The organism is Morganella morganii H1r, from assembly GCF_000633515.1.
GTDB classification, from domain to species: domain Bacteria; phylum Pseudomonadota; class Gammaproteobacteria; order Enterobacterales; family Enterobacteriaceae; genus Morganella; species Morganella morganii_B.
In genome coordinates this window covers 115,344-170,849 of the sequence record NZ_AYMP01000018.1, presented here as the reverse complement: position 1 = coordinate 170,849, position 55,506 = coordinate 115,344, and the positions used below count along the sequence as shown (strand labels likewise).

The window sequence follows — 55,506 nt, the reverse complement described above, 5'->3', positions numbered from 1 at the left end:
GGAAGATAACGGTGGCACCCCAGACCGGCCAGGTGCCCATACGGTAATACGGCGTGAAGCCTGACGCTGAGGTCACCGTGGCACTCAGGGTGGCCTGTGTGAACTGCGGCAGCTGAGCAGTGACAGAGCCGTCCGGCGCAACAATGGCGGTAATACCGTTATTGGTGGCGCGCAGCAGCGGACGTCCCAGCTCCAGCGCACGCATCCGTGCCATCTGGAAATGCTGCCACGGGCCGATGGAGCGGCCGAACCAGGCATCATTGGAGGCGGTCAGCAGCACACCGGTTTTATCGGTCATATTGCGGCGCACCTGTTCCCCGAGGATCACTTCATAGCAAATTTCGGCGGTCAGTGTCATTTTTCCGGCGGTCAGCGGCGGCTGGATATAACCCCCGCGGCTGAAAGCGGACATCGGCAGGTTAAAGAACGGCGCCAGCGGACGCAGTAAATCTTCCAGCGGCACAAACTCCCCGAACGGTACTAAGTGATGTTTGTAATAGCGGTTTGTATCCCGGCTGTCGTATTCACTTTTATTACCCAGCACAATCAGGGTGTTGTAAACATCGTACTCTTTGCCGTCCGCTTTCGGGACCGCATCCACCACACCGGTGATCAGCTGAGCGCCGCTGAGTGTCAGCAGGCCGTTGAGCTGATCCAGGAACGCAGACTGACTGGCGGCAAAATCCGGAATAGCGGATTCCGGCCAGATAATCAGGGTATCAGGGCGGAAGTACGGGCGGCTTTCTTTGAGATAGATACCCAGCGTTTTATCCAGCATACCCTGTTCCCATTTCAGGGACTGGGCGATATTTCCCTGTACCAGCGCGACCTGGGTCGGGTCGTTGTTCATCTGATACCACTGGTAGTTGCGGGCGAGCCACGGCGCAAACAGCAGCACCAGTGCCGGGAGCAGCGGGCGGATACGGCGCTGAGAGAGTGAAAGGGCGATCAGCCCGCTTATCACCATCAGCAGGAAGGTGATAGCATTGACACCCAGGATTGGCGCCAGTGCGCGCATCGGGCCGTCAATCTGGGTATAGCCGAATTCCAGCCACGGGAAGCCGGTCAGCACCCAGCCGCGTAAAAATTCAGTGAGCTGCCAGAGTGCCGGGGCGGCAATCACCAGACGCCAGACAGTGGCGTGCGGGAAGCATTTCGCCAGCAGACCGGCAAACAGCATCGGATAGAGCGCCAGATAGGCGGCCAGCAGGACAACAAGGAACAGGTTGGCGATTTCCGGCATACCGCCGAAATCCGCGATACTGACATACACCCAGTTTACGCCGCTGCCGAATAAGCCCAGCCCCCAGGCGAAACCGATAGCACAAGCCTGTTTGCCTGTCCGGTTGAGGGTCAGCAGCAGCAGAGCGGCCAGTGCGGGCAGCGAGAAATACCAGAGATCAAAAGGCGAAAAGGCCAGCGTTCCGCCGGCCCCGAAAATCAGTGCCAGCAGCAGACGCGGCCACTGGCGTAAACCATGAGGTGATTTTATCATGTCAGATTATCTTCATCTAAAGACGGGATTGGAGCATCGTCCGGAATCTTAACATGTAACTGGATAATTTTACGACTGTCCGCCATCGCAACTTTGAACTGATAGTTGTCAATCTCAATGGTTTCCCCCCGGGTCGGCAGATGCCCGAAAGCCTGCATCACCAGCCCGCCGACGGTATCCACTTCTTCATCACTGAAACGGGTGCCGAATGCATCGTTAAAATCTTCTATCTGAGTGAGGGCGCGGACAGAATAGGAGTGCAGACTGAGCTGACGGATATCCACGTCATCCTCATCATCGTATTCATCCTCAATTTCGCCGACAATTAACTCCAGAATGTCTTCGATAGTGACAAGTCCGGAGACGCCGCCGAATTCATCGATCACAATCGCCATATGATAGCGCTGGGAGCGGAACTCCTTAAGCAGACGGTCAACACGCTTACTTTCCGGCACAACAACCGCCTGGCGCAGGACTTTATCAATACTGAACTCTTCGGAATCACTGCGCATAAACGGCAGCAGATCTTTTGCCATCAGCAGGCCTTCAATGTGATCTTTGTCTTCGCTGATCACCGGAAAGCGGGAGTGGGCAGAGTCAATAATGACATCCAGGCACTCGTCGAGTGTCTGATTGCGCTTGAGAGTCACAATTTGTGAACGCGGGATCATGATATCGCGGACACGCTGATCAGAAATATCCATCACCCCTTCGAGCATGTCGCGGGTGTCAGGATCGATCAGTGCATTTTGTTCGGAATCACGGATGACCTCAACGAGGTCTTCACGGCTTTTTGGCTCGCCGTGGAACAGTTGCTGGCGCAGCAGAGAAAAGAAACCCTTTTTCTGGTTCGGTGTATCACTACCCGATGGATGGTCGTCGCTCATGGCGGTTTTTTTATATTCCCCGATTTAATGAAAGATGCCGTATTATGTAGCATAAAAACGGCATCGCTGACTACGCTTTTTCTGTGATATACGGATCAGAATAGCCTAATTTTTTTAAGATTTCCGTTTCCAGGCCTTCCATCTCTTCTGCTTCGTCGTCTTCGATGTGGTCATAACCCAGCAGATGCAGGCAGCCGTGAACGACCATATGTGCCCAGTGTTCTTCTTCGGTTTTTTCCTGTTCAGCGGCTTCGCGCTCCACCACCTGGCGGCAGATAATCAGATCACCCAGCAGCGGCAGTTCAATTTCCGGCGGCGCTTCAAACGGGAAGGAGAGGACGTTGGTTGGTTTATCCATGCCGCGGTAAGTCAGGTTCAGCTCATGGCTTTCTGCTTCATCCACCAGGCGGATGGTCACTTCACTCTCTTCCTGAAACATCGGCAGCACGCCGTCAATCCAGCGCTGAAACTGTGCCTCAGAAGGCAGATTGTCTGTATTTTCACAGACGATTTGTAAATCAAGAACCGGATTACTCATGGGATTGTTCCTGCTGCGCCTGCGCACGTTCGGCATCGCGCTGCTGTTTCAGTATCTGTTTGCGTTTCTGTTCTGCGGCTTCCCACGCTTCATAGGCAATAACCACTTTTGCCACGATAGGATGCCGTACCACGTCTTCACTGCGGAAGAAGTTAAAGCTCAGTTCCGGCACATCCGCCAGCACTTCAATGGCGTGGCGCAGGCCTGACTTATTGCCGTTCGGCAGGTCAATCTGGGTGATATCCCCGGTGATAACCGCTTTGGAGTTAAAGCCGATACGGGTCAGGAACATTTTCATCTGTTCGATGGTGGTGTTCTGGCTCTCATCGAGAATAATAAAGGCATCGTTCAGCGTCCGCCCGCGCATATAGGCCAGCGGCGCGACTTCAATTACGTTGCGCTCAATCAGCTTTTCCACTTTCTCAAAGCCGAGCATTTCAAACAGCGCGTCATACAGCGGGCGCAGATACGGATCCACTTTCTGACTGAGATCGCCGGGCAGGAAGCCGAGTTTCTCACCGGCCTCAACGGCAGGGCGGGTCAGCAGGATGCGGCGGATTTCCTGACGCTCCAGGGCATCCACGGCGGCAGCGACCGCCAGATAGGTTTTCCCGGTCCCGGCAGGGCCGATACCGAAGGTGATATCGTGGTCGAGAATGTGGGCGATATACTGTGCCTGGTTCGGCGTGCGCGGTTTCACCACACCGCGTTTGGTTTTGATATTGACCGATTTGCCGTAGTCCGGCACATGCTCGTCACTCTGTTCCAGTACACGGCTTTCGGCTACAGCGAGGTGAACCTGCTCGGGGTCAATATCGCGGATAACCCCGCGTACCGGGGCGGTTTCCACATAGAGCTGACGCAGGATCGCCGCAGCGGCTTTGACACAGTGCGGTTTGCCGGTCAGCCGGAAGCGGTTGTCGCGGCGGCTGATTTCGGTGCCGAGGCGGCGCTCAAGCAGTTTGATGTTATCATCGAAGGGACCGCAGAGGCTTTGCAGACGCTGATTTTCGGCGGGTTCGAGGAAAATTTCCTGTGTTGCTACCTGTGAAGGTGATGTATAGGTCTCTGTCACTGAATCTCTCTGTGTATTCTCACGCGCAGGTTATTCTGCGCGTGATCGTTAGTTAGTGTACGGTTGGCTGGTAGATGCCGACACCCAGTTCGTCTTCTTTACGGGTGCGGGCAATCACGGATGCCGGAGTTTCATGAACACGCAGGTTCATCTGATCTTCTGTCCGGATCACGCGACCGCGCAGTGAGTTGGTGTAGACATCGGTAATTTCGGCATCCACAAATTTGCCGATCATGTCCGGGGTGCCCTCAAAGTTCACCACGCGGTTATTTTCGGTGCGTCCGGATAACTCCATAACGTCTTTGCGGGACGGGCCCTCTACCAGGATGCGCTGAGTGGTGCCGAGCATCTGACGGCTGTAGCTCATTGCCTGCTGGTTAATCCGCTGCTGTAACAGGTACAGACGCTGTTTTTTCTCTTCTTCGGTCACGTCATCCGGCAGATCAGCCGCCGGGGTGCCCGGACGCGGAGAATAGATGAAACTGAAGCTCATATCGAAATTCACGTCGGCAATCAGCTGCATGGTTTTTTCAAAGTCGTCATTGGTTTCACCCGGGAAGCCGACGATAAAGTCAGAGCTTATCAGGATATCCGGACGTGCTTTGCGCAGTTTGCGGATGATGGATTTGTATTCCAGCGCGGTATGGGCGCGTTTCATCTGGGTCAGAATACGGTCTGATCCGCTCTGTACCGGCAGGTGCAGGAAGCTGACCAGTTCCGGGGTATCTTCATAAACGGCGATAATATCATCCGTGAATTCAATCGGATGGCTGGTGGTAAAGCGGATGCGGTCGATACCGTCAATCGCGGCTACCAGGCGGATCAGTTCGGCAAAACTGCAGATACTGCCGTCAAATGCCGGGCCGCGGTAAGCATTGACATTCTGACCCAGCAGATTTACCTCACGCACGCCCTGAGCGGCTAACTGTGCGATTTCAAACAGCACATCATCACACGGACGGCTGACTTCCTCACCACGGGTGTAAGGCACCACGCAGAAGGTACAGTATTTATTACAGCCTTCCATGATAGAAACAAAAGCGGACGGGCCTTCGGCACGCGGTTCCGGCAGGCGGTCAAATTTTTCGATTTCCGGGAAGCTGATGTCCACAATCGGGCTGCGGTCGCCCCGGAGTTTGTTGATCATCTCCGGCAGGCGGTGCAGTGTCTGCGGGCCAAAGACAATGTCCACGGCCGGGGCGCGGCGGCGGATAAAATCCCCTTCCTGGGAGGCCACACAGCCCCCGACACCAATAATAATGTCCGGATTCACATCCTTGAGGTTTTTCCAGCGGCCGAGCTGGTGAAACACTTTTTCCTGCGCTTTTTCACGGATAGAACAGGTATTAAGCAGGAGAATATCGGCTTCATCGGCATTGTCTGTTAAAGTGTAGCCGTGGGTGCTTTCCAGCAGGTCAGCCATTTTGGATGAATCGTACTCATTCATCTGACAGCCCCAGGTTTTTATGTACAGTTTTTTACTCGTCGACATTTTCTCAATCCGCTGTTTTCAGTGAAACAATACCCGCAACACTGAAAAGCATTGTGTGTATTCAATCAGGTTTGATGTAATCAATGGTCGATATTGTAGTCATTTGACACTCCGGTGACCAGACCCGGCAGCACGGATCTTCACCTTCCCCGGTGAATTTACGGCAATTGAACAAAAAATCAACGTATTAGAATAGGTATGTCATGGATAACCCGTTAGCACATTCTGAAGTCACCGTTATCGGCGGGGGAATGATTGGTGCCGCCACAGCACTGGGACTGGCTCAGGCCGGTTTTCGCGTCACAGTGGCTGAATTACAGGCACCGGCACCGTTCGATGCTCAGAGCCGCCCTGACGTGCGGATTTCAGCCATCAGCCGCGCGTCTGCTGAGTTACTGGAGAGTCTCGGCGTATGGGAGCGTGTGCGTGCCATGCGTTGTGTACCGTACCGCATCCTGGAAACCTATGAGGAACCGGGGTCGGAAGTGACCTTTACCGCAGAGAGCCTCGGATTACCTGAGCTGGGGTATATGGTGGAGAACCCGGTCCTGCAGCGGGCATTGTGGGAGATGATCACCGCTCATGAGCTGATCACCTGTCTGTGCCCGGTACGGTTACAGAGTATGACAAAGCAATCCGGTGAATGGTTACTGACGTTTGATAACGGTGGTGTTATGACCACCCGGCTGGTGATCGGTGCGGACGGCGCGAAATCACAGGTCAGAACGCTTGCCGGTATCGGCAGCCGCGGCTGGCAGTATCGTCAGTCCTGCATGCTGATCAGCGTGGATACCGGACGTGAGCAGCAGGATATCACCTGGCAGCAGTTTTTCCCGTCCGGCCCGCGTGCGTTTCTGCCGTTGTTTGATTCTTACGCCTCGCTGGTCTGGTATGACTCACCGGCGCGGATACGACAGCTCAGTAAACTGCCGCTGCAGCAACTGCAGGCAGAAATCCGCGCATCATTCCCTGAACGCCTCGGGGACGTGACTCCGCTGGCCTGCGGCTCTTTTCCGCTGGTGCGTCACCATGCCGCCCGTTATGTACAGGACGGGCTGGTGCTGATCGGTGATGCGGCGCATACCATCAATCCGCTGGCCGGGCAGGGAGTAAATCTCGGTTACCGTGATGCGGATACCCTGCTGAATACCCTGATCGCTGCGCGTGAGTGTTGTGAGGACTGGGGCAGTGAATCCGTACTCAGACGCTATGAGCGCCGCCGTCGTCCGGATAATCTGCTGATGCAGGCCGGGATGGATGCCTTTTATCTGACGTTCAGCAATACCCTGCCGGGATTACAGCCGTTGCGTAATCTGGCACTGACGGTGGCACAACGTGCAACTCCGCTGAAAAAACTGGCGCTGAAATATGCACTGGGGGTATAACCCGTTGGTTTTCCGTCCGGTCAGGTAACAGCGGACAGCGGGTAAAAGAAACGAAAAGCGTAAAGCGCCATGGATGGCGCGAATCGAGCGGACAGGGATGTGTTTACAGCGTCTTTTCGTTTTTACCCGCTGGCAGCAGAAGCACGAAATAACAGAATAAGGGTTTTATCCGGATTCACAAAAGCAAAAAGCCCGTCAGAGACGGGCTTTCAGAATTTGGCTGGGGTACCAGGATTCGAACCTGGGAATGCTGGAATCAGAATCCAGTGCCTTACCGCTTGGCGATACCCCAAAATAGACTTGCTGCAAAAGATGGTGGCTACGACGGGATTCGAACCTGTGACCCCAACATTATGAGTGTTGTGCTCTAACCAACTGAGCTACGTAGCCATCTTTTACTGCTTTAACAAAGCCGTTTTTCAGAATATGGCTGGGGTACCTGGATTCGAACCAGGGCATGCCAGGATCAAAACCTGGTGCCTTACCGCTTGGCGATACCCCACCTGAAAAACGACGCCTATCATACTTCATTTTTCCACTGAGTGGAAGATGGCTGGGGTACCAGGATTCGAACCTGGGAATGCCAGGATCAAAACCTGGTGCCTTACCGCTTGGCGATACCCCATCCGGAAATACAATAAGCAACAACGAATGTCACGAGAAATGGTGCGGGAGGCGAGACTTGAACTCGCACACCTTGCGGCGCCAGAACCTAAATCTGGTGCGTCTACCAATTTCGCCACTCCCGCAAAAAAGATGGTGGCTACGACGGGATTCGAACCTGTGACCCCAACATTATGAGTGTTGTGCTCTAACCAACTGAGCTACGTAGCCATCTTTTTTTGCGTGACCTTCATCGGCGTTGCGGGGCGCATTATGCGGATTACAGCCAAAAGCGTCAACTGCTTTTTGCAGATATTTTGATGAAATCCGTTTGTTTGCCTGCATAATAATCACTTTGAAGATAAACAATACAAAAAACAGGATAAAATCACGGAGTTGACGCATTTATCCGCTGACGGATTATTCCTCCGGAGCCGGTCTGTTTTCCAGTACATGCAGCAGCAGTTCACCGTACAGCATGGCCCGTTTTATCAGGGCAAATGCCCCGATAGCGGAGTTTGGCGGCAGCTGTGAAATCACGACCGGCAGATCATCGCGGAAATTTTTCAGCGCTTGTGTATTAATGCAGCTTTGCAGGGCAGGGAGCAGCACATTTTCAGCAGCGGTTATTTCCCCGGCAATCACCACTTTTTGCGGGTTAAACAGGTTTATCGTGATAGCAATGGCTTTTCCGAGGGAATTACCGACCTGCTTTATCACTTCTGCCGCGAGGGCATCCCCCCGGTTAGCGGCACGGCAGATGGCGCGGACAGAGCAGTTATCCGGCGTCAGTTCACTCTTAAACCCCTGAGCCAGCTGATGTTTTACCCGGGTTTCAATAGCGCCATCCGATGCGACCGTTTCCAGACAGCCGAAGTTTCCGCAGTGGCAGCGTTCACCGAGCGGATCGATCTGAATATGACCGATTTCGCCGAGATTACCACGCCGGTTAAGCAGAATCTGGCTGTTGATAATAATCCCCGCCCCGGCGCCCCGGTGAATACGTACCAGCAGTGAATCCGCGCAATCACGGGTGGCACCGAAATAGTGCTCAGCCAGTGCGAGACTGCGGATATCATGCCCGGCATAGCAGGGCAGTTTAAAATGCTGATGGAGGTTTTCGGTCAGCGGCCAGTCATTGACCGTAATATGCGGCATATAGCGGACAATACCACGATCAGGATCGACCAGGCCGGGCAGAATCACCGCAATAGCGATAAGCTCACGGATACGGCGCTGGTGCGTTTGTATGAAGTTGTCGATCAGCGCAATAAGTTTGGCTTCCGCATCGGCCTGAGACGTGGCTTCCAGGGGACAGGTCTCTTCTTCGAGAGCCCGTCCGCTGAGATCAAACAGTGCGATAGTGGCATCATGGCGGCCGAGACGCACGCCGATAGTCTGAAAGGCGCGGTGTTCGGAAATAATGGAGATAGCGCGGCGTCCGCCGGTGGATGCCTGCTGATCCACCTCTTTTATCAGGCCGCGCTCAAGAAGCTGACGGGTAATTTTGGTCACACTGGCAGGTGCCAGCTGACTCTGCTCCGCAATCTGAATGCGTGAAATCGGGCCGGAACGGTCTATCAGGCGGTAAACCACCGCCCCGTTCAGCTGTTTGACTAAATCAATATTACCTATCTGCGGAATTCCGTTACCCATCGGCGTCTTTTACTCATGATGTATGGACCACATTCCCGTTAACGATTGTCATACAGACAGAAAAATCAGCGGTGAAAGCGGTCAGGTTGGCAATGTTGCCGGATTTAATACTTCCCAGTCTGTCCTGAACACCAATTGCCCGTGCCGGATAGAGTGTGGCCATACGCAGGGTTTCATCCAGCGGAATACCGACATGCTGAACACAGTTTGCCACTGCGCGGATCATGGTGAGTGAGGAGCCACTCAGTGTGCCGTTTTCGTCCACACATAAACCATCACGATAATATATCGTTTTGCCGGCAAAGATAAAATGATCCAGCCCGCTGGTTTTCGGATCCAGCCCCGCCGGTGCGGTGGCATCGGTGACCAGGATCAGCTTGTCGCGCTTGAGGGCTTTACTGTTGCGGATGTTAGGCCAGGAAACATGCAGGCCGTCAGCAATAATTCCGGCATAGATTTCAGAGGTATCATAAATCGCGCCAATCAGTCCCGGCTGGCGGCCGGAAATGTACGGCATGGCATTAAACAGGTGTGTGGAGAGGGTGATACCGTTTTCAAACCCGGCGCGGGACTCTTCATAACTTGCGTTGGAGTGCCCGGAGGAGACCACAATCCCCGCATCCGTCAGTTTGCGGATAACAGCGGGATCCACCATTTCCGGTGCCAGGGTGAGTTTGGTTATCACGTCTGCATTGTCACACAGGAAATCAATCATTGCGGCATCCGGTTTACGGATATAGGCCGGATTGTGTGTGCCTTTTTTCACCGGGTTGATATAAGGCCCTTCAAGATGCAGCCCCAGCGCCTGGTTTTTATGGTTTTTCAGATAATCACGCATAGTGCTGACACTCAGTTTCATCAGCGAATCAGGGCTGGTGATCAGTGTCGGCAGGAAGCTGGTGCAGCCGGTGCGCTCATTGGCTTTCTGCATAATGTCCAGGGTGCGGACAGTGATATCGTCCTCATTGTCATTAAACTGTACGCCGCCGCAGCCGTTGACCTGTAAATCAATAAATCCCGGGGAGAGGATGGCCCCGCCCAGATCACGGGTGTCAATTCCGTCCGGTAACTCACTGACCGGACACACGCTGCGGATCAGTTCACCGTCAATAATGACCGCGTGGTTTTCCAGACGATCGTGACCGGTATAAATAATGGCATTGGTTAATGCGTACATAACGCCTCCTGGGGGAGAGAATACTTATTTAAAGATAAGACAACACAACAAAAACCGCCCGGATAAAGGGCGGTCAGCATCGGTTATTCAGCAGCAAATTGTCCGGTAATGTCAGATTCAAGATGACAGAAATACTTCAGGGTTTTCACTTTCAGCTCAAGTGTGGCCGGTTCATCACACACCACAATGGCTTTCGGGTGGATCTGCACACAGGTAATTGTCCACATATGATTTACCGAGCCTTCAACCGCCTGCTGTACCGCCATTGCCTTGTTATGACCGGTGGCGAGGATCAGCAGCTCTCTGGCATCCATCAGTGTGCCGACACCCACGGTGAGTGCATACTTCGGTACTTTATTGATGTCATTGTCAAAGAAACGGGAGTTGGCGATACGGGTTTCCGGTGTCAGGGTTTTGACACGGGTGCGTGAGGTCAGTGATGAGCCCGGTTCGTTGAACGCGATATGACCGTCATTGCCGACACCGCCCATAAACAGCTGCACACCGCCGTAAGCTTTTATCTTCGCCTCATAACGTTCACATTCCGCATCGGTATCCGGGGCATTACCATTGAGCAGGTTGATATTTTCTGCCGGGATATCAATGTGATTAAAGAAATTCTCATGCATAAATGAGTGATAGCTCTGCGGATGGGACGCCGGCAGGCCGATGTACTCATCCATATTAAACGTCACCACATGACGGAAACTGACTTTTCCGGCCTGATGCAGGGCGATCAGCGCCTTGTAGGTCGCCAGCGGGGTGCCGCCGGTCGGCAGTCCCAGAACAAAAGGGCGTTCTGCTGAAGGGCGGAACGCATTGATTTTGTCAGCGATGTACTGTGCGGACCACTGACCGACATCCTGCGCTTTCGCAAGAGGGATTAAACGCATATCGATTCTACCTCATTAAGTTATACCGGGTTATCCGCCCGGTATCTGCTGTGCTGTCTCAGGAAGATCCTTCCTGTCTCATCTATAGCATGAATACCCGGAATTTATTAGTCACGGGTGAGAATACAGCCGCCGGAAAAGATATTTTTTATCTTAAAATAAGTTTTGTGTGACTGCCAGCATTTTAACCATCCGGTGATGAATATTGGTGATAATAATCACAAATCACAGCTATTTAATTTGCGAAGCGAAATAAACTTTTTAGACTGTTACGTATCGCCGGAGTAAAATACGTGTTACGCAATCCGGTGAATACTCAGGCCGGTTGTTACAAATTCAGATGTACACAAATCAGATGTACACAAAAAGGCAGCCGCTCATGGCTGTGATAATAATGCAGTAAAACAAAAAGGCCGTTCGTCAGGGCGGCAAGGGGGAGTGAGTGGGTATACTGAACTATCTGCAGCGGATTGGCCGGGCACTGATGGTGCCTGTCGCCACATTGCCGGCTGCGGCAATTCTGATGGGGGTCGGCTACTGGATCGACCCGACAGGCTGGGGTGCGGATAACGTGGTTGCCGCGTTCCTGATTAAATCCGGTGCGGCTATCATTGATAACATGTCAATGCTGTTTGCTATCGGTATTGCTTACGGGATGTCAAAAGACAAAGACGGTGCGGCAGCACTGACCGGTTTTGTCAGCTTTATGGTGGTGACCACCCTGTGTTCCACCGCGACAGTCGGTATGATTCAGGGTATTCCGCCTGAATCCGTTCCGGCGGCGTTCGGTAAGATCAACAACCAGTTTATCGGTATCCTGGTCGGTGTTATTTCTGCTGAACTGTATAACCGTTACAGCAGTGTTGAGCTGCCGCTGGCACTGTCATTCTTCAGCGGCCGCCGTCTGGTGCCGATCCTGGCATCTTTCGTGATGATCCTGGTGGCAGCGGTGCTGATGTATGTCTGGCCGGTGATTTATGATGCACTGGTTTCCTTCGGTAAGAGCATTAAAGACCTGGGCGCGTGGGGCGCGGGGATTTACGGCTTCTTTAACCGTCTGCTGATCCCTGTCGGTCTGCACCACGCACTGAACTCCGTATTCTGGTTTAACGTGGCGGATATCAACGATATTCCTAATTTCCTGGCCGGTCAGCAATCCATTGATGCCGGTACGGCAATTCCGGGGATCACAGGCCGTTATCAGGCCGGTTTCTTCCCGATCATGATGTTTGGTATTCCGGGTGCCGCGCTGGCGATTTATCACTGCGCCAAACCGGAAAACAAAGCAAAAGTGGCCGGTATTATGATCGCCGGTGCATTTGCCGCGTTCTTCACCGGTATCACCGAGCCGATTGAATTCTCCTTTATGTTCGTGGCACCGGTACTGTATGTCATCCACGCCTTCCTGACCGGTATCTCTCTGTTTATTGCTGCAACCATGCAGTGGATTTCCGGTTTCGGCTTCAGTGCGGGGCTGGTGGATATGGCGTTGTCCTCACGCAACCCGCTGGCAACCAACTGGTATATGCTGATCCTGCAGGGCCTGGTTTTCTTCGCGCTGTACTATGTGGTGTTCCGTTTTGTTATCACCAAATTCAACCTGTTAACCCCGGGCCGTGAAGCGGCGATGGCAACCAACGATACCGTTGATGGTTACAGTGAGAATGTCAGCACTGATAATAAAAAAGAAGAGAAAAAATCCATCAGCAGCGAAGCGCGTCAGTATATCGCGGCTATCGGTGGTTCAGATAACCTGACCGGTATTGATGCCTGTATCACCCGTCTGCGTCTGACCGTGAAGGACTCGGCGCAGGTCAATGATGCTTATGCGAAACAAATCGGTGCTTCCGGGGTTATCCGTCTGAATAAGGAAAGTGTGCAGGTGATTGTCGGCACCCGTGCCGAACTGATTGCCAATGCCATGCGTGATGTACTGAAAGAAGGCCCGGTTGCAGCCGCTCAGGCAGCCGCGGCAGCTCCTGAAACCGTGAAAACCAAAGCGCAGGGTGACGGTAACGTGGTACTGACGCTGGTGGCACCATTCGACGGTGAAGTGGTTGATTTATCCGCCGTGCCGGATGAAGCATTCGCAAGTCGTGTTGTCGGTGACGGTATTGCCATTAAACCGGAAAGTGACATCGTATATGCCCCGGCAGCAGGTACTGTGGTGAAAATTTTCGACACCAACCATGCATTCTGTCTGGAAACCGACAATGGTGCGGAAATTATTGTTCACATGGGTATTGATACCGTGAATCTGAACGGTAACGGCTTTACCCGCCTGATTGAGGAAGGCGCGCAGGTCGCGGCCGGTGATGCGGTGCTGAAACTGGATCTGGCTTATCTGAACGAACATGCCAAATCAATGGTAAGTCCGGTAATTATCAGTAATATCGATGATTATGATCGTGTGGAGATCGTTGCCAGAGGTCTGGTGAAGGCAAACGAATCTGAGCTGTATCACATCATTAAATAAGTGATTGCGGTTGTGATAATAACGGGAGGCGTCTGCTTCCCGTTTTTTTTTATCTGTTTTTTGCGCGAAGGTCTCTGTCAGGCTGATATTTCTGTGATCAGGTGGTTGTATATGAGCGCATCATATCGGATGATAGGGGGTTATTAACGCGCATATTGCATTGAGGAATTATGACAATGAACGAGGCTGATGCCCGCCCGACAAACTTTATTCGTCAGATCATTGACGAAGACCTGGCTTCCGGAAAACATACCACGGTTCACACCCGTTTCCCGCCTGAACCGAACGGATACCTGCATATTGGTCATGCAAAATCAATCTGCCTGAATTTCGGCATAGCACAAGACTATCAGGGACAATGCAATCTGCGTTTTGATGACACCAACCCGGTGAAAGAAGATGTGGAATACGTTAATTCCATTGAAAACGATGTCAAATGGCTCGGTTTTCAGTGGAGCGGCAAAGTGTGCTATTCCTCGGACTATTTCGACACGCTGTACAACTATGCCGTTGAGCTGATCAATAAAGGCCTGGCGTATGTCTGCGAATTAAGTCCGGAAGAAATCCGTGAATATCGCGGTACCCTGAAAGAGCCGGGCCGGAACAGCCCGTACCGCGACCGCACCCCGGAAGAGAACCTCGCGCTGTTTGAAAAAATGCGTGACGGCGGTTTTGAGGAAGGTAAAGCGTGCCTGCGTGCCAAAATCGATATGGCATCCTCCTTTATGGTGATGCGTGATCCGGTTATTTACCGTATCAAGTTTGCGACTCACCATCAGTCCGGCGACAAATGGTGCATCTATCCGATGTACGATTTCACCCACTGTATTTCTGATGCGCTGGAAGGGATCACTCATTCACTCTGTACCCTGGAATTCCAGGACAACCGCCGCCTGTATGACTGGGTACTGGATAACATCACGATTGACTGCCACCCGCGTCAGTATGAGTTCTCCCGCCTGAATCTTGAATACACCGTGATGTCCAAGCGGAAGCTGAATCAGCTGGTAACAGAGAAATTTGTTGAAGGCTGGGATGACCCGCGCATGCTGACCATTTCCGGTCTGCGCCGCCGTGGTTATACTGCTGCCTCTGTCCGCGAGTTCTGCCGTCGTATCGGGGTCACCAAACAGGATAACAACGTCGAAATGGCGGCACTGGAATCCTGTATCCGTGATGACCTGAACGAAAGCGCACCACGCGCCATGGCGGTTATCGACCCGGTGAAAGTCGTGATTGAAAACATGCCGGAAGGCGATGTGATGGTCACCATGCCGAATCATCCGAACAAACCGGAGATGGGCAGCCGTGAAGTGCCGTTCAGCCGTGAAATCTGGATTGATCGCGCGGACTTCCGTGAAGAAGCGAACAAGCAGTACAAGCGTCTGGTGCTGAATAAAGAAGTACGCCTGCGTAATGCGTTTGTGATTAAAGCAGAACGCGCGGAAAAAGACAGCGAAGGCAATATCACCACTATCTACTGTACTTATGATCCGGAAACCCTGAATAAAGATCCGGCTGACGGACGTAAAGTGAAGGGCGTTATTCACTGGGTCAGCGTGAAACATGCAGTACCGGCGGAAATCCGTCTGTATGACCGTCTGTTCAGTGTACCGAACCCGGGCGCAGAGGATGATTTCCTGTCGACGCTTAACCCGGATTCTCTGGTGATCCGTCAGGGCTTTGTGGAGCCGTCACTGGTTGCCGCTGACAGCAGCAAACCGTATCAGTTTGAGCGAGAAGGGTATTTCTGTGCTGATGCCAAATTATCCTCAGCGGATAAATTAGTCTTTAACCGGACTGTCGGCCTGCGTGATACCTGGGCAAAAATGGAAAGTAAATAACAGATAACAGGCTGCCACTGTGACAGCCCTTATATAAATTAACTGTTTTCTGCCGGTAAAACGCCTGATGAATATCATCAGGCGTTTTTTATTTCAGGGCCTGAAATTTTGCGGAAGCTGAATAAAGGTCAGTCTTTTGCCTTATGTATATGTGTATATTCGCACGTTAAAATAGGTTTTCTTTTATCCCGGGATGAAATATATAAAACGGAAAATACAGATATTGAATTATCTTAATATATTATTTCCGGTTCACTTCTCTGTGTGGTTCTATCCTGAATTACTATTAATAATGATTAAGGTATTATATGTTTATGAATTTAGCGGGTTTAATTAGCTCAGCCATTCGTTATATTGGCCGGGGTGATGCTTTACCCGTAAATACACAGCTTGATAATCATTCAGCAATTACGCTCTACCTGGAAAATGCGAAATGTATTCATGTAATGACAATTGATGATATGCCTGTGATATGGAGTGTTATTTGTGAATATAAGAGAGTCGATACCCGGAGTATAAGTGAATCGTTATTAGCAGTAATGAATAACTACTCGCCATTTTTTCACTTCGGTCAGCCGGCGTTAGTGAATATTGATGGTAATATTGAACTTAGGGCAACATTCTCATTACTGGCTTTAAAAAACGAGGAGACAATGGCAGCAGCAATAAATGATTATGCACTGGTTATGGAAAATATCTTTAAAATATATAATATCAATTAACTCTCTTACCAGATGATTTTTCAACAAGCCCGTCCGGGTGCTGTTAATGCACAGTATTTTCAGTAACTCGTCATTTCTGAAGGTTATTCTTCTGACCCCTGTTAATGAAAGATTAAAGAATGAAATTATTGACAAACAGTAAAAATATACCCACTGCAGCACAAAGTCACCGAATAGCCATGGGGAATCGTGTTAATCATATTTATGATAAATATATTAAAGAAATTGGTGGTAATAACAAATTAGCCGGAGTTGGCCCCCGGCTAGGTAAGACTCCGGGATTAAATTAAGATAATATAAATCAGCAACAAACAGCATATGCAATATTAATGCTGGTTAATATGTCAGCGTTGGTTAATACATCAGTCACCCCTTCAGTTAGCACGATATCTGAAAGTAACAAAACGACTTTCGGTGATAGTTATACTATGCCTGCATCAGATATTGCCATTAATAATAGTCAGTATGATTCATCCATACTCAATACTTTGTTTAAAGTAGATCAGGATACGGAAAATAATACCGATTCATATTATCACAGGTCTAAACGTTATTTGTTTAATAATAAGAAAAATGTAAAATTAAAAAATCATCATTATGATGATATTATTACTTTTCCAAATCAAAAGGATAATAATTAATCAAACTTTTCAGGAACTGAAAAGCATAAAGGTGCCTGTTCTGACTTTATTACATATTCCAATCAAAATAGTAAAAATAATAAAGATTACTTATTATGCAGATTGGAACTTTTTATAAAAAATCATCAAAAATTTAAATTGCTGGATGATTATGACTTAGCAGTCTGTTTTTTATCAAAAAACAAATTTGAATATTTAAATATGTTTGAGTATTTAAAAACAGAAGAAGCAGAAAAGTATCCAAGACTTGATAATTTCTCATTGAAAAAAATAACAGTACTTACCAATAAGAATATTACAAGCGATATTAATCTGAGAGTTTATAATCTTGTTACAGGAAAGAGAAATCCAGATAAATTTATGCCCTTTATTGAACATAGAGGAAGTGCACCGGATGAAATGAAATTTTATGATACGTATCATCTTTATAAAAATGCAACTTCCGGATATTCTGCCGGTATGAAGAAAGATAAAGTTATGCTTGTACCTCATATTCGTGTGGTTTCTGATGAACTCTATGCAACAGATAAATCAAACATCATGCGAATAGAATATCTTAAGCTAGAGTTGTATCATCTAACAAAATTACTCCATAACAGAATTGATATTGAATTCAGACCACTATTTGTAACCTCTGTTTTAAAAGACGGATTTTATTATCCACCTTTTGAAGAAATATCTGCCGGGATAATACTTGAAAGTGTAGTTTATGATATACAATCTATTCCGGATGGCTATAAAATCATTTATGGCCCTGCATACCAGGCAAGAAAGTCTCTTTTAGCTTATACTTTATATATCTGCGGGATAAGTTCAAAGGAATCTTTTGATAACTCAATATTTAATGAAAGAGATAATGATGGAAAACGGGTAATGAGTGAGCAGGATACTTATGAATATCTGATTGATAAAATGACACATTTTTTATCAACGCCCGGAAATAATATACTGCAGGAGGTTGCGCAACATTACTTCTATTCTGTTGGTGTGACGTTAGGATATTCGCCTAATTCGGATATATTTCTGAATGTACGCGATGGTGAGGAAAAAAGGCTGAGAAATTTCACTTTGCGGGATAAGACTGACTCTCTGAAATATTACTTAAGTCAGGATATAGATGTTGAGAAAATAAGGGTGCGTCAGCAACTGGATTATTTTTTATCTATTGCATCTCTTATTACTATGTTTTCAAATATAATAAATGAAGTTGAGTCAATGTATACCAGCCGAAGAAACCTGATTCTTCCCGGCATAGATTCAAATAATTATAAAGGTAATGATGGAACTGAGAGACCAAATCAGGCTGATTATAACCGGCGGTATCAATATGATGTGAAGAGTGAACACGATATCCGTAAAGGGAAAGCCGTAAACAAAATAGACGCCTTTGACAAATTTAACAAAATAGATGTGGTTGAGGAATCGTATGGTCCATTAAAAGTATGGACTCAAGAAGGTAAAAGGGCTGAAACACTGGTATTGAGTGGACATGGATGGTATCTGAAACACGATAATGACCTTAATTTTGGTTTAATACCTAAAGATAAAGATATTATTTTTCTCGGTCCGAATAAGGACACACTACTTGAAGCGGAAGAACAATTTGGCCGCTCCGCCACCGAATCATTATTTGCATCGGGTCAATACCCGGAGATACATACCCGCATAACATCAGAGGGTATACAAGTATTGAAAAAAATAATGGGAGAGGCTTCGATAGATGAAGTAAAAAACTATAGGATTAAATATTACGAAAAAACACCGGATGAGGAATATATTGCTGCAGTAAAAGATAACAGAATTAATTTTAAAGATAATTTAATGGTGGATTTTTCATCAGTCATTAATTTGACAGAAGAAAAAAATTAAGCGATATAGTGAAATTAATGAAACCGGGTCAATTTCTGGCGGATTACAAAAGTATTGTTTTTTACGCATGTCGTGAATATAAGGGCTCGGGAACGCTGAGATCAGCAGCATCAACATCAGGACTGGGTGGTGGCTATAATATAAAATTTACAGAAACACCTTTATCTATGCAGGGAAGACCGGGAAGAGAAGAAGAGATACCTCAGCAAACGCTGTATCATCTGATGATTTGAGTTTCGACGGTCTGGTGATTATTGATAAATATACTGTAACTATCGGGAAATGGGTTAACGATGAGGAACCTGTGCTTAATTATACCGCAGATATAGCAAGAGTCGCACCTTACAAAAACAGAACGGGGTAAATAAGGGCCTGCAGGCGCGTCAGGAATTTTGTGTCATTCCGGTAATATTGACGGATCCTGATACTGGCGGACACTTTCAGCCTTAAAATGCCCGATGAATCTCATCGGGCGTTGTATATTTTAACGATGTATGGGGAGGAGAGCTGTCATCCGCCGCTATATCCTGGTAGTCTGAGTGTGCGGTAATACCCGAAATATAATCCGTTATTCAATCAAACCCAGTCGTCGTGCGCAGATAAGTAACTCGGTGATTTTATGGACGTCGAGTTTCCGCATAATATTTAACCGATGCGTTTCCACCGTTTTAACGCTGATACACAGCCGCTCAGCGATAAGCCGGTTGGTAAAACTATCGGCAATGAGTTTGAGAATTTGCCGTTCGCGCGGCGTGAGTATTTCCGTGCAATCATTTTTGGTGCGGAGTGCGGTCTCAATTGCTTCCCTGTTCAGCGCGGGGTCGATATAGTATTTTTTTACGGCAACGCTTTGTAATGCTGCTAACAGCACCTGGCGGCTGCTGTTTTTCATCACATAACCCATCGCACCCGCGCTTAGCGTGCGTATTGCCATCGTTTCTTCCATATGGGCGGTATAGGCCAGAATTGCCGTGTGTGGTAACCGGCGAAGCAGCTGCGGGATAAGATCCAGCCCGTTAATGCCGGGCAAGCCCAAATCAAGTACCACAATATCCGGTTCATGGATACGGCAGGCATTGTAAGCCTCCAGACCATCATCAATGTGGGCGACCACCTGAAAGCGGGGATAAGGGGAAAGCAGATTAATGATCCCATTCACAATCAGTTCATGGTCGTCGATAAGCAGGATTTTATGATCGTGCATTTGTATTACCTCTTGATAGACGGCCTCATTGGCCGGCACTGATTTATGCATCCAGTGCTGAATTCAGAATGTGGCGAAATTCGGTAATTTCCTCCTTAGCCAAAGTCAGGCCATGCTGTACGCGATTTTCCATATCAATGATGCTGCAAACCAGAGGGGTTAATCCCGCCTGACCGAGGCAACCTTTCAGGGTATGCAGCAATGTGCTTGTTTTGGGCAGGGAACCCAGGCTGTGCTCCAGTTCACAAAGTAATAAATGCAGCGAGTGGCGTATTTTGCGGCGCATAACGTCATCGTCCATGGGAAGCAGTGCCTGCTCTGAGCTGTGATCCTGCTCCTGAAGAGTGATATCGCGCTCAAGCTGGTATTCCGCCGCAAGGGAAATCGCATTGGCCAGTTGGTTGATATATACGGGTTTGGTCAGATAATGCTGCATTCCGGCCTCTTTGCTGCGGCTTATTTCCTCCGGCGTGGTATTCGCCGAGAGTGCAATAATCATGCAGTGAGGATCGTGATTCAGCGTGTCCTGACGCCAGCGCTGAGTGCACTCCATTCCGTCCGTCTCCGGCATACGAATGTCCATTAACACGAGGTCAAATCGCTGCTGCCGGCCTAATGTCAGTGCTTCTTCGCCGCTCTCCGCGAGGGTAAATTTCTGACCGAGTGAAGCCAGCATCATACCAAAAATATCCCGGTTGATAGCGGCGTCATCAACCAGCAAAATATGTAATCTCCAGGGCTGTACCGGAAGCGGAGCGGTATTCTCACTCACCACACCGGAAAGTGCGCGGACTGCGGTTTCACGCAGCTTGCCGGGCAGGAAGCAAAGATCATCGGCACTGAATACATTCTCTTGCCTGGCTATTTCACACGTCAGTCCCCAGGCGCAGAGCTGACGATGCAGTACCAGAGGCGCGGCAATTTTTCCCGTCAGGGGTTCGGGAGGCTGATATTTACCGAGCGGAAGCAGCAGAGATATGCAGGTGCCAAATTTCGGTGTACTGCGTACCTCAAGCCATCCTCCCATCATTTTTGCGAGGGTGGATGAAATCGTCAGGCCAAGCCCTGTCCCCTGGCTGTGTCCCTTACCCTGACTCTGGAAAAAGGGCTCGAATACCGCTTTTTGATCAGCAGGTGTTATACCTTGTCCGCTGTCGCTCACGGCGAAAATCAGAAAATCACCGATGCGTTTAACGCTGAGGTAAATGGCGCCTTTATCGGTAAATTTGAGGGCGTTGCCCAGCAGATTCACCAGAATCTGCCGCAGGCGGGTCTTGTCCGCCCCGAATACCAGCGGCACCCGGTGACCGACAAATGTTTTCAGTGTTAATCCTTTGCTTTGCCCGGGACCCTGGATGGTATGCATCGCCTGATCCAGCAGCGGGAGTATCGGGGTGTCTTCGATATGCAGTGATAGCTGTCCCGATTCAATGCGTGTGAAGTCGAGCAGATTGTTGATGATACTGAGTAACGAAAGCGTACATTGGCTTGCCGTCGTGGATAGCTGTGACTGTTTTTCACTCATCGGGGTTAGCCGAAGAAGTTCGAGAGCGCCCAGAATCCCGCTCAGAGGCGTCCTCAGCTCATGGCTTATTGTCGTCAGATGGCTGCTTTTACGCTTATTGGCCTGTTCGGCCAGCTGTTTGGCTATCGTCAGTTCACGGGTGCGTTCGGCAACCGTATTTTCCAGGCTGTCGTATTGTTTGTGCAGGGCATCAAGCAGCAGGTTATAGGTGCGGGCAATGCTTCCCAGCTCATCATGACGGTTTTCCGGCAGCCGGGCGGAAAGTGTGCCGGGCCCGGTTTTCTCAATGATACTGACGAAGTCCCGCAGCGGGCGTGCCAGATAGCGGTGAAGCAGCCAGAACAGCATCATCGCCAGCAGCAGCAGAGTCGTCAGGGCAAAAGGCAGCTGCTCCGCCACGATGTTAAGCGTGTGCTTTAGCATCCCGCTTGTCGGGTACAGGATAAGCTGCTGCCAGCCGGGGCCTTTTAGTTCGCTGCGAAGCACCAGATAGCCCGGGATCTGCTGCCATCCGTCGTGGAGAGATAAATTCAGCAGCTGTTTTTGCAGAATTTCGCTGTTGTTTTCCGCAAGAGCAGAGAAGGGCAGGATCTGATTGTGTTTATCAAGCCAGAGATTGATGCTCCCGCCGGAAACGTTATGGTCATAGGAGGGCAGATCATCAAGTGTAACCGCTAAACCAACCAGAATGTCATGAGAGCCTGCCGCCGCGACAGAGACGCTCCAGCCCGCGCCGGGGATATATTCCGGTTTACCCCAGAACAGATTATTATGCGTTGCGCGGCGCGGAAATTGCCACAGCTCATTTTGCCTGTGAATAAGATAATCGGGCGAATGATGGAGCGGAGGCAGAAGATAAATACCATAGCCCCTGTCAAGAATAAAGCTATCAAGATAGTATGTCTGGCCTGCAGTACCATAAATCTGAATGAAACTCATATCCTTAGCCTGCTTATCCTGCGGCGTACCGGCACCGGCATTGAAAGGGAAATAACGACACTCGCTTTTTGCGGTAAGAGGTGTATCTGCCGGTACATAGTGACGGTAGAGCCGGGCGAGTGCCAGCGCATCTCTTTCCGCACCCTGAAATCGATAGTTGCTTAACGCCATTCGCAGGCGCGATATATGGGATAAATTTTCAATAACCCGTTGTCTGTCGTTATTTAGTGAAATATAGGTAGTGGTGGATATAGTAATCAACCAAATGATTAACAAACCAACAGATATCAGTAGTGTTAATTTTCCCACCAGGGAACGCTGATTTTTCATTGATTGTTATCCTTGTGCTATTTCACAATACAAAACGTCGTCCGGTCTGTAATGTCAGAATATAAATGTATCAGCCTTATTCTCAATTCAGGTAAGAAAATCTAATTAATATAAAGCGTAATAAATGCCGGGTAAAATTATTGTGTGAATTTGTAAGTGAATATGATGGCAAGATGCGGAGGAAAAAATATCAGGTTTTTTGCTGATGTGCGCTCAGGTGGTTCTGAACGACTATAAACACAGTTCAGGAGGCCTGATTTATGTTTGAGAAATTAAAAAAAATCCCTGTAGTTGAGCAATTACGCATTGCACCTGATAAAGCAATCATACTGATGATATTAGAGGGCAGAATGGCGCGCGGATATTTGTGTTCGCGGTCTTTGGTTTTGTCAGTTTTTATTGACAGTACTGATAACCTTCTTCCTGAAACCGTGAAGTATATCACTCTGTTACTTGCGGCCTGTCCGGAAACTCATGATTATGCCTTGCAGTTAATACCCGATGGCGGGTGGCTGAGTTGTTATTATGACAAAAATATATCAGCTGAAAAAATGGCCACTGAAATTGAAAAGCATCTGGCGCTGACACGATATTTGGCAAACGTAATCGTCAGTCAGAAAAATAGTAATAAGATGTGAGGCCGGTATGAAAATAAAAAGAAGGGTGATATTTCCGGCGCTGTTTTTTTGTTTATGTGCTCACGCGCAAACCTTCTCCCGGAAGGGCGACAATTTTTCTCTGCGTACCCGGGAAATGTCACTGGTATCGCTGTTGCAAAATTTAGCGGAAAACACCGGCACACCCGTGGTCATCGACCCGGCAATTACAGAAACATTCAGTGGCACGATTGCGCCTGCCTCTCCTGATAACATTCTGAACAAATTAGCCATACAATATAGTTTAGTAACCTGGTTTGATGGTTATACGCTATTTGTTTACCCCTCATCACGTGTGGCGCATAGCGTCATCCCCCTGAAAACACTGCCGGCCGTCAACTTTATCCGTTATCTGCGTAAACGGGACGTACCGGAAAAAAGCAGCTGTGAAGCACGCACTATCCCCGGTGTTAATGCTGTCGATATCAGCGGGGTTCCCGCCTGCACCGCGCGTATTACTCAGCTGGCGTCAATGCTGGATGGCGAGATGACCCGCCGCCGGGATGATACCGTCAGTCTTGTGGTGTTCCCGCTCAAATATGCCACGGCGGTGGATGACCATTACCAGTACCGCGATCAAAATGTCGTCGTCCCCGGGATAGTCAGTGTGCTGCGTGATATGAGCCGTGGCAGTGCGCCGGCAGCAGCTGCCGGTTCAGCGGCAACAGAAGGATTACCGATGTTTTCTGCTGACTCACGGCAAAATGCCGTCATTGTGCGGGATCGTGCGGTCAATATGGCGGGTTACCGCAAACTCATCAGTGAGCTGGATAAACGACCACAAATGATAGAAATCTCGGTCACGATTATTGATGTTGATGCCGGAGACATCAGTCAGCTCGGTATTGACTGGAGCGCGGCGCTTTCTCTGGGCGGCGGCTCTGTCACCGTTAACGGCCCTGACAGTAACACCGGCGGGGGATTTTCCACTGTCATCAGCAACACGCCGGGCTTTATGGTGCGGCTGACGGCACTCGAGAAAAATTCCCATGCCTATATTTTGTCGCAGCCGTCCGTGGTGACGCTTAATAACATCCAGGCGGTACTGGATAAAAACATCACCTTTTACACCAAATTGCAGGGCGACAAAGTCGCAAAACTCGAATCTATCACGACAGGATCGCTCCTCAGGGTAACTCCGCGGCTGCTGGAAGAGCAGGGTAAGCAGAATATTATGCTGAGCCTCAATATCCAGGATGGTCAGCAAAGTCCGCCCCTGAGTCAGGATGAACCTTTACCGGAAGTACAAAACTCTGAGATAGCCTCTCAGGCCACACTCCGGCCGGGGCAGAGTCTGCTTCTCGGCGGATTTAAACAGGATAAACAGACGCAAACACAGAATAAAATCCCGTTACTTGGCGATATACCGATTATCGGACATTTGTTCAGCAGCGATCATGATGAGACCCACAGTGTTATCCGTCTATTTCTTATCAAAGCCACGGTAGCCAATAGTGACAACAGTCATGGATAACGGGTGGAAAATCCGGTTACTCGGCGGGGTGCTGCACGGACGTGAAGTCTGTCTGGCCGGCGGGTCTCTTTCGGTCGGCGAGCGCGGTTGTGATCTCTGTATTCCGTTGCACGGCGGCGACAGGCTGGAATTCACCGCAACACCGGCAGGACTGCTGATCAATACCGGGGGGGCGCCGGTGCGGATTAATGGCCGGCGGCATCAGCCCGGGAAGCCATTACCCGGGGAAGGTGTGGTACAGGCACTGGGGCTGACGATGGCGTTTGGTCAGCATCATGCCAACTTAGCCCGTTACCCGCTTCGCCGCACACGATCAGCCCTGTTATGGGGGATGGCACTCTCGTGTCTGATATTGACGGGAACTTCCGCGTTGATCCTGCTGGGTAACGGGAATCTGCCGCCACCGCAGCCGGTGACCTCCCGGGTGGCAGAACTGTTGCGGCAAACCGGATTGACACAGATCGCGGTAACCCGGGAAAAGAATGGCACACTCCGGCTCTCCGGTTACTGTGAGAAGAGTGAGCGCCTGCAAAGCGTGCGTCTGACGCTGGGCGGATGGGGAGTGCTGTACCGGGATAATGTGGTGTGCACCGATCAGCTTATCAGACAGGTACGGGATGTCCTGACCCGGGCGGGGTATGATGAGGCAGAAATCACCAGCAGCGCACCGGGAGAGATCAGCATTAATGCCGGTATCATGATGGGAAAGCGCTGGGCGGGCATCCAGCAGCAACTGATGGTTATCCCCGGCCTGAAACATCTGCATATCGAAAACCGCCATGAAACTCAAATCAACGCGCTGATTGACGGCCTGTTACAGCAGGGGCTGGCGGAAAAAGTCAGCGTAACTTCAGTTGGTCAGGCTTTCGTCATCAGCGGCATACTGAATATGAATGAGCGGCAATCTTTGAACCCTGTTCTGGCGCAATTGCGTCAGCAATTCCCCGGGATCGCGCTGAGTTACCAGAATGTGGCATCGTCCGGCGAGGGCAGCCGGCGTCTCCCTTCTCCGGTTGTCGCTGTTATCCGTGGTCAGCAGGGACTCTACCTGCTGCTGAAAGATGGTGAGCGCCTGAGGACAGGAAGCCGGCTGCCGCAGGGCGGGGAAGTTGCGGCCCTGACAGACGAGGCAGTAACGCTCAGGTTTCCTGACGGACTGATTAACTATTCTTTTGGTTTTTGAGCCTGTAACACTATGTCAACGCTGACTTATTTAGAAGATAGTGTGCGCGATTCTGTCAGCCGGGCGCAGGACAGATTAAACATATTGCGGGCAGCAAAAATGCGGCTGCAGCAGTCGATGAACGAACCGGTTACCCGGGAACAACATCAGCAGTTCACCTTATTGCTGGAGGCAGTCATTCAGGCTGAAGATATCATCAGGGTGATCGTATACCGCTATCACAATCAACCGGTAAAACCAGATGATGAAAACGAATATTGATGCGGAACTGAAAAGAATGGAGCGGGAATATTCCCGGCTGTGCCGGTTCTACTCAGACTTCAGGAAGCTGAAGCTGGCAGCGGCTGAACTCAGGGATCGGGCTGCAACTGACCCTGCTGCCGCGAAAAAGCTTAACGACCTGCAGGCTCTGATACCTCAGGGGGCTGAGGAGGCGGGACGCCGGGCTGAGCGGGATATTCAGGTGTTGAACGCAGCCCTGAAGCAACTGCAATCGCGGCTTAAACACAGTGTTAATAACCAAACCAACAGTATTTGCTGAGGTGAAAATATGAGCGGAAATCTGTCAGTAAGTCATCGTATTGATTTTAACATTCCGGGTTTGACAACGCCGGATATTTCATTGGGTACAGGCGATAATAATACCGTTGCGGATGACCAGGATATTAATAATCCATTCGCCTACGGATTTGTTGTTCTAAATAATTTGCAATTGGCTTTACAGAAAATTGCTAATTCGCTTTTTTCCAGAATAAATACCAGTACAAATCGCGCACGTAATACACAGGATATGGCTAACCGAATGGATGAGATTATTGCTGACGCTGCAAAAGGTGATGATAAAACCCGTAAGCCGGTACCCGATGATGTCATCAGCTATATGCGCGATAACGGCATTCTCGTCGACGGTATGACGATTAACGATTACATCGCTGAGCATCAGGATACAAACGGCCTCGATAAGGGCGCGCTGCAGGCGGTTAAAGCAGCTCTTGATAACAGTGCAAACCGCGATACCGACCTGATGACCCAGGGACAACTCAGCATTCAGAAAATGACCCAGGAGATCAATGCGGCTGTCACCCAGATGACCGGATTACTCAGTAAATGGGGTGACTTACTCAGCATGATTGCGCAGAAGATGTACTGATGATGAAAACGGACGCCCGGGAATCAGACGTCGTGCTGCGGTTTTTTCAGCAGGGCGGTGCGTTGCGGATGCTTTTTGCTGAGGATATCAGTGCTGATTTGGATGTTTTGCAGCGTTATGCACGGCAATTGGCAAGCGCAGGGGAGTACGGTGCTGCCGCCCGCATCTTTAAGATACTGACCATCTGTGATGCGTGGTCTTTTGAATACTGGTTTGAACTGGGAGGCTGTTGCCGGGCGGGGACTGCCTGGAGTGATGCCATCTATGCTTACGGGCGTGCCGCGAAAATAAGAGTATCGGAGGCGCAGGTACCCTGCGCCGCAGGGGAGTGTTATCTCGCCTGCGGTAATCTGCCGATGGCGGCCAAAGCCTTTCGTGCCGCATTGCTGGTATGTGGTGCAGAGCATCAGGGAGGTAACCATGAAAACAGGGAAGTGGCGGATATACGCCGGCGCGCGCGCGCCGGCCTGAGCAAAACAGGAGAAGATAATGAACCGGATGCAAATTAACGGTACCCCGTTCGCCGGTGATGAGTTTTTCCGCCGGCCTCTCACCGCCCGGGTTCAGCCTGCCCGGATACCCAGCGGGGCATTAGGTGAGCACTTTTGTGCCCCGGCGCAATTTGCTGACGAAGATAAAGGCGTAAAACGCCGGGGGTATGTCAGTCAGCAGGAGGCCGATAAGGCGTTATGCAAGCTTATGGGCATTCAGTCTGAAGGTGACGGTACACGATGTGCTGCGGTGCGCGATGTGCTGGAAATGGATCCCATGATGTTATCCATAATGATGACGCAGTTAGTGCTGAAAGCTTGCGGGAACAGCGCCGATGCCCTGTGCAGGCAGCTCGAACATGTGAGTGAGGTTCAGGCTGAACTGCGTGATAAACAGGTTGCGGAATACCAGGAACAAATCAATAAAGCGGTTGAACAGGCCGATCAGGTGCGCAAAGCCGGGATCGCCAGCGCGGTTTTTGACTGGATCGTCAGCAGCGTTGAGGCCGTGACCGGTGTACTGAAGATGGCTGAAGGTGTTTTAACGGCTGATCCGCTGGCGATTACCGATGGTGCGGCGTATTTCTCGGCCGGGATGGCCGGTATGGTTAAAGCGGGCGCAGAGACCGCGGAGGTGCTCGGGGCTGATAAGTCGGTTTGCGATGACATCATCAATGCAGCAGGGACAGGGCAAATGGCCTGTGAAGGAGTAGCGCTGACGCTGGATCTTTTTCAGATCGGTCGCGGTATCAGAGCCGCCCGCGCTATCACCAAAGCCACTGAAGAGGTTCTGGATACGGGCGCAGGTAAAGCGCTCACCGATGCCATTGTCAAAGGTACAGAGAGTGAGCTGAAGACACTGGCAGAGAAAGCCGGGCAGGAAGTCAGCCGGATGATGAGTAAAGACGCCGGCATGGCGCTTGAGTGCGGGATGGCTGAGGTGAGTGAGATCGCGGCAGAAACTGCCGCTCATGAGCTGGAGGCTGAATCGGACATGGTACGCAGCATCAGTAAAAGTTTTACCCGCAAAGGTGTCGGGAAGCTGGTGGAAACCGCTATCGAAGGTGCCGGTAAGGATCTGCTGAAAAAAAGTGAAGAGGTGGTGGCGAAAAAACTTCGCGATGCCATTTTAAAAAATCTGCACCGCAGCATAGTGAAAACGGTTATCAGTGATTATACCCATAAAGCCCTGCTTTTCACACGGACTGTGACCGGCAGCGTGAATCGCATTTCGGTATCTGCTGTGGCCCTCGCCAATGCAAAACTGCAAAGAGATATTGATCACCTGATGGTACAGCAGGGCTATATCGATTTTATGCAGAACTGGACAGAAGACCGCAAGAATACACAGCAAAAGCGGCTCAATGAAACGTATCAGAATGGCGTAAACACGCTGAGAATTTGCTCGGAAATTATCGATAACAGCGGCACTGTGCTGGCAAATATTGCCGGAAAACGGGCCTGAGGAGGAGGTATGTGCAGAGTGGTTTTTTCTGAAAATTACGTTGTATCTCATGACGTTAATTTAGATATTAAAAAGGCCGGGAGCCCCGTAAACCAGCCGTTATCTGTTAATGGCGGCGTTAACGTTCAGGACAGCAGCAAAGGAATGCCGGATGTGAATGATTTTCTTGCTGTGTTTGATGAGATTTTTAGCAGGCTGCTGCTGCTTATGAAGCAACTGCGCGACACGCTGCAACTCTATAACCAAAAGAAACAGGAGCTGAGCTGGGGGCTTGAAATCAACACCCTGCAGCAAAGTGTTAAAGCCATTGACGATAGCTGTAATGCCGCTGAGTTGGCTGCAGGGGGCGGAATTTGTTCCGGGGTGCTGATGGGCGTTGGCGCAGCTATGGGGATTCGTTACGGTGAGATCTGGGGGATTGCAGGTAAAGCTACAGGAGAGAGTATCAACGGTATTTTCACCTGGATTTCCGGAGAAAAAAACCGCAACGCGGAGCAGGAGAAAGCCATTGCCGAGCTGCAGAACAAAGGGGCGCAGTCATATGCCAAAACGCTGGACGACACGTTGATGAAGGGCCGTGAATTCTGGCAGCAAGCGATGGATCGGTTCAGCAACTACATCGAGGCAAGTAACCAGATGCTGCGCGCGCTTTTTCGCTATTAAATGCCGGAGGATATCGTATGGATGAAATAGCGCGGCTGCTGCGTAAAGAGGGACTGATTCCGTGCGCTGCCTGTCTGCCCGGCTGCGGGTTGCTGCTCGGGGAGCAGGTGGAGTGGTATCCCTACCGTCTCGTTTATCGCGCGGATGAAGATACGTTGATCCTATGCGGTCTTCATCGTGTACCGGACAGTCAGCCGTTGCCTTCATCGCTGATGGCACTCCGGAGGATCCTCCGGAACCTGTTTCAGCAAGTCTCGTGGCTGCGTGCCGTCAGAATGCTGGTGATAACCGCAGTATGGGATCGCCAGCCGGCGATACAGCGCCATAAACTGGTGCGGTTGTTGTACAGGCTGGGGGCGGTCAGGGTGTTTCACAGCGGCGAGAGCTGGCTGGAAATAACCGCCGGTACACTGCGTAACCATGGAAAGCAACGTTCATCCCGCTATTGATTGAATGAGTTGGAGAAGAATATGGAACCGACAACTCTTGAGCAGGCGCTGTGGGACGACCCGGTTATCAAAAAAGCGCTGGAGCTTTCCCCGGATGAGGTTTATGCCAGAGGTTATGCCGCCTGGCAGCAGCGGGATTATGACCGTGCGCTGGTGGATTTTTCCTGGCTGGTGATGACTCAGCCCTGGAGCTGGCGGGCGCATATTGCGCTTGCCGGCGTGCTGATGATGCAAAAGGAATATGTACAGGCGATGAACTACTATGGTTACGCGCTGATGCTGGACGCCTGCCATCCCGAGCCGGTGTATCAGATAGCCGTATGTCTGAAAGCGATGGGGGAATTGTCTGAAGCCAGAGTCGCGCTGCAGACAGCGCTGACGATGAGCTACGAAGATCCTTCTTACAGTACTGTGCGCGCCAATGCAGAACAGATGCTGAGTCAGCTTCTGGCGTAGCATAACCGGATGAACCGATGGAGAATAGCCATGTTAAGAGTAAACAATTATTCCCGTCCGCCTTTACTGACAAAGGCTTACAGTAAGGATCACGGGGGCAGGGATACCGGAATTACCCATCCGGTGTTGCTTCCGCCCGGTGCGGTGCCGCCGGTTCCCGCTATGCCGCTGAGTAAGGAAACCCTGCTGAAGCGGCAGGCTTATAACGGGTATTTTATTCAGCATCTGTTGCGTTTTGCCGTGTCCGGTTCCGCCTTCCTGATATCGTTAGCCGCTGCGGCAATCTCCGGCGGCGCCGGGATCCCTTTTGCTGTCGTGACCGGTACCGCCATGATTATTGCGGCAGGGGATGCCTGTTGTGCGCTGTATAACCTGATTCAGGTGAGAAACGATCGTGAACCGCTGAAAACAGGAAATGATTCTATTGTGCTGGCGACAAAGAAGCTGATGACATCCTTCGGTATGAGCGACTCACATGCGGAAACCACCGGTGACGTCACTTCCTTCGTATTCCGCATCGGTATCGCGGTCTCCTCTGTCCTTTTTCCATCTGTGCATCTGCCGGGAAGTACCGCTCATAAACTCTCTTATATTTCGTCGGCCATCACGGTGTGCCTAACCATCCTGGGTGGCGGGACTAACATATACACCGCACGGATTGAGCGGATGCAGGGCAATCTTGCGGTATCAGCCACTCCGGCGCCCGCCGCAGGAGACGGTGATGATATCGGGAAACTCAGTCAGGAAGAGATCCTGAGGATGGTTAAGCCGCTGGTCGCTGCCTATGAACGTACCCGGGCGAAGCTGAACGCACCCGCAGGCAGTCCGGCATGATAGATGCAGATATCAGTCGCACCGGCCGTGAAGAGGTGGTCAGTGCAGAGATGCAACAAATAATAAAGGAGATAGTTGCGGGGCTGCCGGTTCCGGTTTTGCCCGCCCCCCGGGATGATGCAGCTCATAAGGAGAGGAAGGATACCTGCAGGCAGGGGCAGAAGAGGATGCTCGCCAGACTGACTGAACGGGCGGCAGGCATGATCCCCGCAGAGCTTTTTAGCCGGCAGAGTGTTGTGCTGGGAGGACAGATTTTTTGCTGTAGTGCGGCGATTGCGCTGGCGGTATCCTGCGGTGGCGCGGTACCGCTGCTGCTGTTCGCCGGGGCAGGACTGTCCATCGCCGTTGCCGATATCGCCTGTCTGATTTACCACCGCAAACATACCCTGCCGATGGGGCACGACAGTATCGCTAACGCAGTGTACCTCATTGCACACCGTTTTTATGATGTGAATAAGAGCAAAAATATCGGTGAAATAGTGTCGCTTGGGTCACGTACGCTGCTCACGGCGGCGGTTATGGGGCAGTCGTTTATGATGACTTCTGCCGGCCTGAGTCACCCGTACTTTCGTCTGGTACACAGTGCCGCCTGGGGTACGCTGAAATTTTTGCGCTACGGGGCGGCAGGTTGTCCCGTAACCGGACAGCAGGCGGGCGCCCCCTTTTTTCGCTTACTGAAGTGCCTGTTTCCGCCGGCGGACAATCCTGCAGAATCTGTTGTTACTTTCAGGCCATCACCTGATAGGTAATCGCGCCGCAGCGGTCATAATCAGATGTGTAACAGCTCATGTAACCGGAGGCAGCAATGAATGTTGAGCAACTTGTTGACAACTTATCGCGCCTGGCACATCAGGCCGGGCAGGCGATTGAGGACAAAATGAACGGACAGGACATCTCTAATCCGGAAGCCATGCTCAAAGCCCAGTTTGCTGTACAGCAGTACTCCACTTTTATTAACTATGAGAGTGCGATGCTCAAAACCATCAAAGATATGCTCAGTGGCATTATCACCAAAATATGATGCTGACGGAGAAAGAGAGGCAACTGGTGGTGGAGGCGGCTTTTGCCGGGATAAACCATGGTCTGCAACGACAAGTCCGGGCCATTCTGCCGGCGCTGCCGTTGCTGGTTGAGAATACCAGCCTGCAGGCGCTGTGCCGCGCGGTGCTGCTGGCTGGTCTGAATGAATCCGTCCTGGCGCACCGGGCGCTCGCAGACGTTGCCCTTCCGGAGGCTGAGGCTGTAAAAACCTGGCTTAAATAAGCTTAACAGGAGTGACTGATGAGTGTGATTAACAGCGTAACCGCGATGAACGCCGCCACTATGAGCGCTGCGCCACCGGCAACTGCCGTGTCTGCGCCGGATAACGGGCAGATTGCCGCCTTCAATAATTTACTGTTTGCCGGTACGCCGCAGGGGGATGCGGGTAGTCTGACACCCTCTCAGATGCTTGTGCAACAGGCCGCAATACTCGGGACGACCGTGAGCGTGGACCTGGGCGCTAAGGTGGCGGGTGCGGTTTCCCAGTCGGTTAATAAACTGGCCAATATGACATGAAGTATCTGCGTCTGGCTGTGGTCATCGGGTTGGCGTTGCTGTTGGCTGGTTGCCGCGTTGAGCTCTGCAGTGAACTGCACGAGGAGGATGCGAATCAGATGCTGGCTATCCTCATGCAGCACCATATCGATGCCGATAAGCAGCCCGGGACCGGGGGCGTTACGCTGCGGGTGGAACAATCGCAGTTTATCAATGCCGTTGAACTGCTGCGCCTGAATGGTTTCCCCCGGCGCAGCTACGTTTCCGCTGAAACCATGTTTCCCCCGAATCAGCTGGTGGTATCACCCGCTGAGGAGCAGCAAAAAATTGTTTTCCTCAACGAGCAGAGAATTGAGCGGATGCTGAGTCAGATGGATGGCGTGATCCGCGCCGATGTGACCATTGCGTATGGCAGTGCAAACGATGACGGATCCGCCGGAACGGCTTCCGTGGCGGTATTTATCAAGTATTCACCCCAGATTAACCTTGAAATGTTCCGGGTGCAGATAAGCAGCCTGGTTGAAAAATCGATCCCCGGCGTGCAGAAAGAAAATATCAGCATTCTGATGCAGACGGCCGAATTTCGTATGCAAAGCGCGGATAACGCACCGGCAGAAACTCAGTGGAGGGCAATCGCATGGATAAACCGGCACCGATGGATTTTGATACCCTCGTTTCTGCTGGCAGTGCTGCTGCTGGCTTCTCTGATGCTGATAGTCTGGCGCAAAAAAACATAGCCTGCCGCAGACCTGATGAAGCCCTGCTGCGGATGCACCGTTATCTCCGGACACCCGCGCGTTATGCTCATCCCCGCTGGCTGACACTGCTTGGTTTTGCGTCTGAAGCAACATGGCGCTACGGGGCTAACCCTCCGCTCGACCGTTGTCTGAACAGAGCATTGCGGGCACGAAGAGGAACACCGCTCCTGCCCGTCATGCTCAGCCCCCGGCAGCAGCGGATGGTTCAGATTGCACCCCGTCTTCAGGCCTTTGCACTGGCTGCGGGGTTGCTGGTGCTGGACTGCAGCGACTATTTTCTGCTGCCGGACTACCGGCGGAAGTTATTGCATTTGCTTGAGGACGGACTTATCCGGCAATTGTTCGGACTTTGCCGGGGCAGCAACCGTGCTCTGTTTTCACCGGCACAACTGGCGGAAGTTGCATTGCAGCTGGGGACTGCCGTACTCAGCCGCGCCGGGCGGGACGATCCCGTACTGCATGCGCTGCTGATTACGCTTGCCCCCTGCGAACGTGCGTTATGGGTGCCGGTACCGGCACCGGCGATGAATTTTCTGGAGCGAACGTTATGTACCGGCTTCCGCTGATTGAACTGACCGTGCCACTGCCGGAAGGGCGGATTATCCCGGCAGGGCAGCTGACGGAGTTACTGCAACAGGCCGCTGGTGTGCGTCATGCGGATCTTGAGGCAAAAGGGGTTATCAATGCTGCCCGGCGTAAAGCAGAGAGGATCCTGCAGGAAGCGAAGAAAAACTGCCGCGAAACGGAAGCCTCCCGGCGCCGTGAGTTCCGTGCATGGCAGCGCGATACGCTCAGGCGTCTGGAAGCCCGCTGGCTGCGAAAGCATGTCATCCGCCTGGTGCGTGATGAAGCCCTGGAACAGGCGCTGGTCAGTGCGGTATCGGACAGGATCCATCACTGTATTGAACAGGTATTGAGCGCATGGTTCGGGCAGCAGCCTCCGGATAAAACGTTGTGTGCCCGGCTCGCCTTACAGGCAGAACAGATGGCGGGTGAAGGGGTTTTAACCCTGCGGTGCCATCCTGATCTTCAGCAGAGTATAAAGGAGGCGTTCGGCTCGCGCTTTGTGCTGCTCGCGGCGCCTGAGCTTCCCCCGGACAGTGTGGTTTTGGCATCGTCACAGCTGTCGGTGGCATTTTCGCCCGAAGGTCATTTTCAGCAATTGCTGCAGTGGCTGCGTCCGTCTGATGCTGATACGGGAGATGAAGATGAAAGCCTCTGAAATAGCGGCGCTGCACAACCATGACGACGGCCTCCGGGAACCGGGGTGTGTGAAAGACGCGCCATCGCCGATGGCGCAGGCGCTCATTGAGCTTGAAGAAACGTTCGGGTGTGCGCTTACAGAAACGCTCGGGGATATAGGCATGTCGCTGAGCGGACAGCTCAAAGATTTTCAGCGTGCAGAACTCAGGGACAGACAGAAACAACAGGACGCTTTGTTACGGATGGTACAGCGGATGCAGGAGCAGGCGGGCGGTATACCTGCTCAGCTGACACAATATTCCGGTTCGTTCCCCGGTCAGCAGCTGTTAGTTATTGCGATGTTACTGCTCGCTGAAAAAACAGACAGGAAAAAACGTAAAATACTCAGCGACAAACTTGCTGAACTGATGAGTCAGGAGGGCTGGGAGATATCACTGTTTGGCATGCTGGAACTGGGGCAGGTGAGTAAAGGCACGCTGGCGCAAATCAATCGTTTATTCCAGCAGGCAATGGATGAAGAGGTTGCCTCACTGGCTGCATGGTTTCAGCGCATCATGGACTGGTCGGATCGACGGCGGCGGGTGAAAGTGTTGCTGCGCATGATGGTGTTTGAGCTTTCTGCCTGCGTTGCCGGCTCTCAGCAGCGACGGCTGGCGGCGGTGCTGGTACGCTTACGCCGCGTATTGTTGTTTTTAGGGCTTGAACAGGAGTGTCAGCGAATCGAATCCGTGTGCGGGATGGCCCCGGACACGCTGCTTCCGTTGCTCGTCGCGATGACGAATGAAAGCTGGTTATTTGATGAATGGCTCGCGCCGCGTCTGGCGCAGTGTACTGCGTCTGTGCGTTTATACAACCGGCTTTTGCAACATCTTGATGGGTTATTTTTATTGATGCCGGATCACTGTTTTAACGATGAGGATCAGCGTGAGCAAATTCTCGGCGTACTGCGCAGCATGAAGGGAGATAGGGCTATCACCTGATTACCTGTGCGTGTCTTATCTGGAACTCTGTAGCTCTACGCAAGCGGGAGGTTGTATGGAGTTAGACAGGGTGACAGAGCTTAATATTTTGCTGTTTATACAGCTGGCCGGACTCCCGGTGCGGCAGGCCGCCGCCGGAATGTACTGGCAGGGTGAGAAATTTCAAACCTGGATTAGCTGGCAAAATGACCGGATCCATATCAGCCAGTGTATGCCGCTGGCCCCCTTTGATGACAACCTGCTGCCGCTGGCTCTCCGGTGCTGGCAGCCCGCAGACTTTGCCGGTATTCCGCAGCGTATTTTTCAGCTGCGCGGCGGGCTGGCGATGAGTTGTTGTCCTGCAGCCGATAGCACGGCGGAACTGTGGCTGCGGGTACATCGCCGTCAGCAGGCTTTTCTGGAGTCACTATGCAAATCTCAATGATGAAAAGTATGAGTATCCGGGGTCTGCAAAAAGTGCTTGCCGTTTGCGCCGGGCGTCAGGACATCATTCTGGCAGTGGTGATGCTGATTGCTATCGTTATGATGATCCTGCCGTTGCCGGTATTCATGGTGGATATATTGATCGCTGTTAATATCGCTTTTTCGATCATTTTGCTGCTGATTGCCATCTATATTAATGATCCGCTGGATCTGTCGGTTTTCCCTTCTTTGCTCCTGATTACCACGTTGTACCGTCTGTCATTGACCATCAGCACCTCACGGCTGGTTTTGCTGCAGCATGATGCAGGCAATATTGTGGACGCATTTGGCCACTTTGTGGTGGGGGGGAACCTGACAGTAGGGCTGGTTATTTTTACGATTATTACCATTATTCAGTTTATCGTTATTACTAAAGGGACTGAGCGCGTGGCCGAAGTCAGTGCCCGCTTCTCGCTTGACGGTATGCCCGGAAAGCAGATGAGTATTGATGGCGACATGCGGGCCGGGGTGATTGATGCGGTTCAGGCGCAGCAGTTACGTCAGCAGGTTCAGCAGGAGAGCCGCTTTCTTGGCGCCATGGATGGCGCCATGAAGTTTGTTAAAGGCGATGCGATCGCCGGCATTATTGTGATTCTGGTCAATATTATCGGCGGCATTATTATCGCGGTAGTACAGTACGGTATGCCGCTGGGTGATGCCGTACAAACATACAGCGTGTTGTCTGTTGGTGACGGGCTGTGCGGGCAGATCCCTTCGCTGCTTATCTCGCTGAGCGCCGGTATTATTGTTACCCGTGTTCCTGGGGAGAAGAAACAGAATCTTGCCGGTGAATTAACCACCCAGCTTGGCCGGCAGCCGCAGGCACTGATGCTTACGGCGGCTATTTTGATTTTATTCGCTCTGATCCCCGGTTTTCCCTTTCTGGATTTTTTTGTCCCGGCGATATTTACCGCGCTGCCGTTCTTTTTATTCCGGCGTCGTGCCGGGCATTTACAACACGATGTATCACCGGGAGGGGAGATGAGCGAAGACCGGATGCAGCCGGGAGCGAGGCCGTTAACACTGTGCGTGATGCCATCGCTTATTACCGATACGCTGGCCCGGGATATTGATGCCTTACGCCGGATGCTTTTCGAAGAGTACGGTGTGCCGTTGCCGGAAATCACGATCATGGCGGATCACGGGGACGGTGTGCAGGGGATGTCGGTACTGCTTTATCAGGAGCCGGTTTTTTCATTATCCATCCCCGGGGGCGCGTATCTGCTGCCGGAGCCTGATAAATATCCGGGCTGCGAAGTACAGCAACTGCCCGGCGGGATGGGATGTATCGGCTGGCTGGATCCGGCGGCTGAGAAAAAAGCGCAGGGTATGGGGCTCGCGGTTGCCGGGGGAAATCAGCGTATCACAGCATTACTGCGTCAGGTATTGCTGCGTCATATGGCCGAGTTTATCGGTGTGCAGGAGGCGCGCTATCTGATGGATGCCATGGAGAAACGCTATTCAGAGCTGGTTAAAGAACTGCAGCGGCAACTGCCGATAAGCAAGATTACGGAAACGCTCCAGAGGTTAGTGGCGGAAGGTATCTCGATCCGCGATTTACGTGCAGTTTTTGGCGCCCTGATTGAATGGGCGCCGCGTGAGAAAGATGTACTGATGCTGACCGAATATGCGCGCATGGCGCTGCGCAGGCATATTTTGCACAGACTGCAACCGGATGGCGGGGCACTGCGTGTACTGCGGGTGGGAGAGGGGATCGAAAACCTGATACGTGAGTCTGTCCGTCAGACCTCGGTCGGGACCTATGCGGCTCTGAGCCCCCGGCAGAGTTCGCGCATTCTGAGTTTAATTCAGGAGGCACTGGATGAGCACGGCGATCTGAACATTGTGATCTCCGTTGATGCGCGCCGCTTTCTGCGCAAAATAACGGAAACGAGACTATTTCATGTTCCCGTGCTCTCCTGGCAGGAGTTGGGGGAAAACTGTACGGTGCAGGTTGTGCATAGTATCGACCTTATGCAACAGGAGCTTGCCGATGACGAAGATTAAAGCAGAAATGCTGGCCGCCCTCGAAAAATCACTGACACCGCTGCGGGATGTACCGCAAGGTTATCTCAGAACCGGCCGGTTACTGCACGTTGGTGCAACGCTGATCAAAGCTTACCTGCCGGGTGTTTTTATGGGAGAGATGTGTTGCCTGCTGCCGGAAGGCGGGCTGGCGGAAGTTGTTGGTATCGACGGTTCAACAGCGCAGCTTTCACCTTTTGCCAGTACGGCTGGTCTGCATTACGGGCAGCAGGTGCGTTCCCTGGGACGGCGGCATCGTGTTCCGGTCGGGGAGGATCTCCTGGGGCGGGTACTGGACGGTATGGGATTGCCTCTTGATGACGGTCCTGCTCCGCAGGGTCCCTGGCGGGATTACGATGCGCCGCCGCCTTCGGCGCTGCTGCGCCGGATGATTGATAAACCGATGTTTACCGGTATCCGTGCCATTGACGGTCTTCTGACGTGCGGTGAAGGACAGCGTGTGGGGATTTTTGCCGCGGCCGGGGTGGGGAAAAGCACGCTGATGTCGATGCTGTGCCGCAGCCCTGACAGCGACATTAACGTATTGGTGCTCATCGGTGAACGTGGCCGGGAAGTCCGTGAGTTCATTGAGAAAACACTGGAGGAAGAGACCCGGCGGCGCTGCGTGATAGTGGTTTCAACATCTGACCGGCCCGCGCTTGAGCGCATGAGGGCGTTGTCGGTGGCGACCACCATCGCCGAAGCGTTTCGCGATCGCGGTAAGAGAGTCATGCTGTTTGCCGATTCGTTAACCCGCTATGCCCGCGCCGCCCGTGAAATCGCGCTCGCCGGTGGTGAGGTTGCGGTTTCCGGCAGTTATCCGCCGGGCGTTTTTGCGGCATTACCGAGGCTGCTCGAACGGGCGGGCAGAAGCACCCTTGGCAGTATCACTGCATTTTATACCGTACTGGTGGAAAGCGACGATATGAACGAACCGCTGGCAGATGAAGTGAGGTCGTTACTCGATGGTCACATCGTCCTTTCGCGCCGCCTGGCGGAAGCAGCTCACTTTCCTGCCATTGACATATTAGCCAGCATAAGCCGGCTGATGACGATGGTGGCCGGCAGTGAACATCAGATGCTGGCGAACGCGATCCGGACGTTGTTGTCGACGTATCGTGATGTGGAGCTTCTGGTGCGGGTCGGTGAGTTTGTACGGGGAGAAGACGCGCTGGCCGACCTGGCGGTAGACCGTTATTCCGCTATTTGTCACTTCCTTCAACAACAGAGTAATGAACCATGCGATCGCGACGAACTGCTGGCACAAATGCGTTATCTGACGGACACCTGATGCTGAATTGTTTACTCAGGATAAAAGATCGCCGCGGGGAGCGGCTGCGGCGGCAAATAAAGGAACTGGATCAGCAGCGACAGCAAACGGAGCTGCTGGATTTTCAGTGTCAGAGCTGTCGTCACGATCTGATGCAGAAGCTCAATCAGCTGCTTCTCTGGTCCGGTACATTGTCCGCAGGCGAACTGATGATGCAGAAACAGGTTATGCATGATTTATTTCATGAGGAATACGACCTGGCGCAGCAGCAGCGCCTGCTTGCGGACGAGCAAAAACAGTTGCTGGAGAAACTCAGCGGGTTACAGCAGGCGCTGGTGAGCGTGATGAAAAAAAAAGAAAAACTGAGGAGTCTGCTGAGCAATGAACGTTAACCGGACAGAAGGTTGCCTCTGGCATAACCTGTTGCCTGAACAGGAGAAACGACAATCAACGAAAACCACCGGATTTATTCAGCTGATGGCTCAGATGGCGGAAATGCCTGACGGCAGAGCGGGAAAAGCGGCGTTAAGGCAGAAAAAACAACGCTACCGGCTGGAGGGAGGATCTGTGACGGGGCTTATTTGCGAAATTGAAATGCGGGAAGGTATCACCCTGCTGAAAGTTCTGGTGCCCCGGCGTGACTTATATTGCAGGCTGAAGGATTTTTTCACCCGGCTGAATGCCGGGCTGCTGGCGGCCGGGCACAATGTTACGCTGGAGGTAGAGTATGATGCGGATCTCTGCTGAGGAGAGCAGCCTTGCCGGGATATTACAAACAGAAGGGATGGCGTTTGGCGCACTGCATGTTGCGGCTCAAAGCTGGACCGGCAGCCCGGAGGGGAGATTGTTTTCAGTCACAGCCGAAGATATCCCGTGCGGTATCTGGTTAGCCGAAAGCGACTGGCAGCAGTGGTGTGAGGGAACTCTCGGTACCGCTTCAGATCAGGAGGCCGATCCCTGTCTGCTGGCGGGTATTGCGGAATGGGGGTTGTCGCCGCTGTTGCAGGCAAGCGGTGCGAAATTACACAACCTGCCGGAAACGCCCGGACATTGCAGCATGCTCAGTCAGTATATTGCGGTCGTGTTTGCCTGGCAGATAGACGGCTATGCGTTCCGCTGTGTGCTGTTTGGCTGGCCCGCCACCTGGTTCCGGACCATTGCTCAGCAGATAAGCCCCGGTGTCCGGCCGGTACGTTTATTACCACCGGTGGCGTTCGCCTGTTATGCCGGGTGGTGTCAGGTATCGGTGCAGGAGATGAAGGGCATCGGCCCCGGCACAGGGTTGCGGATGAGCCCTTTTGGTCATCTGCGGGAGGGGGAGTTGGTTGTACTGCCGTCAGCGGGAAGTGCGGTACGAATCCGGATAGAGGAGGGAGGAGAAGTGAAAACTGAAGCGCTGATCAATGATATGGAAAGCCTGTTAGCGGAGGACTGCGATCGTGCGGATACTGCCCCGCCGTTATCGTATCACCTTGATTCCCTGCCGCAAAAGCTGTTGGTAGAGGCGGGACAAATTGATATCGATCTTGGCCGGTTGCGGACGCTGCGTGAAGGTGATCTTATTGCGGCCGGCGCCAGGCTCTCACCCGGTGTGACGTTAAGGCTGAATGGCTGCGTGATAGGTCAGGGAGAACTGATAGCCTGCGGGGACAATTTTCTGGTGCGAATCACCCGATGGTTTGTGCATCCGTCTGATGATTTGAATATTGAGGATACGGCTAACACCTGATGGAAGGCGGGTGATGGTACGGCTATAACTGTTTTATAGCCGAATAAACAGGAGATAATATGCCGTTACCTGACTCGCCATGGCAGCTGATAGCATTGCTTTTTTTTCTTTCCCTGCTGCCGCTTGCCATTGTAATGGGAACCTCATTTCTGAAACTGGCAGTGGTGTTTTCTATTTTACGCAATGCGCTGGGTATTCAGCAGGTGCCGCCCAATATGGCACTTTATGGTCTGGCGCTGGTGCTCTCGCTCTTTATCATGGCCCCGACAGTCATGGAGGTAAAAGCCGGGTGGCATCCTGAGAAGGAAGACGGGACTGTACCCTGGTTACAGGGCTGGGACAGCCGGGCGATTGATCCTTACCGCCGGTTCCTGCAAAAAAACGCCGATGAAAAAGAAGCACATTATTTTCGTCATCTGATAGCCGGAACCTGGCCGGAAGAGGCACGGCGCCGTATTAAACCGGATTCACTCCTGATCCTGCTGCCTGCCTTTACCGTCAGCCAGTTGTCGCAGGCGTTTCGCATTGGTCTGCTTATTTATCTCCCGTTTCTGGCCATCGATCTGCTGGTATCCAACGTTCTGCTGGCGATGGGAATGATGATGGTGTCCCCGATGACTATCTCTCTGCCGTTCAAGTTATTAATTTTTCTGTTAGCCGGCGGCTGGGATTTGATCCTTTCTCAGCTGGTGCAGAGTTTCAGATGACGGATGCAGGCATAACCCACCTCGTCACAGAGCTGCTGTGGCTGGTGCTCATGACGTCATTACCGGTGGTGCTGGTCGCGGCAGTGGTCGGCGTGACGGTGAGTCTCCTTCAGGCACTGACCCAGATTCAGGATCAAACGCTGCAGTTTATGATAAAGCTGCTCGCCGTGGTGTTAGTCATTATGGCGACTTATCATTGGATGGGCGGACAGCTTCTCGCCTATACCCGTCAGGTGTTTTTGCAGATAGGAGTGCACGGGTGATGATCTCTTTCAGTGACGGACTGGTCACCTTAACGCTGATGTTAATGAGGCCGCTTGGACTGACACTGCTTTTTCCGCTGCTGCAGACCGGCAATCTCGGCTCGGCGCTGATTCGCAATGGTGTGCTTCTGGCGCTGATGCTGCCGGTGCTGCCCGTTTTTTATACCCGGCCGGTTATTTACCGGGGATGGGACTGGCTGAGTGAGATCCCGGGAGAGCTGATCATCGGTCTGATGCTGGGATTCTTCGCTGCAATTCCTTTCTGGGCTGTGGATATGGCAGGATTTCTGATTGACACACTGCGCGGTGCTACCATGGCAACCGTGTTCAACCCGGCGCTGTCGGTACAAACATCCATTTTTGGCCTGTTGTTCAGCCAGTTCCTGTGTGTGCTTTTCTTTATTACCGGTGGATTCAGTCAACTCCTGACTGCTTTATATGATTCATACCACTATTTACCTCCCGGCAGGACACTGTTTTTCAGCGGATCATTTTTACACTTTCTGCTGATGCAGTGGAGTGTGTTGTACCAGTTATGCCTGAATTTTTCTCTGCCTGCCGTATTCTGTATGGTACTGGCGGATTTGGCGCTCGGATTGATCAACCGATCCGCACAGCATCTTAACGTATTCTTTTTATCCATGCCGGTGAAAAGTGTGCTGGCGCTCCTGTTATTGCTGCTCTCATTGTCATATGCCTTCCGCCACTATGCACTTGAGAGTGAATCCCTTTACCGGCATGTGAGTCAGTGGTTAGCCGGTCATGAGTGAAAAAACCGAGAAACCTACCGCAAAAAAGAAGCGTGACAGCCGCCTGAAGGGACAGGTTGTCAAAAGTCAGGAGATAATTTCCGGCGTTCAGTTGCTGACGATACTGGCTTTTTTTCATTTTTTTGCCGATGAGGTTATACAGCAGATTGCCGGCCTGATACTGCTGGCTTCACGACTCATCAATCAGCCCTTTGACTTTGCCTCCGGACTGATGATACAGGCATTACTGCATTCAGGAGGCGTTTTTCTCGCTCTGTTCGGCGGCATGCTGGCGGCGGCAACCATAGCGGGTTTGGTTGCGCAGGTCGGCGTTATGCTTGCCACAAAGGCGATAGGTTTCAAAAGTGATAAAATTAATCCGGTGAATAATTTTAAACAAATTTTTTCCGTACACAGCCTGATGGAATTGTTTAAATCCTGTCTGAAAGTCATTCTGTTATGTTCTGTTTTCATCTTTCTTTTCCACTCTTTTTTGTCAACATTTCAGGCGCTGCCATATTGTGACGCAGGCTGTGCTATCCCGGTTTTCACTGTTATGATCCGCCGGATATGGTATGCACTGCTGACGTTTTATGTGGTATTGGGCGTTATTGATTATGCCTTTCAGGCACACAACGTAATGAAAAAACAGCGAATGAGTAAGGAAGACATTAAACAGGAAGCTAAAGATATTGAAGGCAACCCGCAGGTAAAAAAACGGCTGCGTGAAGTACAATATGAAATTCAGAGCGGCAGCTTAGCGCAGAATATTAAGCGATCCGCCGTTGTTATCCGCAATCCCACGCACATTGCTGTTTGTCTGGGTTATGACCCTGCAGAGACACCTATCCCAACGGTTCTTGAAAAAGGTACAGATGCGCGGGCTGAACATATTGTTGCTTTTGCCACCAGACAGTCTGTGCCTGTGGTGGAGATTATTGCGCTGGCGCGGCAGCTGTTTTTCAGTGTTAACACGGGTGATGTGATCCCTGAATCGCTGTTCGAACCCGTTGCCGCTCTGCTGCGCATGGTACTGGAACTTGATTATGATGCTGATGTGTGACCGGCGCAGACAGAGACATTAATCCGGTAAGCCACGTCACACAATGAATTCAGCTAATTAACGTTCACACTTATCCGGGTCTGCCCGTCCCTGAAGTAGCGTATGGCTTACCGGGGACTCCCGGGGCAACGAGGTGCGGGACATTAATTGTGTTGTTGTCCGGTTTCCTCCTCTGGTGATGCTTTTTGATAAGAGATGAGAGCAGGGGAAATAAACGCATCAGTCTGAATATTCAGAGGATGTAAATTCAGGCAGGCTGAAGGTACAGGGCTCTGCCAGTTTTTTGGCAAGGGATTCTGAATGTTGTGAGGAGGCGGGGCGAAGCCCTGTCAGCGAGAGAATGAAATCGATTAACCGGGCAACAGGAGACATCTGTTCACGTCTTTCGGATTCAGTGAAATCAGATACAGGTTTAAAAGCAGATGGCGTAATTTCCATGGCATCATTTTTCCATCGTGAGGGTTTTGACAGGCTATGTTGCGTCAGCGATGGCAAATCAACCGAAGTCATCCGGTGACCGCCGGGGCGGTCACCATAATATTCACAACGAAGCGTAAATTGTTTCCGCTATTCAATAAAACCCAGTTTAAACTGTGACTTGCCAGCCAGTGATTCTAGGTCCGGGCTTTCCGGATAAGCGGCAAGCAGGGGTAAAAAAACGGCACCGCCAATAATACGCCGGCTGCCGGCATTTGCCGGTCGCAGTCCCCATATATTCTGGTATGTCATTGGTACTGTCTGTCCGTTAATGACCGTGTTACCGATATACAGCATGATATGTCCGGGAATATAGACAAGCGTGGTAAAAGGTTTGCCATGCTCCGTAAGATAACGAAGACGGGTGGCGGTATTTTCCCGGCTGAGGTCGGCAATTCGTGTGGCCGACTGTATCTGTGCCGCAGAGTTTCTGGGAAGAAATATACCAAAAGGCATTATGAGGCTGCGCATTTCGGCAGAGCAGTCATTATAAAAATTATAGTTTCCCCATCCGTAGGGTCTGCCGCTCATCGACTTCATCAGCACAGCCATATTCGCGGGTATCATTTTCCAGGGCATGGCAACAAACTCACCTTCCTTCACGCTGACCCGGTGAATTTGTGCGCGGCCATCACTTTTACGCACCGGCACAATAACGTCAAAAAAGCCGGGCCGTCCATTCCTGAATGGCAGAAGGGTTCCGGGACGTGCAGTAAAATAGTATTGTCCTCCTCCGTGAACGGAAACCGGTTCTTTAATAAACGCCCCCAGGTTGTCTGCGGCCAGAGTCAGCCATTCGGTAACAAACTGATTATCCGCCTCTGCAATATCTTCGCTGTGCACCCACCCGGTAACGGTGGGGGATAAAACGTATTTCCAGCGGCTGTCGCGGCTGGCTGCCAGTACGTATACAGGGGTGCCGGGACGGACAGAGGACATCTGTAAATTATCAAAAGGGTAGCCTTGTCCGGCCTGACGGGGGTCACCATAAGCCGGGTCGTTTGTCGGAAGAACCCTGACCAGCGTTTCCCTGACGGCAATCCCCCTTGCCGACGGGGTATAAACACGGTTAATGCTGGTCGTCATGTTATCTCTTATCTGTTGTTTCCAGGCGGCGGGGTGGACTCTGAAGTTTCCGCCCCGGGAAACACTTTGCTTACCCAGGTACATCCTGATGCTGGTATCACGGCTAACATCCGCCCCTTTGCGCAGAACTGATGCGATATAAGATGGATTCCAGGGCGACTTTTCGCCCGCACCCATACCAAAATAGCGGGATTTCAGGTCAGAAAAGTGGCGCTGCTGTGCTGCGACTGCCATGACAGGAACGTGCATATCCGGGCCGGGAGGGAACCATTTATCGGCGGATTGCGGGTAATTGCTCAGCGGGAACAGTGATTTGGTTGGATCAATATAGTCTGCCGGTACATGACCGACCGTTGTCACTTCATTTGACGCCTGTCTGAGCGGGGCAGAGTGGCATGCCGATAACAGCAGGGGAACAACCAGACAGAGGGGCTTTATGCTTGCGGGGATCCGGATTCTTTTCATTGCGCATCTCCTGTCATGGCGGGCGACTCAGCCCGCAAAACAACGATGCCCGGTTTCGTGCGCATGTATTCCGCGAACGGAGAGTCCACCACTTTTTTGTTTTCGGCCAGCGAAGAGGCATTTCTGAACCATACTTTGCCATCGTGACGGACCACGATACCCACATGCGAAACGTCCAGACCATCCAGCGCAGAAGAGTAGACGCCGACATAATCCCCGGTTTTCAGATTATCCAGCACCTGCTGACTGATGGCTTTTCCCGGAATATACTTTATTTTACGGTGATGAATGCCCAGACCCGGGATGTACTCACTTCCATCCGGTTTGCGGTTAAGTTGTTTGTCTGCAACGGCATAGTCAGGGCTGATATCCGGTGTGACGTCCCGGGCGTTGTACGGCTTTGTGGCGGACCAGTCGGAGAAGAAGTGCCGGCGGCTGAGATAGCTAACATTCCCTCCGGTGTAACGAACCGCCGCCAGATTGCGCAGAAATGATACCTGGTCATGGCTGCGGGACAGGGCTTCGGTGTAATCTATAAGCGTAAAACAGTCCACACCGTTAAAATTCGCGACAAGCGATTCGGGCGTGTCAGGTCCGCCGATAAGCGTATCAGCCTGGTAAGGCGTACCGAGAAAGGCTGATGATACCCGGCTTATCACTTCCCCGTGCTCTTTACCGGAAAGCGCTAAAACATCTGTGCTGATAATCAGGCTGACTTTTCCCGTTGTAACACTGTCCATGATGGTCTGATATTTCTCTGTACCGGGTGCGGCACAGGCCGTCATCAGATACACCAATATCAATGGTACTATCCATACTTTTACTTTCATAACACATTCCCTTAAAGGTAATAAAATTTTAAGGTATATGATTGTAATTGATGAAGAAAAACGCTATCAGCTGATCACCTGATTCAACAATCAGGAACCGGATGGAAAATAACGTGAAGGGCATGATGTGGCCTGATTTTCTGTCTTCCCTGATAGACTCCGCCTTAATATATTATGGTTTGAGAAGTGCTTTATATTCAGTCACTCTCTTTTTATGCGCTGAGACGGATAATTCTTTTCCGTTTATAACAGATTTATTGTTATTAAACCGGCAAGGATAGTTTCATTTTTTTTGTTAATAACAGTACCAACCGCCTGCGGGTTAGTATTTAAGTATGCAGAAAGACGTCTTTTACCCTGAGTATGCTTGTAAAAAGTCACCGGGAGATACGGATCCAGCTCATTGTAGGGTAAAAACAGTTTACCATCATGTAATATACCGTTGATATTATCTTCATGTATTTTTAATAGTTTATGTCTCTCTGTACAGAGTTTTTTTGCCAGTGCCAGACTAAAAATACCACATTCAGATGAGCTTCGCTGAATATCCATTTCCACTATGGAAAAATGGTAATCAGGTAATTGAGAATGCTTAATAGCTGTTTTTATCCTGAACGCCAATATCGCAGACCCGTCCCCAATAAATTTTGATGGTTCAAATAATATCAGAGATGTTTTCCCGTTTATTTTTTGCAATCAATGACAAAAAAATGTATTCCATCTTTCCCCATATTAACGATGAGTCGGAAATGTTCGATCTCACATTTTGTTGCTTTTTTTATTTCTGCAAAAAATATCCCATGGCGATTTAACAAAGTTAAGATTCATTTCAGGATATTTATTATTTGCCTGTGTTACCAATGCTGGCATGATATCCATGTCTATCGCTGAATAATCTTTATGGTACCATGAATTATCCGCTATATCAGTTTCCAACTGTATTATAATATTTTTAATTTCATCATTACTGATTAACGAATGTGCATCTTTGTTTGGTAAATTCCCGGAGGGATTTATTGATGATATTGATCCAATCATTTATTTTATCTTCATTTAATGGAATAATAGCGATCCTGCCACAGACCACATACAATTATTTTCATCCCCCGGCACTGAATGACCAGGGGGATAAAAAATTTTTCCCTGCTGTTATCCTTGGGTGTTTACGTTCAGTTAGTATGGTTCTGCGCCGATAAGCGCCCGGTACTGATTTGGTGAAGAGCTTTCGCAAATCATTTTACGAATAGCATCAGCACGATTAACAAATATATCAAGCATATTATACAAACTATCCTCGTTATTATCACAGGCTTTTCTCAATACATATATAATTACATCTTCTTCTTCAGAAAAACACAATACACCAAACCCAAACCTGTGTTCGCTCATATTTATTGCAAGCATTTTTTTATAGTGAGAACTTGAGTCTGTTATATCACGGGAATAACAAATTTTTGCATGAAAATACCATTTCTCCTCCAGTAACCGTATAATAAAATAATGACCATCGATAATCAGTAAAAACTGCTGTTGAATATTAGGAATAATGTCAACACCTAATTTTTCTGCCAAAAAAGATATTTGTTTTTCTGTGTAATACATATTTAATCATCCCATTGAATATTGTTTTCACTCTCATTATTGTAAATTTTTGCAGAAATATTCTGGTCGTCCGTGAGACTTAATTGATCTATCTTATGCCCTAAGAAGGCAAGTATTGGGTTTTGATTGCTGTATCCAGCACCAGGCTTACAACCATCAAGGTTCTCTGAACTTGGTCGTCTGGTACGTCTCCTATTATTTAGCGCCATTGTTAGATCATTCTCCTTATTAGTATCCGGATTTTTCGGCACGGGCTTTAGGTTCTTTTTTGCATCCTTCCACTCCTGCGAATTTACAATATTTACAAAAGGACTCTGCTGGGGTTGCTCATTTTTGGGTAACTGTGACGTTGCGGCGGCATCGGTATTTACTTGTGGCAACGGAGGCGGAGGCGGAGGTGATGCCATATTTCCCGGCACGGTGATATCAGGCTTACGATCCTGTTCAGAATTATTAACATTCGCTGTACCTGACCCGGTGATAGCCTGCCTCATTTGTGTATTCTGCAATGCCGCCGGATTTATCCGATGAGGTTGGTCACTTTCGGGTAACTGTGACGTTGCGGCGACATCGGTATGTATTTGTGATGACGAAGGCGGTTGTGGTGGTGGTACTATATTTCCCGATGCGGCGGCATCGGTATGTACTCGTGGCGGCATCATATTAACCTTACGAAAATTATCTGCATACAGCTGATGACGACATTGATTCGGGTCATGTGAATCGATTAATTGAGCTTTAAGCCTGCCCGCCTCAATTAATATCTGGTTAAGGTCTTCTGATGTAAAATTAGGATCTGACGGGCCATAAATATTAATCTTATTTATATCATATTTTGGTCCGGTTGCAATGGCTTCGGGACTGGCTTTACCAGCGACTATATTCATAAATACGTGTGATGGTGCCGGCATAGCGGTAACAAAGTTCATAACCGCACTCTTCAAAGCAGACTCAAACTTCTTGCTGGATGACTTCTTGTTAGTGACAGCTGTTACTATTTTATCAACGTCCTGATAAGTCTTGGAAAGTAAATTAAAGTCGGAATTATTTAATTGAGAAATATCAAAATCACCAAATCCGTTATGCTTTAGTAAAGATTCGAGATTCTTATCTTTTTCAATATATTCTTTGCAAATATCCTCATGAATATCTCTGATAATTTTACCGGCAATAAACTTTACTTCTGAGGTCGTTAATTGTTTTTTGGAAACATCTAAATATATATTAATTATATTTTTGTGATCTTCACTATAAACTTTCGCTATTGCGTTACGAAATTCATTCACTGCTTCTTTGTCCCTATCTTCCAGTTTTTCATGCAGTTCTTTAATAAAACCAATATTTTTCAAGGAAGAGTTATGTAATGCAATAATAAAACGGTCGCCTAATGAACGTCCGGAGGTTAAACACATCTTTTTTCCGTTGGTACTTAATGTTAATATTTCGTCTTTATTACTTTTTTCCGCGACTGTATAGAAGTGATTGAAGCTTACAGAATCTGTGATTTTTACTGGATTTATCATAATATAGCTCCTTTATTTACTTAATTTATTTGTTTATTTTTTCCGGGACGCATATAAATATATACAGAGAAATATCGTCGTATTTAATGGGGTAATAACCTTATTTCAGATTGCTGCAGCAATCGTATTGAATTTGCTAAGCGAGCCAGGCCGGCAACAGGGCAATAACCCGATGCACCAGGTGGCATTTTAAGGGTATAACTTATTTTTCTTATGTAACTTACTATATGGAGTCTATTTATGTTATCACCTGTTTCAAACTTTATTTCTGTAGACGCTATCCCGGTTTCACGCCAGGAAATTTTAGGGAAAATTAATCTTCTGAAGAAAAAATTAAATGAAATAGAACCCAGAGAAATAGATCATGAAATCACATACTTCAAAACATTCATTGAGAAGAATGAAACAAAAATGAGTGATATCCCGGCAATCAATGACAAATTGTCGACCACACTAAGTGTGGTAAATTCGATAAAGGATAATATCGCAATGCGTGAGGATAATAAGGATAATTTAAGCCAGCTTAGTAACCTGACACGTGAAATGGAGGGCATGTTAAATTCAGGTGAATGTAAAAATACGCATGGGCGCATCGCAGCTGAAGTGAGCAGAAGTGCTAAAAAGGTTGATAAAGAAGCACAGAGAGTTACCGAAAGAGTCACTAATGAAGCAGGAAGAAGTGCAGATAAAGTGAAAAATGAACTTCACAGAGTGAGAAAAAAATGGAAGTTGTAATATTTTTCATGATTAACGTATATTCCGGACGATTTCCTCTGACGCAAAGTGGTGGTGCCCTGTTACCGGCTATCTGTTAGCTTTTTCCCGGTTTCATACAAATTCCAATCCATTACATTCAATGGTGGTCACTATGGATATCCATCTTACCGGCGGGTTCCGGTATCATTGCGTAATAAACGAAAATGATATTTCCGCTTTATAACCGCTAATCATAATAAAGATGTGACCAGTCTGCGTGGAAAAATCTCAGACTGGTTCCTTTTTTGTCTGGTTCATGCGGACCGGCACAACAATTGCCCTTATTTGCTGAACTGAAGCAGTACGCAGCACCTGCATGGCAGGATTCATTAACCCGGCAATTCGATAACAATAATGGTTCCTGTTTTAAAATAGGGGATAGTGAAATCAGGTGTCACGATACGACTCAGGACATCGTCCCGGAAAACCACAGTGCTGTTAATCCCGGCGATGTATGCCATCTGCTTTTGTCGATGAAGTACGCCGGGAATGATATTGTCTCTGAGCTTCATCATTTTGCTGTCGGATCTGAGCCTGACAGAACGGCTGATTCAGTACTCAGTAAGGAAAACGAGTTTCTGAAGCAAAATCCGGCTCTGCTCGGAGCACTAAAACTGATTGGTTTAAACCAAAATGATGGTCAGGGTGATTTTGCGTTTGATATTTATCAGTATGTCGAAAAATGGATCTATCAAATAACAAGAGATGACGATAAATCTGCCCGGCCTGGCCGGGGGTTTTCTGTGTACAATAAAAAAGGCGCAATAGCGCCTTTTTTATTAAACGGTCACCGGTGAGAATTATTTTTTCTCGTCGTGGATACCTTCATCAGAACGGCAGTCACCATCTGCACAATGGCCGTACAGGTACAGGCTGTGGTTGGTGAGTTTGATACCGTGGCGTTCCGCGATATTTTTCTGACGTGATTCAATGGATTCATCACTGAACTCAATGACTTTACCGCAATCCAGGCAGATCAGGTGATCGTGGTGGTGCTGCTGTGTCAGTTCAAAAACGGATTTACCGCCTTCAAAGTTATGACGGGTGACAATACCGGCGTCATCAAACTGGTTCAGAACGCGGTAGACAGTGGCGAGTCCAATCTCTTCACCGATATCGATCAGCTTTTTGTAGAGATCTTCCGCACTGACATGGTGGCACTCCGGATCCTGCAACACTTCCAGAATCTTCAGGCGGGGAAGTGTGACTTTCAGTCCTGCATTTTTCAATGCTTTATTGTTATCGGTCATGCGGATTTAGTCCTATATTGTCGCTGGTGAGCGTACGCTCAGGAAAACGCTCAACGGCTGAACACAATGCCCGGCTATCAAAAAGTGTCAGGTGCGATACGCCTGACCGATACCGGACCGGATAATAATATCATTACATAAATAAGCAGAATTATCATTCGCAATTTAAGGGAAAACCTTAAATTGCCAGAATCTCATCGAGACTCATTTCTTCGCGGATCTGCTCAACCCATTTTGCCACGCGCTCGTTAGTCAGCTCCGGCTGGCGATCTTCATCAATGGCCAGACCAATAAAGTGACTGTCATCCGCCAGGCCTTTTGACTCTTCAAAGTGATAGCCTTCCGTCGGCCAGTGACCCACAATGGTTGCGCCGCGCGGTTCAATGATGTCACGGATGGTGCCCATGGCGTCACAGAAATACTCCGCGTAATCCTCCTGGTCACCGCAACCGAAGATAGCCACAATTTTACCGTTAAAATCAATTTCTTCCAGTGTCGGGAAGAAATCATCCCAGTCACACTGTGCTTCGCCGTAATACCAGGTCGGGATACCCAGCAGTAAGAAATCAAATCCTTCGATGTCCTCTTTGCTGCACTTGGCAACATCCCGGACCTCAGCCACGTCATCGCCGAGTAATTTCTGAATCATTTTAGCGATATTTTCTGTGTTACCGGTGTCACTACCGAAAAATATACCTGCGATTGCCATAAATAAGCCTCTCAACCGAAAATCTCTGTGCCTGCAAAAGGACGCCGCAGCGACAACAAGCAGAAATTATAACTATTTCATCTTAATAAATACTATTCTGACGAAAACAGTATTTGAAGTCTGTCAAATTTGTGTGGTGTGTCGTCTCACAATTTGGTGCATAAATCTGAACGCTGAAGGTAATCAAGCAGAATTTGCTCGATAAGTTCGCCCCGGTTCACGTTTTCTTCGTATGCCAGCTGATTCAGGGCATCGACAATATCCGCATTCAGTTTGAGCTCAACGCGGCGTAATCCGTTAACTTTGTCACGCCGCAGCTGATTGCGTTTGTTAATCCGCAACTGCTCATCACGGGAGAGCGGGTTTGTTTTCGGGCGTCCGGGCCGGCGTTCGTCAGCGAACAAATCCAGCGTGGTACGATCCGTTTGTTCTTTGGCCATAATTTTACTACGAAAAGGCGGATTACAATGATAAACGCGCAATGATACACCGCCATCCCGCTTACCGCCACCGCTTCGCGGCCTGTTGCTGCGGATTTTGTGACGATTGATTAACATCGCACCGCATGGCGGCAGTGTTACTGCGGGTTATAGGTTGAATTAATGCATTTGTGACTGCAATTATCATTATGAATATATTAGAAAAAATAGAGGTTTCACCTCAGGATAACAGAGTGTTTTTGAGGGAAGGTATTCCGTAGTATGTATTTTCAGCAAGGGTGTAACAGAGGACACGCACATGGATCGTATCTCAAAACCGGCGGTGTTATCGCAGATGTCGCACAAAAAGTGTCAGTACGGCCGCAAAGTAAAGCAGATGCTGGTGGTGCTGATTCGTCCGCTTCAGTATCTGTGTCTGATTTTATCCGGTTGCTGCCTGCTGGATATCTGTTTTGATCTGCCGGGACAGGATGTCAGACACCAGGTTCGTGCGGTCGTCGCCTGGTGGCAGGAGAGTGACAATGACAGCCGGATACTGAGCTTTCGTCAGTAAATAATGCCACCGTGACGGCGGCACTGCTGTCAGGCTTTATCCGGGAGGAAACGGCTGATGGCGCGTAAAACGGCCTCCGGCTTTTCGGCGTGTACCCAGTGGCCGCATCCGGCAATCACATGCGCGGTTGCCTGCGGGAACTGCGCCATAATTGTGTCGCGGTATTCCGGTTTCACATACGACGAATTCCCTCCCGGGATAAGCAGCAGCGGAACCTGTTGTGGCGGCAGGGTTTCCCAGCCGATGATGGATTCATACTGTGCTTTGATAACCGGCAGGTTGAATTTCCATTCTCCCTGCTTAAAGGATTTCAGCAGAAACGGAATGACACCGTCCTCACGGATACGCTGAGCCATGATTGTGGTGGCTTCCGTGCGGGTAGAGACACCGGCGGCGGTAACGTCTTCCAGTGCCGCGATAATCTCATCATGACGGCGCACACCGTAAGCGACCGGCGCCATATCAATAACAACCAGTTTTTCAGTCACATCCGGGGCCAGTGCAGCCAGCGCCATGGCAATTTTTCCGCCCATCGAGTGACCAATCACAATGACTTTCCCGAAATGCAGGGTGCGGATAAGGTCGAGCACATCCTGCGCCATTTCCCGGTACGTCATGGTTTGTGCGCGTGGTGAATCGCCGTGATTACGGACATCAATCTGTACCACGGTATGCGTTTTCCGCAGTTCACGGCCGAGCACCCCGAGATTATGCAGATCCCCGAACAAACCGTGGATCAGAACAATGGGTGTGGTGTGATGTGATGTTTCAGGCGTGAATATTTCATGATGAAGTAATGCAGGTAATTTCATATTAACAACCGATCCGCAGAGCAAAACAGGTGGCTATGATGACACGGCAGCCCCCGGAAACCAACGTGTTAAGTAAATGTTTCTGTGACTGATTGTGTGTCCGGAAACGATAACTTACTGATTTGTTTTTTAAATGCCGGATGGGGAAAACCGCAGTGATTTTTAGTTTAAGTTATTGAAATTTTACTTGTTTTGTTTTGCGATTTTCTATCTTATAATAACGTGTTTCGCGTTAACGAATAAAAGAACCGGGTAGAAATGAAAACAATCGATGTAGATGAAGAACTTTACAGTTATATTGCCAGCCACACACAGCACATTGGTGAAAGCGCATCGGTAATTTTACGCCGTATGCTGAATTTAGGGCCGCAGACGCCGGATACCACCTGCGCACCTGCTGCAACTGACCGCGCTGAGAATAAAACCCCGCCGGTTACCCCGCGCCCGGTAAAAACCGTTTCTCAGGATCCGGTCAGGGTCATGCGCGAACTGCTGTTATCTGACAGTTATGCAGAGAAAAAGAAAACCATCGACCGTTTTATGCTGGTGTTATCCGCACTGTATAATATTGATCCGCAAGGGTTCAGCAAAAGCACTGATGAGCTCCATGGCCGCACCCGCGTCTATTTTGCCGGTGATGAGCACACGCTGCTGGCCAGCGGTAAGACCAGCAAGCCGCGCCACAT

Annotated in this window: 61 protein-coding genes, 6 tRNA genes and 1 pseudogene (2 of these 68 running past the window's edge); 42 read left to right on the top strand and 26 right to left on the bottom strand. The window is 50.2% G+C overall.

Translation table 11 applies throughout. The annotated features are described in order from the left end of the window. The 5 genes from lnt to miaB form a co-directional block, all read right to left on the bottom strand. Positions 1-1,495, bottom strand: partial view of an apolipoprotein N-acyltransferase gene (gene lnt, locus U868_RS0112080; RefSeq protein ID WP_025153518.1) — the 5' portion only. Its footprint begins 59 nt before the window's first position; only the first 1,495 of its 1,554 coding nucleotides appear in the window; it begins with the start codon at positions 1,493-1,495; its stop codon lies beyond the left edge, outside the window. Then, entirely contained in the window at positions 1,492-2,382 is an 891-nt protein-coding gene (gene corC / locus U868_RS0112075) for a CNNM family magnesium/cobalt transport protein CorC (protein WP_004235612.1), read from the bottom strand. The genes lnt and corC overlap by 4 nt, the downstream gene beginning before the upstream one ends. Before the next feature lie 70 nt (positions 2,383-2,452). Next, the gene (gene ybeY / locus U868_RS0112070) at positions 2,453-2,920 is read right to left on the bottom strand and encodes an rRNA maturation RNase YbeY (protein WP_025153517.1); all 468 of its coding nucleotides are present in this window, start codon (positions 2,918-2,920) and stop codon (positions 2,453-2,455) included. Further along, a complete protein-coding gene (locus U868_RS0112065) occupies positions 2,913-3,995 on the bottom strand; it encodes a PhoH family protein (RefSeq protein ID WP_025153516.1) in 1,083 nt (360 codons plus the stop codon). Before U868_RS0112065 ends, ybeY begins: the two co-directional genes overlap by 8 nt. 52 nt (positions 3,996-4,047) lie before the next feature. Further along, positions 4,048-5,487, bottom strand: a complete 1,440-nt coding sequence (miaB, locus tag U868_RS0112060; protein ID WP_025153515.1) for a tRNA (N6-isopentenyl adenosine(37)-C2)-methylthiotransferase MiaB — start codon at positions 5,485-5,487, stop codon at positions 4,048-4,050. Between the two features lie 203 nt (positions 5,488-5,690). Between miaB and ubiF the strand changes: the two genes are divergently transcribed. Next, entirely contained in the window at positions 5,691-6,872 is a 1,182-nt protein-coding gene (ubiF, locus tag U868_RS0112055; RefSeq protein WP_025153514.1) for a 3-demethoxyubiquinol 3-hydroxylase, read from the top strand. A gap of 217 nt (positions 6,873-7,089) precedes the next feature. Here the strand turns inward: ubiF and U868_RS0112050 are convergent. The 9 genes from U868_RS0112050 to nagB form a co-directional block, all read right to left on the bottom strand. Next, a tRNA-Gln gene (locus U868_RS0112050) sits at positions 7,090-7,164 on the bottom strand. 21 nt (positions 7,165-7,185) lie between these two features. Further along, a tRNA-Met gene (locus U868_RS0112045) sits at positions 7,186-7,262 on the bottom strand. Between the two features lie 37 nt (positions 7,263-7,299). Beyond that, a tRNA-Gln gene (locus U868_RS0112040) sits at positions 7,300-7,374 on the bottom strand. A gap of 48 nt (positions 7,375-7,422) precedes the next feature. Next, positions 7,423-7,497: transfer RNA gene (locus U868_RS0112035), tRNA-Gln, on the bottom strand. Between the two features lie 39 nt (positions 7,498-7,536). After that, positions 7,537-7,621 (bottom strand) — tRNA-Leu (locus tag U868_RS0112030). A gap of 8 nt (positions 7,622-7,629) precedes the next feature. Then, positions 7,630-7,706: transfer RNA gene (locus tag U868_RS0112025), tRNA-Met, on the bottom strand. Positions 7,707-7,895: 189 nt separating this feature from the next. Further along, a complete protein-coding gene (nagC, locus tag U868_RS0112020; protein WP_025153513.1) occupies positions 7,896-9,131 on the bottom strand; it encodes a DNA-binding transcriptional regulator NagC in 1,236 nt (411 codons plus the stop codon). Between the two features lie 13 nt (positions 9,132-9,144). Continuing rightward, positions 9,145-10,308 (bottom strand): N-acetylglucosamine-6-phosphate deacetylase, encoded by a 1,164-nt coding sequence (gene nagA, locus U868_RS0112015; RefSeq protein ID WP_025153512.1) that lies wholly within the window; start codon positions 10,306-10,308, stop codon positions 9,145-9,147. Positions 10,309-10,391: 83 nt separating this feature from the next. Continuing rightward, the gene (gene nagB, locus U868_RS0112010; protein ID WP_025153511.1) at positions 10,392-11,201 is read right to left on the bottom strand and encodes a glucosamine-6-phosphate deaminase; all 810 of its coding nucleotides are present in this window, start codon (positions 11,199-11,201) and stop codon (positions 10,392-10,394) included. A gap of 442 nt (positions 11,202-11,643) precedes the next feature. Here nagB and nagE point away from each other — a divergent pair, with 442 nt between their 5' ends. The 7 genes from nagE to U868_RS25505 all read left to right on the top strand — a co-directional run bounded on the left by nagE (position 11,644) and on the right by U868_RS25505 (position 18,986). Further along, the gene (nagE, locus tag U868_RS0112000) at positions 11,644-13,677 is read left to right on the top strand and encodes an N-acetylglucosamine-specific PTS transporter subunit IIBC (protein WP_025153510.1); all 2,034 of its coding nucleotides are present in this window, start codon (positions 11,644-11,646) and stop codon (positions 13,675-13,677) included. A 176-nt stretch (positions 13,678-13,853) separates the two neighbouring features. Further along, positions 13,854-15,521 (top strand): glutamine--tRNA ligase, encoded by a 1,668-nt coding sequence (gene glnS / locus U868_RS0111995; RefSeq protein WP_025153509.1) that lies wholly within the window; start codon positions 13,854-13,856, stop codon positions 15,519-15,521. Positions 15,522-15,829: 308 nt separating this feature from the next. Further along, complete coding sequence (locus tag U868_RS0111990; RefSeq protein ID WP_025153508.1) at positions 15,830-16,243, top strand: hypothetical protein; 414 nt, start codon at positions 15,830-15,832, stop codon at positions 16,241-16,243. A 119-nt stretch (positions 16,244-16,362) separates the two neighbouring features. Beyond that, complete coding sequence (locus U868_RS25515) at positions 16,363-16,533, top strand: hypothetical protein (protein WP_162817233.1); 171 nt, start codon at positions 16,363-16,365, stop codon at positions 16,531-16,533. 51 nt (positions 16,534-16,584) lie between these two features. Next, the gene (locus tag U868_RS25510) at positions 16,585-16,884 is read left to right on the top strand and encodes a hypothetical protein (protein WP_162817232.1); all 300 of its coding nucleotides are present in this window, start codon (positions 16,585-16,587) and stop codon (positions 16,882-16,884) included. A 102-nt stretch (positions 16,885-16,986) separates the two neighbouring features. Further along, the gene (locus tag U868_RS0111980; RefSeq protein WP_025153507.1) at positions 16,987-18,753 is read left to right on the top strand and encodes a putative adhesin; all 1,767 of its coding nucleotides are present in this window, start codon (positions 16,987-16,989) and stop codon (positions 18,751-18,753) included. A 17-nt stretch (positions 18,754-18,770) separates the two neighbouring features. Beyond that, the gene (locus U868_RS25505) at positions 18,771-18,986 is read left to right on the top strand and encodes a hypothetical protein (protein ID WP_162817231.1); all 216 of its coding nucleotides are present in this window, start codon (positions 18,771-18,773) and stop codon (positions 18,984-18,986) included. 335 nt (positions 18,987-19,321) lie between these two features. Here the strand turns inward: U868_RS25505 and U868_RS0111975 are convergent, their stop codons facing one another. Beyond that, positions 19,322-19,957 (bottom strand): two component system response regulator, encoded by a 636-nt coding sequence (locus U868_RS0111975; RefSeq protein WP_025153506.1) that lies wholly within the window; start codon positions 19,955-19,957, stop codon positions 19,322-19,324. 43 nt (positions 19,958-20,000) lie between these two features. Next, positions 20,001-22,751 carry a two component system sensor kinase gene (locus tag U868_RS0111970; RefSeq protein ID WP_029991083.1) on the bottom strand — a complete coding sequence of 917 codons (2,751 nt, stop codon included), beginning with the start codon at positions 22,749-22,751 and terminating at the stop codon, positions 20,001-20,003. Between the two features lie 260 nt (positions 22,752-23,011). Here U868_RS0111970 and U868_RS0111965 point away from each other — a divergent pair, with 260 nt between their 5' ends. The 30 genes from U868_RS0111965 to U868_RS0111820 are packed head-to-tail and all read left to right on the top strand — an operon-like array spanning position 23,012 to position 44,317. Beyond that, positions 23,012-23,389 carry a pathogenicity island protein gene (locus U868_RS0111965; RefSeq protein WP_025153504.1) on the top strand — a complete coding sequence of 126 codons (378 nt, stop codon included), beginning with the start codon at positions 23,012-23,014 and terminating at the stop codon, positions 23,387-23,389. 7 nt (positions 23,390-23,396) lie between these two features. Next, a complete protein-coding gene (locus U868_RS0111960; protein WP_025153503.1) occupies positions 23,397-24,881 on the top strand; it encodes an EscC/YscC/HrcC family type III secretion system outer membrane ring protein in 1,485 nt (494 codons plus the stop codon). After that, positions 24,862-26,064, top strand: a complete 1,203-nt coding sequence (sctD, locus tag U868_RS0111955) for a type III secretion system inner membrane ring subunit SctD (protein ID WP_240182717.1) — start codon at positions 24,862-24,864, stop codon at positions 26,062-26,064. The genes U868_RS0111960 and sctD overlap by 20 nt, the downstream gene beginning before the upstream one ends. A 12-nt stretch (positions 26,065-26,076) precedes the next feature. Continuing rightward, positions 26,077-26,325, top strand: a complete 249-nt coding sequence (locus tag U868_RS0111950) for an EscE/YscE/SsaE family type III secretion system needle protein co-chaperone (RefSeq protein ID WP_025153501.1) — start codon at positions 26,077-26,079, stop codon at positions 26,323-26,325. Next, entirely contained in the window at positions 26,306-26,605 is a 300-nt protein-coding gene (locus U868_RS0111945) for a hypothetical protein (RefSeq protein WP_025153500.1), read from the top strand. The genes U868_RS0111950 and U868_RS0111945 overlap by 20 nt, the downstream gene beginning before the upstream one ends. Positions 26,606-26,614: 9 nt before the next feature. Beyond that, complete coding sequence (locus U868_RS0111940; RefSeq protein ID WP_025153499.1) at positions 26,615-27,214, top strand: secretion protein; 600 nt, start codon at positions 26,615-26,617, stop codon at positions 27,212-27,214. Positions 27,215-27,216: 2 nt separating this feature from the next. Further along, positions 27,217-27,723: a CesD/SycD/LcrH family type III secretion system chaperone SscA gene (gene sscA, locus U868_RS23640; RefSeq protein ID WP_025153498.1), complete on the top strand. Its 507-nt coding sequence runs from the start codon at positions 27,217-27,219 to the stop codon at positions 27,721-27,723. Beyond that, the gene (gene sctE, locus U868_RS0111930) at positions 27,704-29,170 is read left to right on the top strand and encodes a type III secretion system translocon subunit SctE (protein ID WP_025153497.1); all 1,467 of its coding nucleotides are present in this window, start codon (positions 27,704-27,706) and stop codon (positions 29,168-29,170) included. Before sscA ends, sctE begins: the two co-directional genes overlap by 20 nt. Positions 29,171-29,179: 9 nt before the next feature. Further along, a complete protein-coding gene (locus U868_RS23635; protein ID WP_025153496.1) occupies positions 29,180-29,833 on the top strand; it encodes a type III secretion system effector protein in 654 nt (217 codons plus the stop codon). 17 nt (positions 29,834-29,850) lie between these two features. Then, positions 29,851-30,282 carry a secretion system effector protein gene (locus tag U868_RS0111920; protein WP_025153495.1) on the top strand — a complete coding sequence of 144 codons (432 nt, stop codon included), beginning with the start codon at positions 29,851-29,853 and terminating at the stop codon, positions 30,280-30,282. Positions 30,283-30,303: 21 nt separating this feature from the next. Next, complete coding sequence (locus U868_RS0111915) at positions 30,304-30,738, top strand: SycD/LcrH family type III secretion system chaperone (RefSeq protein WP_025153494.1); 435 nt, start codon at positions 30,304-30,306, stop codon at positions 30,736-30,738. 30 nt (positions 30,739-30,768) lie between these two features. Then, complete coding sequence (locus U868_RS0111910) at positions 30,769-31,572, top strand: hypothetical protein (protein WP_025153493.1); 804 nt, start codon at positions 30,769-30,771, stop codon at positions 31,570-31,572. Continuing rightward, on the top strand, positions 31,569-32,321 hold the full coding sequence (locus U868_RS23630; protein ID WP_036411780.1) for a pathogenicity island 2 effector protein SseG: 753 nt from the start codon (positions 31,569-31,571) through the stop codon (positions 32,319-32,321). The genes U868_RS0111910 and U868_RS23630 overlap by 4 nt, the downstream gene beginning before the upstream one ends. 56 nt (positions 32,322-32,377) lie before the next feature. Further along, positions 32,378-32,593, top strand: coding sequence for a type III secretion system needle filament subunit SctF (gene sctF / locus U868_RS0111900; RefSeq protein ID WP_025153491.1), 216 nt, complete (start codon positions 32,378-32,380; stop codon positions 32,591-32,593). Further along, positions 32,590-32,835 (top strand): EscG/YscG/SsaH family type III secretion system needle protein co-chaperone, encoded by a 246-nt coding sequence (locus tag U868_RS0111895; RefSeq protein WP_025153490.1) that lies wholly within the window; start codon positions 32,590-32,592, stop codon positions 32,833-32,835. The genes sctF and U868_RS0111895 overlap by 4 nt, the downstream gene beginning before the upstream one ends. Before the next feature lie 18 nt (positions 32,836-32,853). Then, a complete protein-coding gene (gene sctI, locus U868_RS0111890) occupies positions 32,854-33,129 on the top strand; it encodes a type III secretion system inner rod subunit SctI (RefSeq protein WP_029991075.1) in 276 nt (91 codons plus the stop codon). Beyond that, entirely contained in the window at positions 33,126-33,845 is a 720-nt protein-coding gene (gene ssaJ, locus U868_RS0111885; protein ID WP_025153488.1) for an EscJ/YscJ/HrcJ family type III secretion inner membrane ring protein SsaJ, read from the top strand. Before sctI ends, ssaJ begins: the two co-directional genes overlap by 4 nt. Then, positions 33,746-34,432: a type III secretion system domain-containing protein gene (locus U868_RS24100; protein WP_240182716.1), complete on the top strand. Its 687-nt coding sequence runs from the start codon at positions 33,746-33,748 to the stop codon at positions 34,430-34,432. The genes ssaJ and U868_RS24100 overlap by 100 nt, the downstream gene beginning before the upstream one ends. Then, on the top strand, positions 34,414-35,088 hold the full coding sequence (gene sctL / locus U868_RS0111875; RefSeq protein WP_025153486.1) for a type III secretion system stator protein SctL: 675 nt from the start codon (positions 34,414-34,416) through the stop codon (positions 35,086-35,088). The genes U868_RS24100 and sctL overlap by 19 nt, the downstream gene beginning before the upstream one ends. Next, positions 35,075-36,049, top strand: a complete 975-nt coding sequence (locus U868_RS0111870; protein WP_025153485.1) for a TyeA family type III secretion system gatekeeper subunit — start codon at positions 35,075-35,077, stop codon at positions 36,047-36,049. Before sctL ends, U868_RS0111870 begins: the two co-directional genes overlap by 14 nt. Before the next feature lie 55 nt (positions 36,050-36,104). After that, positions 36,105-36,473 (top strand): type III secretion system protein SsaM, encoded by a 369-nt coding sequence (locus tag U868_RS0111865; protein WP_025153484.1) that lies wholly within the window; start codon positions 36,105-36,107, stop codon positions 36,471-36,473. Continuing rightward, positions 36,458-38,518 carry an EscV/YscV/HrcV family type III secretion system export apparatus protein gene (locus tag U868_RS0111860; RefSeq protein WP_275886623.1) on the top strand — a complete coding sequence of 687 codons (2,061 nt, stop codon included), beginning with the start codon at positions 36,458-36,460 and terminating at the stop codon, positions 38,516-38,518. The genes U868_RS0111865 and U868_RS0111860 overlap by 16 nt, the downstream gene beginning before the upstream one ends. Continuing rightward, positions 38,514-39,827, top strand: a complete 1,314-nt coding sequence (locus U868_RS0111855) for an EscN/YscN/HrcN family type III secretion system ATPase (RefSeq protein ID WP_430623534.1) — start codon at positions 38,514-38,516, stop codon at positions 39,825-39,827. Before U868_RS0111860 ends, U868_RS0111855 begins: the two co-directional genes overlap by 5 nt. Beyond that, positions 39,827-40,198, top strand: coding sequence for a hypothetical protein (locus U868_RS0111850; protein WP_025153481.1), 372 nt, complete (start codon positions 39,827-39,829; stop codon positions 40,196-40,198). The genes U868_RS0111855 and U868_RS0111850 overlap by 1 nt, the downstream gene beginning before the upstream one ends. Then, positions 40,188-40,553: a hypothetical protein gene (locus U868_RS0111845; protein WP_025153480.1), complete on the top strand. Its 366-nt coding sequence runs from the start codon at positions 40,188-40,190 to the stop codon at positions 40,551-40,553. The genes U868_RS0111850 and U868_RS0111845 overlap by 11 nt, the downstream gene beginning before the upstream one ends. Continuing rightward, positions 40,534-41,535 (top strand): YscQ/HrcQ family type III secretion apparatus protein, encoded by a 1,002-nt coding sequence (locus U868_RS0111840; protein WP_025153479.1) that lies wholly within the window; start codon positions 40,534-40,536, stop codon positions 41,533-41,535. The genes U868_RS0111845 and U868_RS0111840 overlap by 20 nt, the downstream gene beginning before the upstream one ends. Positions 41,536-41,594: 59 nt before the next feature. After that, positions 41,595-42,242 carry a type III secretion system export apparatus subunit SctR gene (gene sctR / locus U868_RS0111835; protein ID WP_025153478.1) on the top strand — a complete coding sequence of 216 codons (648 nt, stop codon included), beginning with the start codon at positions 41,595-41,597 and terminating at the stop codon, positions 42,240-42,242. Then, positions 42,239-42,505 carry an EscS/YscS/HrcS family type III secretion system export apparatus protein gene (locus U868_RS0111830; RefSeq protein WP_025153477.1) on the top strand — a complete coding sequence of 89 codons (267 nt, stop codon included), beginning with the start codon at positions 42,239-42,241 and terminating at the stop codon, positions 42,503-42,505. Before sctR ends, U868_RS0111830 begins: the two co-directional genes overlap by 4 nt. Continuing rightward, positions 42,505-43,275 carry an EscT/YscT/HrcT family type III secretion system export apparatus protein gene (locus U868_RS0111825; protein WP_029991067.1) on the top strand — a complete coding sequence of 257 codons (771 nt, stop codon included), beginning with the start codon at positions 42,505-42,507 and terminating at the stop codon, positions 43,273-43,275. The genes U868_RS0111830 and U868_RS0111825 overlap by 1 nt, the downstream gene beginning before the upstream one ends. Beyond that, positions 43,268-44,317, top strand: a complete 1,050-nt coding sequence (locus U868_RS0111820) for an EscU/YscU/HrcU family type III secretion system export apparatus switch protein (protein WP_025153475.1) — start codon at positions 43,268-43,270, stop codon at positions 44,315-44,317. Before U868_RS0111825 ends, U868_RS0111820 begins: the two co-directional genes overlap by 8 nt. 219 nt (positions 44,318-44,536) lie before the next feature. On the opposite strand, the gene U868_RS25500 is transcribed toward U868_RS0111820, so the two are convergent. From U868_RS25500 to U868_RS0111795, 6 genes and pseudogenes are all read right to left on the bottom strand, one after another. Further along, positions 44,537-44,827 carry a hypothetical protein gene (locus U868_RS25500; protein WP_162817230.1) on the bottom strand — a complete coding sequence of 97 codons (291 nt, stop codon included), beginning with the start codon at positions 44,825-44,827 and terminating at the stop codon, positions 44,537-44,539. A gap of 57 nt (positions 44,828-44,884) precedes the next feature. After that, on the bottom strand, positions 44,885-46,345 hold the full coding sequence (locus U868_RS0111815; protein WP_051583049.1) for an SH3 domain-containing protein: 1,461 nt from the start codon (positions 46,343-46,345) through the stop codon (positions 44,885-44,887). Continuing rightward, positions 46,342-47,175, bottom strand: coding sequence for a DUF1460 domain-containing protein (locus U868_RS0111810; RefSeq protein WP_025153473.1), 834 nt, complete (start codon positions 47,173-47,175; stop codon positions 46,342-46,344). The genes U868_RS0111815 and U868_RS0111810 overlap by 4 nt, the downstream gene beginning before the upstream one ends. A gap of 172 nt (positions 47,176-47,347) precedes the next feature. Continuing rightward, positions 47,348-48,213: pseudogene (locus U868_RS26270) on the bottom strand (YopJ/AvrA family T3SS effector serine/threonine acetyltransferase). A 135-nt stretch (positions 48,214-48,348) separates the two neighbouring features. Beyond that, the gene (locus tag U868_RS0111800; RefSeq protein WP_025153470.1) at positions 48,349-48,777 is read right to left on the bottom strand and encodes a CesT family type III secretion system chaperone; all 429 of its coding nucleotides are present in this window, start codon (positions 48,775-48,777) and stop codon (positions 48,349-48,351) included. A gap of 2 nt (positions 48,778-48,779) precedes the next feature. Further along, positions 48,780-50,300 (bottom strand): hypothetical protein, encoded by a 1,521-nt coding sequence (locus U868_RS0111795; protein WP_025153469.1) that lies wholly within the window; start codon positions 50,298-50,300, stop codon positions 48,780-48,782. Positions 50,301-50,540: 240 nt separating this feature from the next. On the opposite strand from U868_RS0111795, the gene U868_RS0111790 reads away from it, so the two are divergent. Further along, positions 50,541-51,035, top strand: a complete 495-nt coding sequence (locus U868_RS0111790; protein WP_025153468.1) for a hypothetical protein — start codon at positions 50,541-50,543, stop codon at positions 51,033-51,035. A 266-nt stretch (positions 51,036-51,301) separates the two neighbouring features. Further along, a complete protein-coding gene (locus tag U868_RS25495) occupies positions 51,302-51,853 on the top strand; it encodes a hypothetical protein (protein WP_162817229.1) in 552 nt (183 codons plus the stop codon). A 3-nt stretch (positions 51,854-51,856) separates the two neighbouring features. Here U868_RS25495 and fur read toward each other — a convergent pair whose 3' ends face one another. From fur to ybfE, 3 genes are all read right to left on the bottom strand, one after another. Further along, the gene (fur, locus tag U868_RS0111770) at positions 51,857-52,306 is read right to left on the bottom strand and encodes a ferric iron uptake transcriptional regulator (protein WP_004235623.1); all 450 of its coding nucleotides are present in this window, start codon (positions 52,304-52,306) and stop codon (positions 51,857-51,859) included. Between the two features lie 178 nt (positions 52,307-52,484). Continuing rightward, entirely contained in the window at positions 52,485-53,015 is a 531-nt protein-coding gene (gene fldA, locus U868_RS0111765; protein ID WP_004235625.1) for a flavodoxin FldA, read from the bottom strand. A gap of 146 nt (positions 53,016-53,161) precedes the next feature. Beyond that, a complete protein-coding gene (gene ybfE / locus U868_RS0111760) occupies positions 53,162-53,455 on the bottom strand; it encodes a LexA regulated protein (protein WP_004235627.1) in 294 nt (97 codons plus the stop codon). A gap of 298 nt (positions 53,456-53,753) precedes the next feature. Between ybfE and U868_RS0111755 the strand changes: the two genes are divergently transcribed. Then, positions 53,754-54,008: a hypothetical protein gene (locus U868_RS0111755; RefSeq protein WP_025153466.1), complete on the top strand. Its 255-nt coding sequence runs from the start codon at positions 53,754-53,756 to the stop codon at positions 54,006-54,008. Between the two features lie 29 nt (positions 54,009-54,037). On the opposite strand, the gene U868_RS0111750 is transcribed toward U868_RS0111755, so the two are convergent. Continuing rightward, complete coding sequence (locus U868_RS0111750) at positions 54,038-54,820, bottom strand: alpha/beta fold hydrolase (RefSeq protein WP_025153465.1); 783 nt, start codon at positions 54,818-54,820, stop codon at positions 54,038-54,040. A gap of 258 nt (positions 54,821-55,078) precedes the next feature. Here U868_RS0111750 and seqA point away from each other — a divergent pair, with 258 nt between their 5' ends. Continuing rightward, positions 55,079-55,506, top strand: partial view of a replication initiation negative regulator SeqA gene (gene seqA, locus U868_RS0111745; RefSeq protein ID WP_025153464.1) — the 5' portion only. 127 nt of this gene lie beyond the right edge of the window; the window shows 428 of its 555 coding nt (coding positions 1-428); the start codon lies at positions 55,079-55,081; the stop codon falls past the right edge of the window.

What these genes read in the sequence shown, in the direction of transcription:
- U868_RS25500 (WP_162817230.1), bottom strand. Translation starts at nt 44,827, where the DNA reads ATGACTTCGGTTGATTTGCCATCGCTGACGCAACATAGCCTGTCAAAA.
- U868_RS0111820 (WP_025153475.1), top strand. Translation starts at nt 43,268, where the DNA reads ATGAGTGAAAAAACCGAGAAACCTACCGCAAAAAAGAAGCGTGACAGC.
- sctI (WP_029991075.1), top strand. Translation starts at nt 32,854, where the DNA reads ATGAGTGTGATTAACAGCGTAACCGCGATGAACGCCGCCACTATGAGC.
- U868_RS0111895 (WP_025153490.1), top strand. Translation starts at nt 32,590, where the DNA reads ATGATGCTGACGGAGAAAGAGAGGCAACTGGTGGTGGAGGCGGCTTTT.
- U868_RS25505 (WP_162817231.1), top strand. Translation starts at nt 18,771, where the DNA reads ATGAAACCGGGTCAATTTCTGGCGGATTACAAAAGTATTGTTTTTTAC.
- sctL (WP_025153486.1), top strand. Translation starts at nt 34,414, where the DNA reads ATGTACCGGCTTCCGCTGATTGAACTGACCGTGCCACTGCCGGAAGGG.
- nagB (WP_025153511.1), bottom strand. Translation starts at nt 11,201, where the DNA reads ATGCGTTTAATCCCTCTTGCGAAAGCGCAGGATGTCGGTCAGTGGTCC.
- ssaJ (WP_025153488.1), top strand. Translation starts at nt 33,126, where the DNA reads ATGAAGTATCTGCGTCTGGCTGTGGTCATCGGGTTGGCGTTGCTGTTG.
- U868_RS0111945 (WP_025153500.1), top strand. Translation starts at nt 26,306, where the DNA reads ATGATGAAAACGAATATTGATGCGGAACTGAAAAGAATGGAGCGGGAA.
- U868_RS0111845 (WP_025153480.1), top strand. Translation starts at nt 40,188, where the DNA reads ATGAACGTTAACCGGACAGAAGGTTGCCTCTGGCATAACCTGTTGCCT.
- U868_RS0111810 (WP_025153473.1), bottom strand. Translation starts at nt 47,175, where the DNA reads ATGAAAGTAAAAGTATGGATAGTACCATTGATATTGGTGTATCTGATG.
- U868_RS0111840 (WP_025153479.1), top strand. Translation starts at nt 40,534, where the DNA reads ATGATGCGGATCTCTGCTGAGGAGAGCAGCCTTGCCGGGATATTACAA.
- U868_RS0111960 (WP_025153503.1), top strand. Translation starts at nt 23,397, where the DNA reads ATGAAAATAAAAAGAAGGGTGATATTTCCGGCGCTGTTTTTTTGTTTA.
- U868_RS0111825 (WP_029991067.1), top strand. Translation starts at nt 42,505, where the DNA reads ATGATCTCTTTCAGTGACGGACTGGTCACCTTAACGCTGATGTTAATG.
- U868_RS0111870 (WP_025153485.1), top strand. Translation starts at nt 35,075, where the DNA reads ATGAAAGCCTCTGAAATAGCGGCGCTGCACAACCATGACGACGGCCTC.
- U868_RS0111910 (WP_025153493.1), top strand. Translation starts at nt 30,769, where the DNA reads ATGTTAAGAGTAAACAATTATTCCCGTCCGCCTTTACTGACAAAGGCT.
- U868_RS23630 (WP_036411780.1), top strand. Translation starts at nt 31,569, where the DNA reads ATGATAGATGCAGATATCAGTCGCACCGGCCGTGAAGAGGTGGTCAGT.
- U868_RS0111965 (WP_025153504.1), top strand. Translation starts at nt 23,012, where the DNA reads ATGTTTGAGAAATTAAAAAAAATCCCTGTAGTTGAGCAATTACGCATT.
- U868_RS0111990 (WP_025153508.1), top strand. Translation starts at nt 15,830, where the DNA reads ATGTTTATGAATTTAGCGGGTTTAATTAGCTCAGCCATTCGTTATATT.
- nagA (WP_025153512.1), bottom strand. Translation starts at nt 10,308, where the DNA reads ATGTACGCATTAACCAATGCCATTATTTATACCGGTCACGATCGTCTG.
- U868_RS25515 (WP_162817233.1), top strand. Translation starts at nt 16,363, where the DNA reads ATGAAATTATTGACAAACAGTAAAAATATACCCACTGCAGCACAAAGT.
- U868_RS0111850 (WP_025153481.1), top strand. Translation starts at nt 39,827, where the DNA reads ATGCTGAATTGTTTACTCAGGATAAAAGATCGCCGCGGGGAGCGGCTG.
- U868_RS23635 (WP_025153496.1), top strand. Translation starts at nt 29,180, where the DNA reads ATGTGCAGAGTGGTTTTTTCTGAAAATTACGTTGTATCTCATGACGTT.
- ubiF (WP_025153514.1), top strand. Translation starts at nt 5,691, where the DNA reads ATGGATAACCCGTTAGCACATTCTGAAGTCACCGTTATCGGCGGGGGA.
- U868_RS0111750 (WP_025153465.1), bottom strand. Translation starts at nt 54,820, where the DNA reads ATGAAATTACCTGCATTACTTCATCATGAAATATTCACGCCTGAAACA.
- miaB (WP_025153515.1), bottom strand. Translation starts at nt 5,487, where the DNA reads ATGTCGACGAGTAAAAAACTGTACATAAAAACCTGGGGCTGTCAGATG.
- U868_RS0111950 (WP_025153501.1), top strand. Translation starts at nt 26,077, where the DNA reads ATGTCAACGCTGACTTATTTAGAAGATAGTGTGCGCGATTCTGTCAGC.
- U868_RS0111975 (WP_025153506.1), bottom strand. Translation starts at nt 19,957, where the DNA reads ATGCACGATCATAAAATCCTGCTTATCGACGACCATGAACTGATTGTG.
- U868_RS0111970 (WP_029991083.1), bottom strand. Translation starts at nt 22,751, where the DNA reads ATGAAAAATCAGCGTTCCCTGGTGGGAAAATTAACACTACTGATATCT.
- sctR (WP_025153478.1), top strand. Translation starts at nt 41,595, where the DNA reads ATGCCGTTACCTGACTCGCCATGGCAGCTGATAGCATTGCTTTTTTTT.
- fldA (WP_004235625.1), bottom strand. Translation starts at nt 53,015, where the DNA reads ATGGCAATCGCAGGTATATTTTTCGGTAGTGACACCGGTAACACAGAA.
- U868_RS0111815 (WP_051583049.1), bottom strand. Translation starts at nt 46,345, where the DNA reads ATGAAAAGAATCCGGATCCCCGCAAGCATAAAGCCCCTCTGTCTGGTT.
- U868_RS25510 (WP_162817232.1), top strand. Translation starts at nt 16,585, where the DNA reads ATGTCAGCGTTGGTTAATACATCAGTCACCCCTTCAGTTAGCACGATA.
- U868_RS0111915 (WP_025153494.1), top strand. Translation starts at nt 30,304, where the DNA reads ATGGAACCGACAACTCTTGAGCAGGCGCTGTGGGACGACCCGGTTATC.
- ybeY (WP_025153517.1), bottom strand. Translation starts at nt 2,920, where the DNA reads ATGAGTAATCCGGTTCTTGATTTACAAATCGTCTGTGAAAATACAGAC.
- nagC (WP_025153513.1), bottom strand. Translation starts at nt 9,131, where the DNA reads ATGGGTAACGGAATTCCGCAGATAGGTAATATTGATTTAGTCAAACAG.
- glnS (WP_025153509.1), top strand. Translation starts at nt 13,854, where the DNA reads ATGAACGAGGCTGATGCCCGCCCGACAAACTTTATTCGTCAGATCATT.
- fur (WP_004235623.1), bottom strand. Translation starts at nt 52,306, where the DNA reads ATGACCGATAACAATAAAGCATTGAAAAATGCAGGACTGAAAGTCACA.
- U868_RS0111755 (WP_025153466.1), top strand. Translation starts at nt 53,754, where the DNA reads ATGGATCGTATCTCAAAACCGGCGGTGTTATCGCAGATGTCGCACAAA.
- sctE (WP_025153497.1), top strand. Translation starts at nt 27,704, where the DNA reads ATGAACCGGATGCAAATTAACGGTACCCCGTTCGCCGGTGATGAGTTT.
- ybfE (WP_004235627.1), bottom strand. Translation starts at nt 53,455, where the DNA reads ATGGCCAAAGAACAAACGGATCGTACCACGCTGGATTTGTTCGCTGAC.
- U868_RS0111790 (WP_025153468.1), top strand. Translation starts at nt 50,541, where the DNA reads ATGTTATCACCTGTTTCAAACTTTATTTCTGTAGACGCTATCCCGGTT.
- sctF (WP_025153491.1), top strand. Translation starts at nt 32,378, where the DNA reads ATGAATGTTGAGCAACTTGTTGACAACTTATCGCGCCTGGCACATCAG.
- U868_RS0111860 (WP_275886623.1), top strand. Translation starts at nt 36,458, where the DNA reads ATGCAAATCTCAATGATGAAAAGTATGAGTATCCGGGGTCTGCAAAAA.
- U868_RS0111940 (WP_025153499.1), top strand. Translation starts at nt 26,615, where the DNA reads ATGAGCGGAAATCTGTCAGTAAGTCATCGTATTGATTTTAACATTCCG.
- U868_RS0111800 (WP_025153470.1), bottom strand. Translation starts at nt 48,777, where the DNA reads ATGTATTACACAGAAAAACAAATATCTTTTTTGGCAGAAAAATTAGGT.
- sscA (WP_025153498.1), top strand. Translation starts at nt 27,217, where the DNA reads ATGAAAACGGACGCCCGGGAATCAGACGTCGTGCTGCGGTTTTTTCAG.
- U868_RS24100 (WP_240182716.1), top strand. Translation starts at nt 33,746, where the DNA reads ATGGATAAACCGGCACCGATGGATTTTGATACCCTCGTTTCTGCTGGC.
- U868_RS0111795 (WP_025153469.1), bottom strand. Translation starts at nt 50,300, where the DNA reads ATGATAAATCCAGTAAAAATCACAGATTCTGTAAGCTTCAATCACTTC.
- U868_RS0111865 (WP_025153484.1), top strand. Translation starts at nt 36,105, where the DNA reads ATGGAGTTAGACAGGGTGACAGAGCTTAATATTTTGCTGTTTATACAG.
- U868_RS0111920 (WP_025153495.1), top strand. Translation starts at nt 29,851, where the DNA reads ATGGATGAAATAGCGCGGCTGCTGCGTAAAGAGGGACTGATTCCGTGC.
- corC (WP_004235612.1), bottom strand. Translation starts at nt 2,382, where the DNA reads ATGAGCGACGACCATCCATCGGGTAGTGATACACCGAACCAGAAAAAG.
- U868_RS0111830 (WP_025153477.1), top strand. Translation starts at nt 42,239, where the DNA reads ATGACGGATGCAGGCATAACCCACCTCGTCACAGAGCTGCTGTGGCTG.